Source organism: Paenibacillus anseongensis (assembly GCF_009757995.1).
Classification (GTDB): Bacteria; Bacillota; Bacilli; order Paenibacillales; family NBRC-103111; genus Paenibacillus_E; species Paenibacillus_E chondroitinus.
On record NZ_WSEM01000023.1, the window covers coordinates 226,984 to 284,654 of the forward strand.

Annotated in this window: 52 protein-coding genes, 1 tRNA gene, 1 other RNA gene and 1 riboswitch (2 of these 55 only partly in view); of the genes, 11 read left to right on the plus strand and 43 right to left on the minus strand. The window is 48.3% G+C overall.

Going from position 1 to position 57,671, the window contains the following annotated elements; translation table 11 throughout:
• The 4 genes from GON05_RS27405 to GON05_RS27420 form a co-directional block, all read left to right on the plus strand.
• Window positions 1–529 carry the 3' portion of an AraC family transcriptional regulator gene (locus tag GON05_RS27405; protein WP_157323681.1) on the plus strand. Its footprint begins 269 nt before the window's first position, so the window shows 529 of its 798 coding nt (coding positions 270–798); its start codon lies off the left edge, out of view; its stop codon occupies window positions 527–529.
• Window positions 530–638: 109 nt separating this feature from the next.
• Entirely contained in the window at window positions 639–1,616 is a 978-nt protein-coding gene (locus GON05_RS27410; RefSeq protein WP_157323683.1) for an ABC transporter substrate-binding protein, read from the plus strand.
• 4 nt (window positions 1,617–1,620) lie between these two features.
• Window positions 1,621–2,634, plus strand: a complete 1,014-nt coding sequence (locus GON05_RS27415) for a FecCD family ABC transporter permease (RefSeq protein WP_157323685.1) — start codon at window positions 1,621–1,623, stop codon at window positions 2,632–2,634.
• A 50-nt stretch (window positions 2,635–2,684) separates the two neighbouring features.
• A complete protein-coding gene (locus tag GON05_RS27420) occupies window positions 2,685–3,626 on the plus strand; it encodes a FecCD family ABC transporter permease (protein ID WP_157323794.1) in 942 nt (313 codons plus the stop codon).
• Window positions 3,627–3,678: 52 nt separating this feature from the next.
• On the opposite strand, the gene GON05_RS27425 is transcribed toward GON05_RS27420, so the two are convergent.
• The 3 genes from GON05_RS27425 to GON05_RS27435 form a co-directional block, all read right to left on the minus strand.
• Window positions 3,679–4,119, minus strand: a complete 441-nt coding sequence (locus tag GON05_RS27425) for a DUF6526 family protein (protein ID WP_157323687.1) — start codon at window positions 4,117–4,119, stop codon at window positions 3,679–3,681.
• Window positions 4,116–4,343, minus strand: a complete 228-nt coding sequence (locus GON05_RS27430) for a DNA-binding protein (protein WP_127457084.1) — start codon at window positions 4,341–4,343, stop codon at window positions 4,116–4,118. Before GON05_RS27430 ends, GON05_RS27425 begins: the two co-directional genes overlap by 4 nt.
• Before the next feature lie 84 nt (window positions 4,344–4,427).
• A complete protein-coding gene (locus GON05_RS27435; RefSeq protein WP_127457085.1) occupies window positions 4,428–5,192 on the minus strand; it encodes a GTP pyrophosphokinase in 765 nt (254 codons plus the stop codon).
• 229 nt (window positions 5,193–5,421) lie between these two features.
• On the opposite strand from GON05_RS27435, the gene GON05_RS27440 reads away from it, so the two are divergent.
• The gene (locus tag GON05_RS27440) at window positions 5,422–6,225 is read left to right on the plus strand and encodes a hypothetical protein (protein ID WP_157323688.1); all 804 of its coding nucleotides are present in this window, start codon (window positions 5,422–5,424) and stop codon (window positions 6,223–6,225) included.
• A gap of 44 nt (window positions 6,226–6,269) precedes the next feature.
• On the opposite strand, the gene GON05_RS27445 is transcribed toward GON05_RS27440, so the two are convergent.
• Window positions 6,270–7,559 carry an NCS2 family permease gene (locus tag GON05_RS27445; protein ID WP_157323690.1) on the minus strand — a complete coding sequence of 430 codons (1,290 nt, stop codon included), beginning with the start codon at window positions 7,557–7,559 and terminating at the stop codon, window positions 6,270–6,272.
• Between the two features lie 204 nt (window positions 7,560–7,763).
• Here GON05_RS27445 and GON05_RS27450 point away from each other — a divergent pair, with 204 nt between their 5' ends.
• Complete coding sequence (locus tag GON05_RS27450) at window positions 7,764–8,573, plus strand: MBL fold metallo-hydrolase (RefSeq protein WP_157323692.1); 810 nt, start codon at window positions 7,764–7,766, stop codon at window positions 8,571–8,573.
• Between the two features lie 92 nt (window positions 8,574–8,665).
• On the opposite strand, the gene GON05_RS27455 is transcribed toward GON05_RS27450, so the two are convergent.
• From GON05_RS27455 to GON05_RS27475, 5 genes are all read right to left on the minus strand, one after another.
• Window positions 8,666–10,837, minus strand: coding sequence for a CocE/NonD family hydrolase (locus GON05_RS27455; protein WP_157323694.1), 2,172 nt, complete (start codon window positions 10,835–10,837; stop codon window positions 8,666–8,668).
• Window positions 10,838–10,849: 12 nt separating this feature from the next.
• Entirely contained in the window at window positions 10,850–12,016 is a 1,167-nt protein-coding gene (locus tag GON05_RS27460) for a dipeptidase (protein WP_157323696.1), read from the minus strand.
• A gap of 12 nt (window positions 12,017–12,028) precedes the next feature.
• Window positions 12,029–13,003, minus strand: a complete 975-nt coding sequence (locus GON05_RS27465) for an ornithine cyclodeaminase family protein (protein ID WP_157323698.1) — start codon at window positions 13,001–13,003, stop codon at window positions 12,029–12,031.
• Between the two features lie 82 nt (window positions 13,004–13,085).
• Window positions 13,086–15,740, minus strand: a complete 2,655-nt coding sequence (locus GON05_RS27470) for a hybrid sensor histidine kinase/response regulator (RefSeq protein ID WP_181646607.1) — start codon at window positions 15,738–15,740, stop codon at window positions 13,086–13,088.
• 177 nt (window positions 15,741–15,917) lie between these two features.
• A complete protein-coding gene (locus GON05_RS27475) occupies window positions 15,918–16,409 on the minus strand; it encodes a CcdC protein domain-containing protein (RefSeq protein WP_157323701.1) in 492 nt (163 codons plus the stop codon).
• A gap of 234 nt (window positions 16,410–16,643) precedes the next feature.
• Here GON05_RS27475 and GON05_RS27480 point away from each other — a divergent pair, with 234 nt between their 5' ends.
• The 3 genes from GON05_RS27480 (at window position 16,644) to GON05_RS27490 (ending at window position 19,740) form a co-directional block, all read left to right on the plus strand.
• Window positions 16,644–17,912 carry an MDR family MFS transporter gene (locus GON05_RS27480; RefSeq protein WP_157323703.1) on the plus strand — a complete coding sequence of 423 codons (1,269 nt, stop codon included), beginning with the start codon at window positions 16,644–16,646 and terminating at the stop codon, window positions 17,910–17,912.
• Window positions 17,913–18,306: 394 nt separating this feature from the next.
• Window positions 18,307–18,705 (plus strand): CHRD domain-containing protein, encoded by a 399-nt coding sequence (locus GON05_RS27485; RefSeq protein ID WP_309492509.1) that lies wholly within the window; start codon window positions 18,307–18,309, stop codon window positions 18,703–18,705.
• 171 nt (window positions 18,706–18,876) lie between these two features.
• Window positions 18,877–19,740, plus strand: a complete 864-nt coding sequence (locus GON05_RS27490) for a DNA-primase RepB domain-containing protein (RefSeq protein ID WP_157323704.1) — start codon at window positions 18,877–18,879, stop codon at window positions 19,738–19,740.
• An 82-nt stretch (window positions 19,741–19,822) separates the two neighbouring features.
• Here the strand turns inward: GON05_RS27490 and GON05_RS27495 are convergent, their stop codons facing one another.
• The 19 genes from GON05_RS27495 to GON05_RS27590 all read right to left on the minus strand — a co-directional run bounded on the left by GON05_RS27495 (window position 19,823) and on the right by GON05_RS27590 (window position 40,995).
• Window positions 19,823–20,356 (minus strand): DUF3231 family protein, encoded by a 534-nt coding sequence (locus GON05_RS27495; RefSeq protein WP_157323706.1) that lies wholly within the window; start codon window positions 20,354–20,356, stop codon window positions 19,823–19,825.
• A 191-nt stretch (window positions 20,357–20,547) separates the two neighbouring features.
• Window positions 20,548–21,546 (minus strand): ABC transporter substrate-binding protein, encoded by a 999-nt coding sequence (locus GON05_RS27500; RefSeq protein WP_157323708.1) that lies wholly within the window; start codon window positions 21,544–21,546, stop codon window positions 20,548–20,550.
• Between the two features lie 119 nt (window positions 21,547–21,665).
• Entirely contained in the window at window positions 21,666–22,478 is an 813-nt protein-coding gene (locus GON05_RS39950; RefSeq protein WP_157323710.1) for a helix-turn-helix transcriptional regulator, read from the minus strand.
• A gap of 31 nt (window positions 22,479–22,509) precedes the next feature.
• Entirely contained in the window at window positions 22,510–24,255 is a 1,746-nt protein-coding gene (locus GON05_RS27510; protein WP_157323713.1) for an SWIM zinc finger family protein, read from the minus strand.
• Window positions 24,256–24,417: 162 nt separating this feature from the next.
• Entirely contained in the window at window positions 24,418–25,167 is a 750-nt protein-coding gene (locus GON05_RS27515; protein WP_157323715.1) for a hypothetical protein, read from the minus strand.
• 156 nt (window positions 25,168–25,323) lie between these two features.
• On the minus strand, window positions 25,324–25,635 hold the full coding sequence (locus GON05_RS27520) for a retropepsin-like aspartic protease (protein WP_157323717.1): 312 nt from the start codon (window positions 25,633–25,635) through the stop codon (window positions 25,324–25,326).
• A gap of 596 nt (window positions 25,636–26,231) precedes the next feature.
• Complete coding sequence (locus tag GON05_RS27530) at window positions 26,232–27,044, minus strand: 5'-methylthioadenosine/S-adenosylhomocysteine nucleosidase (protein WP_246239516.1); 813 nt, start codon at window positions 27,042–27,044, stop codon at window positions 26,232–26,234.
• Between the two features lie 218 nt (window positions 27,045–27,262).
• A riboswitch (purine riboswitch) is annotated at window positions 27,263–27,365 on the minus strand.
• Between the two features lie 384 nt (window positions 27,366–27,749).
• Window positions 27,750–28,114, minus strand: a transfer-messenger RNA (tmRNA) gene (ssrA, locus tag GON05_RS27535).
• 174 nt (window positions 28,115–28,288) lie between these two features.
• Window positions 28,289–28,771, minus strand: a complete 483-nt coding sequence (gene smpB, locus GON05_RS27540; RefSeq protein WP_167053092.1) for an SsrA-binding protein SmpB — start codon at window positions 28,769–28,771, stop codon at window positions 28,289–28,291.
• 94 nt (window positions 28,772–28,865) lie between these two features.
• The gene (gene rnr, locus GON05_RS27545) at window positions 28,866–31,850 is read right to left on the minus strand and encodes a ribonuclease R (protein ID WP_157323721.1); all 2,985 of its coding nucleotides are present in this window, start codon (window positions 31,848–31,850) and stop codon (window positions 28,866–28,868) included.
• A gap of 44 nt (window positions 31,851–31,894) precedes the next feature.
• Window positions 31,895–32,692: an alpha/beta hydrolase gene (locus tag GON05_RS27550; protein WP_157323723.1), complete on the minus strand. Its 798-nt coding sequence runs from the start codon at window positions 32,690–32,692 to the stop codon at window positions 31,895–31,897.
• A 75-nt stretch (window positions 32,693–32,767) separates the two neighbouring features.
• Entirely contained in the window at window positions 32,768–33,004 is a 237-nt protein-coding gene (secG, locus tag GON05_RS27555) for a preprotein translocase subunit SecG (protein ID WP_029196004.1), read from the minus strand.
• Window positions 33,005–33,116: 112 nt separating this feature from the next.
• Entirely contained in the window at window positions 33,117–33,833 is a 717-nt protein-coding gene (locus tag GON05_RS27560) for a M50 family metallopeptidase (protein ID WP_157323725.1), read from the minus strand.
• Between the two features lie 88 nt (window positions 33,834–33,921).
• Window positions 33,922–35,214 carry a phosphopyruvate hydratase gene (gene eno, locus GON05_RS27565; protein ID WP_127457101.1) on the minus strand — a complete coding sequence of 431 codons (1,293 nt, stop codon included), beginning with the start codon at window positions 35,212–35,214 and terminating at the stop codon, window positions 33,922–33,924.
• Between the two features lie 37 nt (window positions 35,215–35,251).
• Entirely contained in the window at window positions 35,252–36,790 is a 1,539-nt protein-coding gene (gene gpmI, locus GON05_RS27570; RefSeq protein ID WP_157323727.1) for a 2,3-bisphosphoglycerate-independent phosphoglycerate mutase, read from the minus strand.
• A 1-nt stretch (window position 36,791) separates the two neighbouring features.
• Window positions 36,792–37,544 (minus strand): triose-phosphate isomerase, encoded by a 753-nt coding sequence (gene tpiA / locus GON05_RS27575; RefSeq protein WP_157323729.1) that lies wholly within the window; start codon window positions 37,542–37,544, stop codon window positions 36,792–36,794.
• Window positions 37,545–37,571: 27 nt separating this feature from the next.
• Entirely contained in the window at window positions 37,572–38,753 is a 1,182-nt protein-coding gene (locus GON05_RS27580) for a phosphoglycerate kinase (RefSeq protein ID WP_157323731.1), read from the minus strand.
• A gap of 136 nt (window positions 38,754–38,889) precedes the next feature.
• A complete protein-coding gene (gene gap / locus GON05_RS27585; RefSeq protein WP_127457105.1) occupies window positions 38,890–39,894 on the minus strand; it encodes a type I glyceraldehyde-3-phosphate dehydrogenase in 1,005 nt (334 codons plus the stop codon).
• Between the two features lie 78 nt (window positions 39,895–39,972).
• Window positions 39,973–40,995, minus strand: coding sequence for a sugar-binding transcriptional regulator (locus GON05_RS27590; RefSeq protein WP_157323733.1), 1,023 nt, complete (start codon window positions 40,993–40,995; stop codon window positions 39,973–39,975).
• Window positions 40,996–41,228: 233 nt separating this feature from the next.
• On the opposite strand from GON05_RS27590, the gene GON05_RS27595 reads away from it, so the two are divergent.
• A tRNA-Arg gene (locus GON05_RS27595) sits at window positions 41,229–41,300 on the plus strand.
• A 224-nt stretch (window positions 41,301–41,524) separates the two neighbouring features.
• Window positions 41,525–42,106, plus strand: a complete 582-nt coding sequence (gene clpP / locus GON05_RS27600) for an ATP-dependent Clp endopeptidase proteolytic subunit ClpP (RefSeq protein WP_157323735.1) — start codon at window positions 41,525–41,527, stop codon at window positions 42,104–42,106.
• Between the two features lie 438 nt (window positions 42,107–42,544).
• Here clpP and GON05_RS27605 read toward each other — a convergent pair whose 3' ends face one another.
• From GON05_RS27605 to hisD, 15 genes are all read right to left on the minus strand, one after another.
• Window positions 42,545–44,314, minus strand: a complete 1,770-nt coding sequence (locus GON05_RS27605; RefSeq protein WP_157323737.1) for a stalk domain-containing protein — start codon at window positions 44,312–44,314, stop codon at window positions 42,545–42,547.
• 218 nt (window positions 44,315–44,532) lie between these two features.
• The gene (locus GON05_RS27610; RefSeq protein WP_028555561.1) at window positions 44,533–44,802 is read right to left on the minus strand and encodes an HPr family phosphocarrier protein; all 270 of its coding nucleotides are present in this window, start codon (window positions 44,800–44,802) and stop codon (window positions 44,533–44,535) included.
• A 148-nt stretch (window positions 44,803–44,950) separates the two neighbouring features.
• Window positions 44,951–45,883, minus strand: a complete 933-nt coding sequence (gene whiA, locus GON05_RS27615) for a DNA-binding protein WhiA (protein ID WP_127458361.1) — start codon at window positions 45,881–45,883, stop codon at window positions 44,951–44,953.
• Window positions 45,884–45,888: 5 nt separating this feature from the next.
• A complete protein-coding gene (locus tag GON05_RS27620; RefSeq protein ID WP_127458362.1) occupies window positions 45,889–46,872 on the minus strand; it encodes a gluconeogenesis factor YvcK family protein in 984 nt (327 codons plus the stop codon).
• Between the two features lie 31 nt (window positions 46,873–46,903).
• Window positions 46,904–47,791, minus strand: a complete 888-nt coding sequence (gene rapZ / locus GON05_RS27625; RefSeq protein ID WP_127458363.1) for an RNase adapter RapZ — start codon at window positions 47,789–47,791, stop codon at window positions 46,904–46,906.
• Between the two features lie 83 nt (window positions 47,792–47,874).
• Window positions 47,875–48,822 (minus strand): ROK family glucokinase, encoded by a 948-nt coding sequence (locus GON05_RS27630; RefSeq protein WP_157323796.1) that lies wholly within the window; start codon window positions 48,820–48,822, stop codon window positions 47,875–47,877.
• A 154-nt stretch (window positions 48,823–48,976) separates the two neighbouring features.
• Window positions 48,977–49,924: a thioredoxin-disulfide reductase gene (trxB, locus tag GON05_RS27635; RefSeq protein ID WP_157323739.1), complete on the minus strand. Its 948-nt coding sequence runs from the start codon at window positions 49,922–49,924 to the stop codon at window positions 48,977–48,979.
• A 101-nt stretch (window positions 49,925–50,025) separates the two neighbouring features.
• A complete protein-coding gene (locus tag GON05_RS27640) occupies window positions 50,026–51,762 on the minus strand; it encodes a tetratricopeptide repeat protein (RefSeq protein WP_157323741.1) in 1,737 nt (578 codons plus the stop codon).
• Window positions 51,763–51,865: 103 nt separating this feature from the next.
• On the minus strand, window positions 51,866–52,816 hold the full coding sequence (locus GON05_RS27645) for a ribose-phosphate diphosphokinase (RefSeq protein WP_127458367.1): 951 nt from the start codon (window positions 52,814–52,816) through the stop codon (window positions 51,866–51,868).
• 75 nt (window positions 52,817–52,891) lie between these two features.
• Entirely contained in the window at window positions 52,892–53,698 is an 807-nt protein-coding gene (hisJ, locus tag GON05_RS27650; RefSeq protein WP_127458368.1) for a histidinol-phosphatase HisJ, read from the minus strand.
• Window positions 53,699–53,724: 26 nt separating this feature from the next.
• Complete coding sequence (gene hisIE / locus GON05_RS27655; RefSeq protein ID WP_157323743.1) at window positions 53,725–54,381, minus strand: bifunctional phosphoribosyl-AMP cyclohydrolase/phosphoribosyl-ATP diphosphatase HisIE; 657 nt, start codon at window positions 54,379–54,381, stop codon at window positions 53,725–53,727.
• Entirely contained in the window at window positions 54,378–55,136 is a 759-nt protein-coding gene (hisF, locus tag GON05_RS27660) for an imidazole glycerol phosphate synthase subunit HisF (RefSeq protein WP_127458370.1), read from the minus strand. The genes hisIE and hisF overlap by 4 nt, the downstream gene beginning before the upstream one ends.
• Before the next feature lie 48 nt (window positions 55,137–55,184).
• Entirely contained in the window at window positions 55,185–55,790 is a 606-nt protein-coding gene (hisH, locus tag GON05_RS27665; RefSeq protein WP_157323745.1) for an imidazole glycerol phosphate synthase subunit HisH, read from the minus strand.
• Between the two features lie 2 nt (window positions 55,791–55,792).
• On the minus strand, window positions 55,793–56,401 hold the full coding sequence (hisB, locus tag GON05_RS27670) for an imidazoleglycerol-phosphate dehydratase HisB (protein WP_127458372.1): 609 nt from the start codon (window positions 56,399–56,401) through the stop codon (window positions 55,793–55,795).
• A protein-coding gene (gene hisD, locus GON05_RS27675) for a histidinol dehydrogenase (RefSeq protein ID WP_157323747.1) crosses the window boundary here: on the minus strand, window positions 56,402–57,671 show its 3' portion. The gene runs 17 nt beyond the window's last position; only the last 1,270 of its 1,287 coding nucleotides appear in the window; its start codon lies off the right edge, out of view; its stop codon occupies window positions 56,402–56,404.

A 57,671-nucleotide genomic window follows, 5' to 3' on the forward strand; every position in this document is an offset into this window, starting at 1 on the left:
TTACCCTTGGTCTTTGCATGGCCCTCTCACAACCTTGAGTGAAATCAAAATCCACTATATGTTGGACGAGCTGCTCCGGACAACGGAGGACATCCATCCACTGTCGGCAGAGGAAATAGCCGCTCAAACGATTCGCAAGCGCATGATGCTGGAGCGTATTCTTTTCATTTATCTATATGAATCTCATTTAACTCAGGACAAGAAGTCATCCAACGAATCCATCGAGGAAATCCTTTCCTATATGAACGAGCATTATATGTTGAAGCTTTCGCTTCCGATGCTGGCTCGACGGGCAGGTATGAGTGTCGGCTATTTTACCGTTCTTTTTAAAAAACAAACAGGGATGACGATGATGAATTACTTATACACCCTGCGCATTGAGAAAGCGAAGCAAATGTTTCTTCACACCGATTTACTGGCCAAAGAAGTGGCAGGACGCGTCGGATTCATCGACTATTTCCATTTCAGCAAAGTATTCAAAAAGAAGACCGGCACCTCCCCGTCGGAATTCATCGCCAACCATAATTAATCTAATAATTAGACATGCTGATTATGCAAATCAGACATGTCCATACGCGGCAATTGAGCGTATTATTTCAAATGAGAATAATAATCATTGTCATGGGGGAGTCAACAAAATGAAACACTTTTTTACTCGTTTTAGCCTGCTCGCATTGATCACCGTGTTTGCACTGAGCCTAGCGGCTTGCGGCAAATCGACGAATACCGAAACCGCAGCAGCAACAACTACGCCTGCCGCAGCCAGCCAGAAACCTGCCGCTCAAGCGGACGGAAAAATCACCGTACAGGATGCAACAGGAACACTTGAACTGCCTAAAAAACCCGAACGCATCGTAGCAATGGAATTCGGATTCACGGACATCCTCGTCACACTGGGCGTACAGCCAGTTGGTGTTGCGGATGATGACAGCCCGGATCTATTGATGGATTCTGTCAAAGCCCAACTCAAAACCTACAAGTCCGTAGGCTCCCGTTACGAGCCGAACATTGAATTAATCTCCTCATTGAAACCGGACCTAATCATTGCTGACATCAACAAACATAAGAATGCCATCGCCCAGCTTAAAGGTATTGCACCGGTCCTTGTATTGGATGATTTCCAAGCTGACTACAATCAAATGCTGAAAAACGTTGGCATCATCGCCAAAGCTGTCGGTAAGGAAGAGGAAGGGAAGAAACGTCTAGCTGAACACCAAGCTAAAGTTGATGCGGTGAAAAAGAAACTAACCGCTACAAACCTTCGCGTACTTCCAGCGGTTGTGAATCCCAAAGGATTCTTCGCACATTCGGACCACGCTTACAGCGGTTCTTTCCTAGCAATGCTTGGTTACACAGATCCAGTTAAAAATGCCGCTGCCTACCCGCAAATTACACTTGAGCAGCTCGTAGAAGCAAATCCGCAAGTGCTGTTCCTGATGCCAACGGAGAAAGAAACGATTGTTAAACAATGGGAAACAAATCCGCTATGGCAGAAAATTGACGCTGTAGCTAACAAGAAAGTATTTACTGTAGAGCGTCGTGACTGGTCTCTTTCGCGCGGATTCCTCGGATCCGAGAAAATTCTTGATGATGTCGTGAAGAATTTGGGGCAATAGTCCAATGAAGCCTAGAACTGAGAAGCAGAGCCAGAAATGGCCTCTGCTCTTCCTATTTTCTGCCGCTGTTCTTGTGATGCTGATCGGCGTGATTTGCAATTTGAAATGGGGCCAGGCCTATGTCTCCTGGCGCACTTTGTACGAAGCGGTGACTTATCAGGGCAGCGACAAAGCCCACCTGTACATCCAAACGCTTCGCTTACCACGCGCCATCATGGCGTGTATCGTCGGGATGCAGCTAGCTTTGGCGGGTATGTTGACTCAAATCACAACCAAAAATCCCTTGGCATCCCCCCATATATTCGGGATTAATGCCGGGGCGGCGTTAGCCGTTGTGATCGGACTTGTTATCTTGCACCATTTTGGTAACTTTGGGCTCATCGGCTTTGCCTTTGTCGGGGCCGCCCTGAGCGCGCTGCTGATCTGGTCGTTAGCGGGCGCAGGACGCCAGCAATATGTGCGCCTGGCGCTAGCCGGCATCACGATCCACTTCCTCATGTCCTCCTTGACGGAAGGCTTCATCATTATGAATCAGCATGCCACGGATAGCATGATTTTCTGGCTTGTCGGCTCCCTGAATCAAGCAGGGTGGTCGGACGTGCGAATCATTTTCCCCTTCTTCATAGGGGGGATGGCGTTGTTCAGCCTGATGCTGCCGGCGTTCAAGCTGCTGCTGCTTGATGATGACATTGCGGCAGGCTTAGGCCAGCGCGTCAACATCGTGCGCGGCATCAGTATCGTGCTTGTGCTCCTGCTCGCCGGATCTGCCGTAGCCCTATGCGGCCCGATCGGCTTCATTTGTTTGCTTGTTCCACACATCGCCCGGGCGATGATTGGGCCGAACCTGCATATTCTAGGGCCAATGACGGCTCTGCTCGGAGGAATTTTGCTCGTCTATGCCGACTTTCTCAGCAGATTCATTGCTTTTCCCTTCGAATCCCCGGTCGGTATTGTGACTGCAGTGATCGGTGCGCCATATTTCATATACTTGGCACGTAAGCAAGGAGGTGCAAAGTGAGAAAATACACACACACCTCCTCCATCTCACTAATTGTGGCTTTGATTATCATGTTTGTATTAACGGCCTTGTATGTCCACGTAGGCGCTGTGCGTATTCCGTTTGGTGAGGTATGGTCCAGTTTGACGGATGCACAAAGCCAGTCCTACTTCATTGTGCATCAAGTCCGCTTGCCCCGCGTCCTGGTTGCGATATTAGCGGGCTTCGGGCTAGCTGCCGGCGGCGTCATTCTGCAAGGCTTAGTGCGAAATCCGCTGGCCAGCCCTGACGTCGTGGGAATTACGAAAGGGGCCGGCTTCATGGCGGCAGCGGTGCTCTTTCTATTCCCCAAATCGCCAAGCTACGTCTTGCCGATTGCGGCTTTCGCCGGCGCCTTCATGGCCTTCCTGCTTCTGCTGCTGCTCAGCCGCCGGTTAACGCTCAGCCCCTCCACATTAGCTTTGGTGGGCGTAGCGATCGGTACTGTGTTCCAAGCTGGCACACAGTACTTGATTATCAGGCATCCCAGCGATATCAACATGGCACTGCTCTGGCTCTCCGGCAGCTTGTGGAGCCGCAGCTGGCACGATGTCTACACCCTGCTGCCGTGGATCGCAGTGCTCCTGCCCATCGTGTGGGCGAATTTTGCGAAGCTGAATGTGTTTCTGCTTGGCGACGACATCACCGCCTCGCTGGGCCTCAACATCGTGAAGCAGCGTTTCCTGCTGCTGCTTCTTGCCGTTGCTTTGGCCGGCATCTCCGTGTCGGCAGTGGGCGCGATCGGCTTCATCGGCCTGATCGCCCCGCACATCGCGCGCAGCCTCGTCGGCAGCCGGCATCAGTGGCTGATCCCGCTCGCGGCTGTCGTCGGCGCGGACTTGATGCTGCTCGGCGACCTCCTCGGCCGCATCATCATCCTCCCGCGGGAAGTGCCTGTAGGGATCATGACGGCCGTGATCGGCGCGCCGTATTTTATTTACCTGCTGCGCAAGGAACGTCTGCGCAACAAATAAAGGGGCTCTCCCAGAAGGTCAGATATGACCCTTCTGGGAAGCCCCTTTCAACCTATATGCGATAATCGTCGTTTCTCCAGCTCTTGATGGATTTCTTAATCGTATCCGATGACCATTGCCCGTCAGCCGCCTTCTGACATAGAGCAGGAAACTCTTCGTCGGAGGCAAAGCGCAGCGCAGCGATCTGACCAACTGTTAATCTCGTATCCAGCAGCTTTTGAGTTAACACATAGTGCCTGAGATTCTCCTCTGCACGAATCGCACGATCCTGTGCTTTCAACGGATAGGTACGAATCAGCAGAAATACAATGATCACAATGATAGAAATGAGTAGAAAAAGAAATGAAGGCAGCAATTGTTCCCCTGATTGCAAGGATCTAATTAACTCTACGATTGACGTAACCAATAGAATTAACGCTAACAAAGAGAACACATAGTGAAACAATGGATGCATTCTGCGGTGATTTGCATACGTTTGTTCGCCGTTTTTCATGATTTCCCCACAATCTCATCAATCTCGCTTTTCAACAGCAAGTAGCGATGTACACTTCTCATAATTGGCACCTTGGTTAAATTGTTTTTGTCTACATACTGCTTCATCTGATCCTTGGTCAGACCTAACGATTTCCCAGCTTCCATTACCGTTAATACTACTTCATTACTTGTTGCGTTGAACGTTGTTTTCACTTTTTGATTCCAATCCTCAAATACCTGCATGTCCGAAGCAACACCCTTCTGTTCCAATCCTTTCATTATAGCACAGAAGTACGCAGGCAAAGCATCCATTTGCAGGATAAAATCTTACTTTCCGTCATCATCACTCAAAAGCTCCAACAATGCCTGCGGCAGCGCAAACTGCTGATTGTTAATGACAATCTTATTGAGCGCGTCACTCGCCAAAATGTCGGACGTCTGCTCTTCTTTAATCTCTTCGATTTCCGCATGCAGACGCTCCATTTGCAGATCAAGCGCAGATGCTGCCATAGCCGCTTGTCTAAGCTCTTCCAACAATCGCGCTGGCACAGCTTGATTGCCTTCATTGAACTTATAAAATATTTTATGCTCCAGGCTGGCCCAAAAGTCCATCGCGATGGTGCGTATTTGAATTTCAATACACACGCTTTCTTGCCGATCCGTCAAATGCACCGGCACTTCAACCAGCAAATGAAGACTTTGATAGCCATTCGGTTTCGGATGCTTGATGTAATCTTTCTCCCCCAGCACCTTCAGGTCGCTTTGGTTTTTGAGCATATTGGAGATGGCATAGATGTCCGAGACGAATGAGCATGTAATCCGCATGCCGGCAATATCCTTCACACATGCTTTGATCCCGTCAAAAGACATGTCCCCTCCCTTCCTACTGAGCTTATGAAAAATACTCTCGGGCGATTTCAAGCGGGATTTGGTATGCTCGATAGGGTTATATTCATGCAGCATCTCGAATTCCTGCACTAAGATTTCTACGCGGGTTTCCATGGCGTCCAATGCGAATTTGTACGTCATCATAAACCTTGTAATTTCGTGCTTAAATCGTTTCAAATCATTCATAGAAAGTTGAGTCATCATGGCAGTTCCATCCTTTAGTCGTGGTTATTTTACCAGTCTTATCTAGTGTAAAGTACGAAAGCTCCGTGAGCAAATTTTGGTGTTCGTATTGACACTTTGCGCGGTCGCTTGATATAGTACATTTATCATATTTCGAGCGAAAACTTACGTTGGGAAGCACCCGTAGGATAAGGCTAATGCCTATTCTTGCAGGTGCTTTTTTTGTCTTTCCTCGAAAGTTTAAGGAGGCTTGTATCTGAACCTATTCACTGTACTTCTCGCCGCTTTTGTTCTAGTCTCAGCCCTTCCGGGGGAGGCGTCTGCAGCAGCTCCGTTCAACTTCACAGCCGGACTCTTGGATAAAACGCTAGCCGCTTCCACCCAAGCTCAAACCAATCGTATCCACTCTTTACAGGATGAACTGCTCACCCTTCAGAAGCAGGAAGAAGAATGGGATCATTCAATTACGCTGCAGCACAACCAGAATAAAGAGGCACTGACAGCGCTAAGTAAACAGGCTAAAACAATCGACGCTGCTCAACTAGCCAAGCTGGAAGAGGAGGTTTTGCGAACTAGGGAGCGCTACAAACCATTATTATCCCGTTACACCGCAATTAATAAACAAATCGAAGACGTGCGGCCGCTCAAAAATAAAAGCTTGAACACCATGCTCCGCATTCAGGCCACAGCTTTAAAAATTCCCGCCCAGCTAGCGCGCGCAGACATTCAATCGAAGGAGAAAGCCCACCGGGCTGCCAAGGATAAAGCCTCCAAAGCAACGAAAGGTTTACGTGAACGTCTCGATGACATCAACCCGACTAACGTGCAAATAAAAGCCAAAATGAGCGCTGTCCAATCCTCTCGCAAAAGCCTGTCTCCGCTATGGAGCGCTTTTAAAAAAAGCGCCAAGAAAGGGGATGCGACCGGGGTCCAAAGCACCCTAAGCTCCATGGTTTCCCTCTTGCGTCAAGTCAATGACGAGAAGCAGCGAATCTATAAGCTGGAGACCTCCGTCCGCGATAAGCTAGCCACTATAAAAAAAGACACCGGTTAAGGTGCCCCCGTTACATTCATTTATTTATTAGGCAATTTTTTTGCTCAATGACTGAAAAACACAATCTGAATAAAGAATAGCACCGCAAATAGATAAAATATCGGGTGCACATCGCTTCTTTTTCCGCGTAGCAGCTTTAATACCGGATATACGATAAATCCGATGCCAATTCCGGTTGCAATACTATACGTCAAGGGCATCAACACCACGATTAGAAAAGCCGGAAAGGCTTCCTCCAAGTCCTGCCACTCTATTTTTCGCAGCACATTCATCATAAGGAAACCGACGATAATTAATGCAGGCGCAGTAATCGCCGGAATGCTGGCAAGCACAGCAATGATTGGCGAGAAGAACAAGGTTAAGGCCAGCAATACGCACACCGTGATCGCCGTCAGTCCGGTTCTCCCGCCTACAGCAACGCCGGAACTGGACTCAATATACGCGGAGGTGGGACTCGTTCCAAGCAAAGCCCCCGTCGAGGTCCCTATCGCATCGGCCAGCAGCGCGCCTCTTGAGCGCGGAAATTTATTGTCCTTGAGAAGCCCCGCTTGCTCAGCAACCCCAAGCATCGTTCCCGTTGTATCAAATAGCGTAATCAATAAAAATGTAAAAATGACAGCGTACATCCCGCCCGAAAAAACACCGCTGATGTCTAGCTGAAAAGCCGTCGCAGAAAGCCCCGTCGGTGCTGCAATGAATGCTTCCGGCATTGTCAACAGTCCCATAATCCAAGCCAATACAGCGGTAATTAACATGCCGAAGAACAAAAAGCCACGCACCTGATAAGCCATCAGGATCAGCGAGACGATAAGGCCAATGATCGTCAATGCGGTCATGGGTTCTCTAAGATCACCTAATGTTAGCAGCGTTGAGGGAGAAGCTACGATGACCTTGGCATTTTGCAGGCCGATAAATGTGATAAACAAGCCGATCCCCGCAGTGATGGCATGCTTCAAGCTTGTAGGAATCGCGTCCAGCAGCATATATCGGAAAGAAGTCAACGATAACACAATGAACAAGACTCCTGCGACAAAAACAGCACCAAGCGCAGTCTGCCAGCTGACACCGCTTCCTCCTACGACGCTAAAAGCAAAATACGCATTCAACCCCATTCCCGGAGCAAGCACAATCGGGTAATTCGCAAAAAGCCCCATAATCAGCGTCGCCACAATGCTTGCCAACACCGTCGCAATGAACACCCCGTGGAAATCCATCCCCGCCTTGCTTAGAATCCCCGGGTTCACAATCACAATATAAACCATCGTCAAAAACGTCGTGACCCCTGCCATGAGTTCCGTCGGCACCGTTGTGCCCCGTTCTTTCAATTTAAACATTGCTGATGACCTCCAACCAACGGGATTTGTTTTTTTATTCTTCCCTTTGTTTGGAACCTTAGTAATCATTTTTCTCCATTGACAGCGCTGCCAAGCGGGGATACAATTGGCAATAAACAACAAGAATCCAACAACATTCACACAATAAACAACACTAAACTATCATGAAACAACAATGTTCTAAGCGCTAAGGAGGATTTATTCATGAAGGTTCATTTTCTGGGAACAGCGGCATATGAGGGCATCCCCTCGCTCTTCTGCCAATGTCTTACCTGCAAACAAGCCCGCGAACGCGGAGGGAAAAATATTCGTTCCCGTACTTCCGTCATGTTTGACCATGACTTGAAGGTCGATTTTCCGCCCGATACCTTGATGCACTCGCTGCAGTACGGAATTGATATGAACAGCGTAAAGGATCTGCTCATCACCCATTCACACTCAGACCATCTATATGCTGAAGATATGGCCATTCGCGCGAAAGGCTACGCCCAATCAGGCGAAGAAACCATGCATGTTTACGGACATGACCTTCCATTCCGCCTCATCTTTCAAGCACTGAATGGACTGAAGCACAACTATCAATTCCACCGTGTGATTCCGTTCCAGACTGTAGAGACGCAAACGGCGACGGTCGTTCCACTGCTGGCGGATCATGATCCTCTCGAAACCTGCTTGCTCTATTCCATCGAAAAGAATGGGAAAACTATCTTGTATGGCAACGACAGCGGGTGGTTCCCGGATGAAACGTGGGCTTGGCTGAAGAATAAGCAGTTCGACTTGGTTATCCTGGAATGCACAACAGGCCGAGTGGGACACAGAAACAATCATATGAACGTGGATGCCGTACTCGAAACGAAAACATGGATGGATGAAGTCGGCGTATTGAAGCCGGGTGCACAAATCTACGTGACTCACTTCTCTCATAATGCGGGGCTGCTGCATGAGGATTTGGTTGACATTTTTCAGCCTCATGGGATTGAGGTTGCTTATGACGGTTTGATTGTTGAGCTCTAGCTGTAATTCAGCTTTACGCGGATTATCGTTCTCTTACATAAATGAAAAGACACCTCTTCAGGTGTCTTCTCTTCCCCGCTATTCTCTCCCGATTACAAAATAATCGGAAGCTTCACATGACTCGGATATTCCTCCGAGTGGTAAATCGTTTGCTGCACGATCACTGGCTTCGGATCCTCATAAGGGTTGATGCCGGTATTCGTGTTAGGAAACGCGATAAACTTGCTCGACGATGTCACCGTGAACCGCAATTTGTGGCCTTCGCGGAACGTGTGGGCGATATTTTGCATGAATATCGCGTATTTCTCTATTTTACCAGGCGTAAGCAGCTCTGGATTATCCAATCCACCACGGTACTTCGCCCGCACGATGTAATTGGAAAGCTTAATCGAGTTACCCTGCGCATCGACGTCGCTCAAAGTAACGACCCAGTCCGTATCAACACCGGTGCTTGCCGCATATAGTTCACAAGACAACTCGCCCGCTACGGTTAAATCCCGCTCCAGCACAGCGCTCGAATATACGAGAATATCGCTGCGCAGCTCATGCTTCCGCATGTTCTCCGGCTCTCTTTCACCGCTGTCAGCAACAGGATCCTCGGGATTATACACAAATGTATCCGCAGGACTTTGCTGAGAAGGAGCCTCCATCAGCACGCCGTCTCCATGACTGGAGTTGGCCCGACCTTTACTCCCCAGATAAAAGTTCTTGATTTGCGCCTCCGCAGGCGTCCAATCCTCGGACGTTCGCCACTCGTTGCTTCCAACAACGTAATATTTCGCCCTTGCCTCTTGATCGATGCCATTGGGCAGCTCCTTCAGGAACCTGTCGAACCAGCGCAGCACGTTTACGTCATAATCGTAAACAACCGCATCGTTGCTGAAGCTGGTACCGAGCAGATCTCTTGCTCGGTTAGGGCCGTGCTCCCACGGTCCAAGCCATATTTTCCGGTTGGGGACATCATGCTTGGTCAGCATCCTCCATGTCTCCGATACGCCTGCGCTGTCTCCGTCGTACCAACCGGAGATGACGAACATCGGCACCTTCACCTGATCGCCACGCTCCGTAAAGGTGCAATTTCTCCAGAAATCATCATATTCCGGATGCTCACTCCACAGATCCCAAGGGCCAGAAGCTCTGCCAATCATCTGCTGGGGAACCTCCCTGATCGGTCTGGCGTCTACGGCTTTCTCCGGATCAACGGTTTTACCCGCAAAAATATCAAAATCCGTCCTTGTTCCAACAGACTGCGCAAGCGTCCAGCAGAGCAAAGGCCAGGAGCATACGGTTCCGCCTTTACGTACCGTATCCACAAATGGCGATCCTACGTTCACTTCATTGACGACTGCCTTCAGATTCGGATGGCCGCTCGTAGATGCTGCGGTCACAACATATCCGAGATAGGACGCGCCCCACATGCCGACGCTGCCGTTTGACCATTCTTGCGACACGATCCAGTCGATCGTATCCGCACTGTCGTCCCGCTCATAAAAGAACGGAACCAGCTCTCCCTCGGAATCTGCACGCCCTCTGACATCCTGATTGACGACGGCGTACCCCTTGTTCGCCCAACGCTTGAAAAACTCTTTACGCAAGTTGCGATCATAACATGTGCGAATGAGTATCGTCGGCAGCCCCTGCGGGGATCGAGTACCCTCAGGCAGGTACACGTCCGTTGCCAGACGTACGCCGTCCCGCATCGGAACGAGGAAGGTGCCCAGATCGTTCACGCCAAACTCCGGCTTCGAGAGGAGTGGATCTTCGTACACAACAAGCGGGGTCAACGCTTCGTGCCCTTCCGCCACGAGCACTTCCATGCCGTACCGGTTCGGCGCCACGAACGCGATGATGCGTCCATCTACGGTCACGATGTCGAGCGCCGTATCCTTCCGCATCGCCCAAACTTGAGATGTCTTCTCTTGTCCTGATTGCTCTGTTCCTGCCAATTGTCCCGCTCGTCCCGCTCGTCCCGCCACGCCTGCCACAGCCGTATAGCTCACATGTCGTACATAAAGGTCGCCATTGCCAAGCGTAACCTCGTCTCCCTGCCAAACGGCTTGCTCATAATGCGCCAAGGACGACCTGATTTTGGAAAAAGGCAATATGTATGGCGTCCTCTCCGGAAGGACATTTTCCTGCATTTGTGTTCTCCTGCGAGCATCCACTTTGGCGTGCATAATCGCTTTTTCGGCAAAACGGATCTTCCCCTCGTACACACCGGCACAATACAAATTAAACGTTGTTGACTGAAAATATGTGCTCATCCCCGTTAACTCCTATCCCCAGACTTGTTCAAAAACACGCAGCCAGTTGCCGCCCATAATCTTCTGAACGACTTCATCGCTATACCCTCTTGCAACCAAGCCACGGGTAAAATTGATAAAGTAACTGTACTTTTCCAGTCCCTTCACCGTTTCGGTAGACGGTCCGTCCCCTTTGGCAAAGCCAATTCTCGGTGCGATATGCTCTTTAAAATACACCAAAGACCACTCCACATCGCTCATCGGCCAATCCGTACCAATGCCGACATGGTCAACGCCGACCAGCCGAACCACATAATCGATATGATCCAGCACATGCTCGATTGTCGTTTCATTCGGGTCCTGATAAACGAACCACGGCATCGCAAAAACGCCGATAACGCCGCCGGTTCCAGCAATCGCCTGGAGCTCTTCATCGCTTTTGCAGCGCATATGGCCAAAGAGAGCCTCTACGCCAGTATGGGAAGCGATCACCGGCGCCGTCGAAAGCCGGCATGCATCCATCGTCGTTTGCTTGCCGCAATGGCTGGTGTCGACGATGATACCCAGCTCATTCATTCTGCGAATGAAGCGCGCACCGAAATTGCTGACACCGCCATTGGCCTGCTCCGCGCAGCCGGAAGCAATGTAGTTCTGATTGTTGTACGTGAGCTGCAAAACACGCAAACCGAAATGATAGAGCGCATCAAGCAAGGCGAGATTTTTGCCCAAACCATCCGTTTCCTGCGCGGTTACGATGCCCGCTTTTTTATTGCTGCTTTTGGCGGCGCGAATATCTTCAGCCTTAAGCACTTTGACCAACCAATCATTCGCATCGAATTGGCGCTGTATTTCGCCCATGCTGGTCACAAGACCCTCTATATCGGATATGTTCAGTTGGCGATTACCCGCGGTAATGCCTGAACGGTACCACTCTTCCTTGAATGCCGGAAGCTCCCCGCGTGCCGCCATATCGTGAATGATTTTGCTCGGCATGCCGCTGTACACCATCGGTTCATCCCGGTAAGGCTCGCAGGCTTCACGGATGTTTTCGGAGATCTGCGCAGGGATCGCTTGAGGCGACAATGGACCTTGAAACAGCAGATCAATAAGGATGCTGTTTTCATGAAGCCGGCTCGCACGGTCCTCCTGCTCTGGCGTTAAGTGAAAAGGATACAAGCCTTCCGTGAGATTCGTCTTCATCTACAATCGCTCCTAAAATGCAATTTGTGTGCCTTTATTTCTACGAACCGCTTCTTGCACAATATAATGAGCAGCTGCCAGATCTTCACAAGCCAGCCCCAATGATTTAAAAAGTGTAATCGCTGCGCTCGAACTCCTACCCGGCTTAAGCCCGATCAATAGCTCTCCGATTTCTCCTAAAATATGCTCTTCCCCGATCGCCCCTTCGCTCAGGGGAATCAAGTAATCCCCCGCTTCGTTCACGGCGGACTCGCGGCGATCGACGAACAACTCCGCTTGACGCACGAGTTCGGTATCCAGCTCTCGGTCCTTCGCCCGGCAGGCACCGACAGCATTGATGTGAGCGCCTTCCTTGATCCACGCTTCCTGCAAAATAGGTGTCGTCGACGCCGTCACCGTGCAAATAATATCCGCGTCCCGTACGGCATCCGCCGCGGAGGAAACGGCCTCGACCGGAAGGTTGTACCGCTCTTCCGTCTCTTCCTTCAACTTCCGGGCATGGGCCGGGTTCGGCCCCCATACCGTAATCCTCTCGATCGGGCGAACCAGCATCATCGCCTCGATGTGCGTTCTGGCTTGCTCGCCTGTCCCGATCATCGCCAGTGTGCTGGCATCCGGTCTCGCCAGCAGCCGAGTCGCCACCGCGCTGACGGCCGCTGTGCGGATCGCGGTGATTTTGGTACCATCGACAATGGCTTCCAATTGACCGTTGGTTGAATTAAACAAAGAAACAAACCCTTGATGCGAAGGCATCCCTTTCGCATGATTATCCGGCAGCACGGTAATCACTTTGGCACCCACTCGCTCTTCCCGCTTCAAGTAAGCCGGCATGAGTCCCATAACATGACTCCCCTGCAGTGGAACAACGCTTCTTAGCGATTGAACGGCATCTCCATTCGTCAAATCTGCCAAAACAGCCTGCATGATTTCCATGCAAGCTGACATGGACAGCAATTCCAGAACCTCGCGTTGATTGATGACTAGCATATCTGAATGATCACCCGCTTCGTTAGTACTTGCCTTTACATTATATCAAAACGCACTCCCCATGGCTTGCAGCGCAGTACGTTTATTTCACATCCGGCCTACCTGTCGTCTCAGACGATGCCGCGATCTGTTTATATCCCTTCACTCTCGAAGTTTGTATCAACCGCTGCAGCAAACCGAACAACTGAATGGGATCGAACGGTTTTGTAATATAGCCGCTCATACCCGCTTCGAGCACTTCCTCCTTCACGCCTTTCATCGCGTCTGCCGTCATCGCAATAATCGGAACATCCTTGGCATGCTCCAACTGGCGAATCTGTTTGGTCGCCTCGTAGCCGCCCATCACAGGCATTTGCAAATCCATCAAAATGGCATCATACCGCCTCAGCTTCGCGCGGGAGACAGCTTCCAGACCATTTTCAGCCACATCGACTACCACGCCGACTTCCTTCAGCATTTCCGTTGCAACCAATTGATTGATTTCATTATCCTCCACGAGCAAAATGTTCGCATGCTGCAGTGCTTTGAAACGCTCCGACTTCTCCGGATCAGGCCCTGTGACCTGCTTGGCCACAAAATGCTGCTGAAACAAACTGATAAGCTCGTTGTACAATTGCGACTGGCTGATCGGGTAATACAACACCTTATCTATGGCTTGCGAACGGATGCGCGTCTGCAGCTCCGGCTCATGATACGCGGTAACCATTACAATGACCTGCATAGGCGAAGAAAATTCGAGCTGAATGCGTTCAGCAAGCGGAACGGCAACCGATTCCCTCAGCTTCCAATCTACGATGACCAAATCATAGCGGCCATTGCGGTAAATTTGTTCAATTGCGCCACTCTCGGATTCTGCTGTGTTGACAATAAACTGGAATTGTTCCAGCTGGTTTTTGAGAACAAGCTGCATATCCCCATCATCACAAACGAGCAGCACGCGAAGCAATTTCAACTGTGAGTCTTGATTCATCGACGTGAGCCGCGATCCCGTACTATAACCAAAATCCGCAGTAAAGGAGAATGAACTGCCCTGCCCGGCTTGACTCTCTACCCCTATCGCTCCGCCCATCAGCTCGACAAGATTTTTACTGATCACAAGACCAAGCCCTGTCCCGCCATACTTTCGGGTTGTTGACATATCTGCCTGTGTAAAATGGTGGAACAACTGCTCCTGTTGTTCTTCCGTAATCCCGATTCCGGTGTCGCGAACCGTAAATCCGAGAGTGACACCCCTTTCACTTTTGGCCAAAAGGCAGATTTCAAAAGAAATTTCGCCCTGATCCGTGAACTTCACAGCATTATTCGACAGGTTAATCAAAATTTGATTCAAACGGAAAGGATCGCCGACAAGCATTTGCGGAACTTCATGATGAATGGAGAAATGCAGCTTTAACCCTTTGTCATACGCTTTCATTCCTATGAGATTCGAAATCTGGTTGAGTACATCATACAGGTCAAAATCGACTTGCTCAATGACCAGCTTCTTGGCCTCGATTTTCGAGAAATCCAGAACGTCATTGATGAGTGCAATCAAATTTTTGGCGGAAATAATCGTTTTATCCACATAGACTTGCTGCTGCTCTGAAAGCTCTGTTTGCTGGAGCAAATAACTTAGACCAATCACCGCATTGAGCGGCGTGCGGATTTCATGGCTCATATTAGCCAGAAACTCGCCTTTCGCGCGATTCGCCGACTCGGCCATTTCCTTGGCTTCCGCGAGCTCAGACGTGCGAGCCTCCACCAGTTCCTCGAGGTGGCCTTTGTATTGATGAAGCGCCTTCTCTTGCTGCCTTAGTTCGGTAATATCATGGCCGGTTCCCGTCACTTCCACGATCTCCTTGTTCCGATTGAAAATCGGCGAAAGCGTGTAATGCATACAGTTATTGCCACCGCATGGCAGCAGGCTTTCCGCTTCAAACGACTTGGATTCCTTGGTGCTTAACACCTCGTTAAGCGCTTGCTTCCATTTATCGCGAGTCTTCTCAGATAAGATCATGTCCAGCACATTTTTCCCGAGCAAATCACGTTCGTTCATTTTTAAGAAATGCGACATCTTATTATTAGCCTGAGTAATCGTTCCGTCCAGGTCACAGCAGTAGACGAGGTCAGGCGAGTTTTGCACCAGCGTCCGATACCGGCTCTCGCTCTCGCGCAGTTTGATCTCCGTTTCATAGCTTCTAATTTCATAAGCAATCAATGAGTAGTAAAGTGGGATGGCAACCGTATGAAAAATCACATAACTTATTGCAAATTCTGTCATAAAATAGTTCATCGTTTCCTGAGGGGCAAGCAGCGCCCAGCCTACTGTCTGCAAACTGATAACCAGACCTAGCAACCAACCGTATCTCTCCATAAGCTTTCTACGTTTCACAGACCATCGATGGACAACTATACTGATCAACGTCGTAGTCACAAGAGAACCTAGTGGAAATAGCAAATCTCCGCCAAGCATGATGCGATAAGCGCCGACCATCAGAGTTGTAACGATTGCAGAGAGTGGTCCGCCAAAAACAGCCGAAAATATAACGCTTACAAAGCGGACATCCATATGCAGCCCATGCGCGACATGTAACGGCATTTGCATAATAAGCAGACCGAAGATTCCGAAAGCGATTCCGAAAATGAGCGACTGCGCTCTTTTGGAGCATTTTACATAATAGGGGTACAGCCATCTTAATAGAAAAACAAAAGTCACGATCAATGCACTGCATTGTGCAAAATAGAACAGAAATTTCATGTGACACCTCACCCCCATTTTACCTACTCACTGTGTGAAAATATTGTCATTTCTTGTCTATTATATATTACAACAATCAGTTCGGATCTTCTACTGATATATCGTGAGAGCCTGACCTTTTCGCCAAAATAAAAAAGCCCCAAGCTGCTAGCAGCCCGGGTACTCTTCTGTCGTGATTTAGTTCACACTCGCTTTGCGGTATTTCATGAAACTGCCAATTCGCCAAACTGAAATGTATAAGTACGCCATTAACATCGTAAGAACGGTAAATTCGGTATAATCCAGCCCTTTGAAATACTGCGAAAGCGCGATACGAATGACCAGCACAGCAATGATGACATACTTAAAATTCTTGTTTGGTTTCGCGTACACATACCCGTCTTCCCGCTTCTCGTAGCCCGTATGGTACAGCATAATACTGCCCAGCCCGACGCCCAGTAGCATCGCGCACAACATCTCCCAGATCACAGGTAAATGAAAAGGATGATCAGGGATTTTCGTTAACGAGTAGATGGAAAAACCAAATAGAATAGGTAGTATGATGACGGGAATTAATATTCCCAGACCTTTATTTTTAATCGGACGTGTTTTGCCACGGGTTCTGAGCCATATTACCAGTATGATAACCAGTGCGCCAATGCCATACCCGATCCATGTTCCAGCATTCATGATAAAAGTTCCTCCTGTTGCTGCTTTTTTATATCAGTATACACGATCAGTCACGGAATTCATTCAGACGCAGGTCATATTCCTTCTCGGTCTTCAGGCGGATACGTTTTCCCGGATCAAACCCTTCATTGTCGCTTCGCTAATCCGATTATCCGCATGTCCTTCCTTCGTTTTGTTTATTTAGCAAGAATGGTAGTATGTAAGTAAACACTATCAACTAGAGGTAACAGCCAGATGAGAATGAGAGATTGGGATATTAATTTAAAAATCCGCCTTGGCGGAGAGACCGCTTTTAACGTTATTTTTTGGACTTTTTTTCCGTTTTTATCGATCTATTTTGCGAATTCCTTCGGCAAAGGCTGGACGGGCGTCCTCCTGATTTTGTCACAAACGTTGTCCGTTTTCGCCAACTTAATGGGCGGTTACTGCGCTGACCGTTTCGGACGCAAACGGATGATGGTCCTCGCGGCATGCGGACAAGGCGTCGGTTATGGCGTCTTCGCTCTTGCCGCTTCGCCTCTGCTCGCGATGCCCGTTCTTGGCTTCATCGGGTTCAGCTTCGCCAGCATGTCCGGTTCCATCTATTGGCCTGCCAGCCAAGCGATGGTCGCGGACGTTGTGAAAGAGGAGCACCGCTCCAGCGTCTTTGCCATCTTCTATACAGCCGCGAACGTGTCTGTCGTTGTCGGCCCGCTGCTCGGGTCTATCACCTACGATGATAATCCGTATATTGTGCTTTTCGCGGCTTCGGTGTTCTGTCTTCTCCTCTCTTTGACGATGAGCCGCACCCTGCACGAAACGCTGCCGGAGAAGCTAGCCGAGCGCAACCGTTCCACAACCGGTGAGCCTTGGTACCGGTTCCTCGCCGCGCAGCTGCGCGACTACAAGATCATTGCAGCTGACCGCGTCTTCTTGCTATTCATCCTGGCCGGTGTGCTGTTGTCTCAAACCTTCATGCAGCTGGATTTGCTGTTCCCTGTTTTTATGGAGGAAACCGTGAAGTTATCGACGATCTTCTCCTACGGGGACTGGAGTTTGCAATTATCCGGCAAGCAGTTGTTCGGCCTGATTGTATCCGAGAACGGCTTGTTCGTAGCCCTCTTTACCGTCCTTGTGACCAAGTGGATGCTCGCTTACCGTGACCGCTACGTATTCATCGGCGGTGCGCTTTTCTATGCACTTGGCATTGTGTTGTTCGGCCACATGTCCACCTTCTGGGGCTTCACCCTCGCGATTGCCGTGTTCACACTGGCTGAGCTAATGTCGGCGGGCCCTCAGCAAGCTTTCGTCTCCCGCCTGGCTCCCGAGCATATGCGCGGCCAATATTTTGCCGCAGGCAGCTTGCGGTATACGCTTGGACGCACCTTAGCGCCGCTGTCCATCCCGATCTCATCGTGGATTGGGTTCACATGGACGTTCATTTTGCTTGCTGGCATAGCTGTGATTTCCGCAGTCCTGTACAACATCATGTTCAACTTGTATGACCGTCAGAAGGCTGCTTAAAGATATCTGATTATCGTACTCACCATTAGCCAACTTCCCATACATTCATAGAACCTGGCGGTGAGTCTTCTAATTTAAAGGAACTGAAGGCCGCTATTTGAAGGAAATCGAGCACTTTCCTCCTCTAGCGGAACTGCAGGGCCTGCAGGGCCTTATTTGTCTTTGGTGCCGCCCTTTTCAGGCAAAAAACAGCGAAATAGAGGAACACAGTTCCCTCGATTTAGCCAAGACTCCATTTCCCGCCAGAATAACGGACTATAGTTCCCCAAGCACCCCCTATCGCCCTCTCGCACGATGAAATTCTTGCCATTTAGGCCTATCAACAAGCAAATCTCCCAATCTATGAATACATAGAAGTATTACTAGATAAGGAGAGTGAAGACCTATTCCAACCATATACAAAGCCTTTCTAAACGGTAAAAACGAAGTGCCCCCCGTACAAACTTTATCAACCGGAGATGCCATATTCGAGCTGAACAGCAGCGGCAGCCAGTTAAGATTCGCCTTGATCTTGCGAAATATGTCCCGCGCCACCCAAGCCCATATTCATCTTGCGCGACCAGGGCGGGGCGGTCCCATTGCTGCTTGCCTGTTTGGCCCCAACCAATTCGGCATTTCTGTCAGACGAGGCGCCATTCGCGGCATTTTAACGAATCAGGACTTAGTCGGTCCACTGCAAGGAAAGACGCTTAAAGACTTAATCACTGAATTCGAAAGCGGTAACGCCTACGTCAACGTGCACACCAATCGTAATTCGGAAGGTGAAATTCGCGGCCAAGTCAAACAGCCTTAAAGTTATGAAAAGAAGACATCCTTTCCGGGTGTCTTTTTTTCACTTGCGAACATCCCTACTCCCCATGAAAATAGGTTCAAAAGTTAACACTTGGCTTATCTTTTCAGAATATGAATGTTTAGAATACCAATCACTTTGGTGTCGGAAACCTAGACAAAGGGATGTGGCCAGATGAAAAATAAACCCACGCAATACTCCACCCTGGTTCAGCGCAGTTCCAGCCATATGCATCAATTTCTTCATAAAATTTGCCGTAAAGGAGACGAAAAACTTCATTTTATCTTAGTTCACGATGCTGAACGCTCAAAGCCAACTAACGCTAATTCTGCACACTCTTTGAATTCATCCAACGACAAACAAGCCATCCTGCTGCATAAACCCCTCTTGCTGTTGGAAAAACAAGTCCCTCACATCGAGCTGCTCTCTAAAAACAACAAATCCATTCATTTGCTCAGTCAAAATGCCAAAGGCTACGCCGTATTCATGGAAATTAACCGCAGAGATGAAAAGAGTCGCGAAATCAAAGAAATCAGAGCACAGTTTATCGATGTCGATCTCAATAAAATATCCGAACAATTCCAAACCAAAGAACAATTAAAAGCACGAATCAAACAACTTAAATCTGACCCCTTAGAGCGGATCCAATCCATCACAATTAAAAAAGGGAAACAAGGGCAATACCTGCTTAGAGCTCATCGCGCTGAAGAGCAGGTTGCTCAATTGAAAAAAACCTTCCTCAAGAAGCACTGGTCGCAGATTAAAAATGCCATGATCGTCGAAACAAAAAACGGCTATCACATCTATTGGGCCATTCAAAACGGATCCATATCCAAATTCGTTCCTATTCAAAAGGCGCTAGCCAGCAAATTCGGATCAGATCCTATGATTACAAACCTGTCGAGGGTCATGCGTATTCCTGGATTTTACCATATGAAAAATCCGGATAAGCCTTACCTTGTCAGGGTTATTCATTCAGGAAGGAAGCAGCCTTTCACACAAGAGGAGCTTATCCAGACACTAATGTTAAGACCATAAGGATTGCAAAAAAGCACCCTACACAGGTGCTTCTTTCTTTATATAGCAGTGGCCGCGGCTTCTCTGACGGTTTCCGTTCGTCTCATGCTTCCGGTCTAAAATACGGCGGGGTCTTCAACCACCCTTTTCGCATCAATAAATCCTTAAATGTTAACGAAAAGATCATCTTTTTCATCTGAAACTTGGCAAACAACGCAGCCACATCCGGCCGAACCGCCTCTGTCAATCCCCGGCTGCCATAATTGATTCCCAATACTAAATTAAAGCTGAGCAAACTTGCTATCTCCTCATCTGACAACTTCGACCCCACAGGAATATGTCGAAAATCGCCAACCGGCTTATCCGGCGACGCCTCTGGCATCGGGATACCTTCCTTTTTCAAAAATACCGTTATCTCGTCGAGTATCGGCCGATGCACATCATTAATGACCTCTTGCAGCTTTTCTTTCAGTTCAGGATCCTCCGTAATATTAAAAGAGACCTGTTCGCCCCGCATCGTTTGATCAGTTGCCGTGAAATAAAACCACAGATTCATGACTTCCCCGACATTTAAAGGAGGCTTTTCGCCATCCAGAAACGGCTTTATCGCATCGCCGAATACCTCCATAATATTCATATTCCCAGCTCCTTTTGCTTATAGCGTACCCATTGGCATCTATTTTATAAGGGCGCTAACAGAACTCTCCCTAGCTTCCACTGGAGTATTTGGAGAGATCGCAACGAATACAACGTGTAACGCAAAAAGGAGCCCTGCACTGAATTTCAGTGACAAGCTCCTTTCAATTTTGCAACTCTACGACTTAACGGTTACTTCAATGCCTTCACAATGGCATCAGTCCCAAACATCCTGCTGATCGGACCAAATCCATAAGCAACTTCCCCGTCAATTTTATACACATGATTTTCCTTCACAGCTTTCAGCGTTTTCCAAACGTCACTTTTCTCCCACTCGTCTGCAAGAGCAGGCAGAGACTTATCCCTGTAATTAAAGTAACCCAGGAAAATATAATCCGGATTGATCTGAACCAAGCCTTCAAGCGTAATCGCTGCACCTTCGCCTTTCGCTTGCTCCGGCGCTTTTAGGCCCAGCGGCTCATAGTAATGACCGGCATATTGGGTACCCTGCAGCCACATCGTTTTATCCCTCACCTGGAGATAGGCTACGTTACCTTGCACAGCTTTCAGTTGGTCCTTCGCTTCCGTAACCTTACTGTTGAACTTGTCGATATTCTGCTTCGCAATATCTTCTTGTCCAAGGATTTCACCGAACTTCGTCATCACGCCCGGCCAGTCATTCCAAACATCTGTCTTCGTTTCGTCAATGAAAATCGTCGGCGCAATCTTCGACAACTGGTCCACAACCTTTTGATTCGTCTCCGTACCTGCGATGATGAGATCAGGACCATATTGCAGCAGTCTTTCCATATTCACTTCCGTATTCTCACCGACAATCGTTACTTCCTTATGCATATCTATGTAAGGCTTGTACAAATCGATGCCCAGCAGGGACTGCTTTTCCGCAAATGGAAGCGCAATGCCGATGGATGGGATATCAAAACTCAATAGATCCTCCGTCAATCCCCAATGAACAAGCGCAACTTTTTCCGGTTTTTTCGTAATCGTCACTTGTTCGCCTTTGGCGCTCGTTATCGTTCTTGGAAAACTGGCACTCGCCGCAGGTGTCGCGGACGGGTTAGGAGTGCTGCTCGCTGTGTTAGATTTGGAACTGCCGGAGCATGCGCTGGCTAGTAAAAGGAATACGATCATCACGCACGCTGTCAGAAGCGGCATATATTGTTTTTTCATCAGGAATCTTCCTCTCGTGAATCAGTAAGTGATAACGATTATCATTATCGATTTTATATTACCACTCGAACCGACTCCCGCAAATAGAGATTTTCCCGATGTGCTGATGGATTTATTCCTCATTCACCCCTTTTCAACGCGGTTGGTGACATGCCGTAATGCTTTTTGAACAGCCTGCTAAAATAATACGCATCCGGGTACCCCACATTTCGAGCAATGTCCCTCACAGCAAAAGGGGTCGTCACCAGAAGTTCATAAGCAACCTTCATGCGATATTCAATCAAATAATGAATAGGACCGATTCCTGTATATTTTTGAAACAGATGCGAAAAATATTTCCCCTTCATCCCATGCTGCTCCGCCAAACCTTCCAGCGTGATCGGCTCCATATAATGCTGCCGAATGTGCTCAATCGTCTGCTCCATCATCGAATGGCTCTCTCTATTTTGCAGGTAGCGCTCGTACGTCAATGTCTTATTCACTAGCTGGTAAAATAATGTTTTCTTCTCAAGCAGCTCAATTTGCCCCAGCTCAGTGGAGTACCGCTTCAATTGCTTCATCACCTGCAGCAGCCCCGCATCCATGTCGATATGGAGCAAATGAACCTCTCTCACAAGACGAGCTTTCTCCTCATTAGGAGCCACCGGTAAAAAATGAACAAGAAAATATTCAAACTCCGAAGAATTTACAGCAATTTCAAAGTGCCGGTTATAGCCGCCAATGATGGCCTTTCCCGGACTCATCAGATAGCTTACCCCATCGTAGGCAAAATTGGCTTCCCCCTTCAACGCAATGAGAACTCCGCCCTTCGTTGTTGGCTGCGCCTTATGGCCTTGATACCTGCCATGCTGGAGATTTGTTTGAAATACACCGAATATGTCGATGGGCACCTGCAGAAAAAATCCGGCTAACACATCGTATTGATTTCCCACACAGATCCCCCTTTCTTGGACATATCCTAACCTACACGATTTTTGAGGTTATCTTCCGTAACTCCTCACAAAACGCCGTCCTCCGTACATATCCGCTTAAAAACTGCCGATGCAGCGCTTCTGCATGGTCAGGTCCACAGGCTTGCCTATATGTGACAAGCAACTTGGCCACATGCTTATATTGACTACGATTATTCGCATTACTCGCTCGTAGTTCGATGTACCCGCGGAATAGTTGACACATTTCATCCGGATAATGTTTCGCCAAATCGGCGTAATAATCCACAATTTCATAAGGTCGCCCCTGTACATACTTAAGGAGACGGGCATGATCATTGGTATCCTGCATGATCCGAATGTACACGTTATTAAAATTATAATCTTTCTGTCCCATTTGCTGCATAAGCCGATCGTACACCTCTTGCCAGGACGCCTCCGAATAAAGCTGTTTTAGCTCAAGATAGTAAGTATAATCCCCGTCAATCGTCAAATCGAAAGCCAGTTCTCTCATCTGTGCCGTGTAACTCGCAGCTGCACATGCCTCATAGCGCAGCATCTTCCATTTCGTCACAAGCCCTGGCAGACCTCGCTCCTGATCTGAAAGCTCGCCTTGCTCTGCCAAGCGGATGGCATCGTCATAGCGTTGTGCATCTATCGCTTGCCGTATGGCCTCCTCGCGAAAGGAAGGCTTGTCCAATTGCGCGAGAAGGAAAGCCTCTTTCTCCGCCTCATCTAGCAACTTATAACGCAGTCTAGCGAGCGCCTCACGCTCATGATTGGCTGACCATTCGTAATGCGAGTGGACTGTGCGCAATTCGAGTTGCGTGATGGCCTGCTTCAGCGCCTCGCGCAATTCCCGTGTTTGCGACAACTCCGCACAAGCATCGAGCAACGAATGACGCCAATCGGACCACTCGTCATAGCGTGATGCCATCGCTTCCGCCAGCAAAACACGGAAGATTTCCGCCTGTTTGTCCGGCGTCATGGCATCGAGATCTAAACGAGTAGCCGTCTCCAAGCTGTCCTCAATCAACCCTCCGATAGCTCCATCCGAATCATCCGCACCCTGCAGCAGCTCAATCATTTCATGCATGACACAAAAACAGAAATGAATAGCAGACAGTGGGTCGTCATCTCGCCAATCATTAATTGCGCGCTCCAGCACAAGTTCCCCACCACGAATGGCTTGGGGGACTTTCCCATAAGCAACAAATCCGTGACGATCTACATGCTTCTTGATGTGGCTGCGAATCAACTCATAACAAGTCGATAGTTCTGTCTTAACATCACCACGCTCATAGCGCAACCGGACTTGCTTTGCAATATCCTGATCCTCCTGAATCATCAAGAGTATAAATTCAACCAGGTAATCTTTGCTTTGCTCTGCCAAAATCGAGCGGATATCCCGTTTCACCTTTGTATCTTTACCGTCGTTGACAGCACTATCCTTGCTCTTATTGGAGAAAGTCGTCTCGACTTGACTCTCCTTTCCGTCAAACATATTTTCTTCCCTCTCAGCACGCAGTTCATAAAACACAGCAACCTGATGCTTACAAACTGGCCCCTCGAACGGGCATGTGCAATGATGAGAGTGTATCTCGCCATCTTCCTTCAAAGCGATGATAACATTATAGTCATCACTTCTTCCCTCAACAGTTGCTGCAAAGAGATTCTCATTAATTTCCTCTATAGTAGACACAAGATCATCCATGTAATAATTGTAACCGCGGTTTATAATAACACTGCTTATCTGCTCTTCAAATGATAGAATATGCATCCGTGAATCATCCTCCCGGTAAACACAATTGCCGTTACAATCACTATATCAAACCACAAAAGTGTTTCCAATGCATATGTCCATGATCTGCTCCAGAGAGAGAAGCTCAATTTGTTCATCTTACCCCACTAGCGCAAAATCAAAAATCTTTACGGGCTACTTTCATTGTTCCCTCCGGCCCAATTCCGTTAACATATACATCTGATCCCTAGGCTCAGCCATCTCAACTGCTTTAGATATATACAGCCGGAATTGGTCGAGATTCCTATCAAGAAACTCCCGAATGACAGTAATCACCTGCCATCCCTCATAGTTTAGGTTACGTACTTGTTTCTCGTATTCGGAATATTGCGAGTAGCTGCATCTTCTCTCTACGATTTCGTCTCCAACAAATTGGATGGCAGTTTTCGTCAGGAATTCAGAGGGGTAAAGGTAAAGACAGTAGCGTGTTTTAGCTCGTTTTATGGGATAGCCTACTTTCAGATCACTAAAATCAAAATTCACAATCGGTCCCCACAGCTCCTGAAGAAAAATGCTTACTTCCTCGCCGTATTTCTCCTCAGCCTTTTTATTAAGGCTTTTTTCCATCCACTTCGTAACATTCGGATGAACAAAGCGTTCTTCTTTTGACGGACGATCCACCCAAGTGCTTTCCGGGTACTCGAATTTATAGCGAAGAGCTTCCCTGCCGCAGAAAACCAGCTCCCCTAATTGATTGAGAACGATAGAATCATTTGATATGCAATTTTTGTAATAAAACCGCTGATCTTCATTGCACATGAATGTCATATAAGCCATTATTTTGCGGGCCTCTTCCGGGTGCTCCCGGTTCAAATAATCACTCAGCGGGGCAAATGCCTGATTAAGCCATCTCTCCGTTACTTTTTTGGGTGAGTTAACTTGTGGATACACGATATCTTCCTCCTCTTATTGCAGATAAAAAAAAAAGCACACATGCGAGCAGATAAAAGACTTCTGCAGGCACGGTGCTTCCGTTTTATTGGATATAGGTTCATGAGTAATAAATTATTGGGAAGTACTAATCCGAGTCATGATGTTCAGCTCAGCTCACACTTTCCCTGCTACCATCAATTCCTTGGAATCTATGACTAACCCAGCAGACCGAATAAAATCAAAGCCAAGAATTCCGTTAATCTCCATACCGTAATTCATTTCTCCAATCTCTACTTCAAAACCATCTAGTGAAGATTCTCCTGTTCTCACAAAATCAAAATATTTAGAGTACACGACCTCTACTCCTCCTACTCCCCTGATCTTGTTCAAAACATCCCCTGGTTCAACCTTAACACCAATGACATCCACTGCATCAGCACTGAATACCGTTCCCGCTGAACCGGTATCCAGCAGAATTTTCTTCAAATGGAGTTTTTCACCCCGATAACAAATCGTAACCTCTATGAATGGTAAGCCATACTCCACGTCAGTCCCCGTACCCCTGCCCACTTCTCGCGAAGCTTCAGGATTTCACGAGATGTATGAAAAAAACCATACTCTCGATAAGGTTGCTTACGATGTAATTCGTAATAACGCTTCATAGCCACTGTTGAATCTTCAAAACGGTGTAACAGTAGCCATCTTCTGAATGAGACTTCAAAGCTTCACAGACCACCCACTCGTCCGGAAATTGCTCCCTAACCTCTTCCCAGCGCATCACTTCACCCCCGAAGGTATTAGCTCTTAATACAAATTATAGCATACAACATACTTATCAGCGCTTCCCTTAATAGAACCTGATGACTATCCATCTAAATGACAGGTCTACACGATCCCCTCCTCCTCTAACTACAGATAAAAAAAGCACACATGCGTGCAGAAAACTGACTTCTGCAGGCACGGTGCTTCCGTTTTATGGGATATTATATAATGAAATCATATCACATTTAACCAATTATTTACAACTGTTGTTTGTGATTCATATCTATCATTTATCCCTCTGGTATCTTTGTTTTGTACTATTATTTCTTCGGCAATGTGGAAATGTATTTTTTGACCACTTCATACACATATTCCTGACATCCCTCTGCTGTACTTGGATCATATTTTCCACCGTTTGTCTTATTGTTAGAGAGAACCCTGATCCCCAGGAATGGCACACTATACGAATTAGCAATTTGCGCTGCCGAGGCACCTTCCATTTCCTCCACGGACGTGCCAAATTTGTCATGCAGCCATTTAATTCGATCAACCTCGTTATTCCAGAAGTCCCCTGAACCAATTGTACCCTCAACGACCTTACCTTTCGTATACTTATCTTTGACGGCATTGGCTGCTGCCAATAGATTTTTGTCTCCCTCATAAAAACGAGGTTTTTCGGCGTTCGGATCTTCCCCTGCACTTCCTTCAGAGGCCATCAAATCCATAGGTTTCCATAATGTTGGATCAATGCCCTGATTTGCACCCTTGTCTGCCGCTTTAAATGAACCGATGTTGGTTGTTCTTTGTCCTAGAACGATGTCAAAAACATTTAAATTTGGATCATGTCCCCCTGATGTTCCTTGGTTAACAATAGCTATAGGGTTATATTTTTCAATAGCCAATGCCGTAGCAGCAGCCGTATTTTCCATTCCTTTGCCTGTTTTTGCAACGATAACAGGATAATTATCTACAGTCCCTTTATAAAATACAAAACTTCCCGATTTTTCTTCCGTAACATTTTCCAATCTTTTAGCAAACTTCTCAGCTTCAATTGGCATTGGACCCTCAATAATAATAGGTTTTTGTGCGCTAGTCTTTTGAGCAGAGCTGCAGCCTACAGCTCCTGTTACCAGTAATGTGCCAACTACTCCTAACAACCCAAACTTCTTAAACAAATTAATTTCCCCCTTGATGTTCGATACACTCGATGAATTAAGCCCAACAAAAATCTACAAATAAAAAATGCTCTCTACACTAGACCCGGAACCGGAGCTAGACTTAGAGAGCAAAAGTATAAAATAAAGCAAAATAAAGCTTTGCCAAATTCAATGATGCGTTGGTCACAAACCAAATACCCTATACTTTAACTCGAAGTCCAGCTCATTCTAGGGAGCCGGGTAGAGACGCTCAGACCATATTACCGAGCATATACGAGTTATCCATTTTTTATTATGTTGAAAGTATAGCAAACTCACAAAGGAATCTCAAGGAAAAGGCGAATAATATTCACCGAATATTTGTTAAATGTTCGTAAATGTTATTGAATTCAAAGGGGAAAATAGAGAATATGTTTTAAAACTCACCATTTTTTCAATGGTAAGTATTTCAGTCCCCGTACCCCGTCCTCCTTATACAAAAGAAAAAACTGAGGGAGTATTGAAATGTCCATCTAACTTACTGACGAAGCACACTCTACAACGACTACCCTAGCGGTACATTTCAATGCCGTGCTCCCTCCGCTTACGCTCCGGTCCGCGCGGGCGAACCCGCAAGGGGTTCTACCCCCGTACCTCCTAATGCAAAAGAAAAAAGCACCCTCACGGGTGCTTCTTTCTTTTGTATGGAGGTGAGGGGAGTCGAACCCCTGTCCGAAAATATCGCCACACAGGCATCTACGGGTGTAGTCACAGTTTTGATGTCACCCGAGCAGCGCGCCGTAACCCGCTCTGCGTTGGGTCAGCCTGATTGTCTTCCTACGTCCGACCCCAGGCGGAGACCAAACGTCGTATCCCACTAAGGTTGGGCCCCTATCCTAGCACATGGGCGATGCGAGGGAGGAGCTAGCTCACAGGTTATTAAGCTGCGAAAGCTAAGTTGTTGTTTTGTTTGCCATTTAATAGGCTTTAGCGTTGTTAAAGCGGACGCGTCCCCACTACCCGCAACCCGCGCTCGAACTATCCCCGTCGAATCCAAGAACACCCCCGGATTGCCTTCATTTCCGCCCATAGAGCGGAGAAGGTAAAAGACGAGCTGTCAGAGCGAAATTGCTCTTTGAAACTGAATCATTTGCTGTAGACCTAGTATAACACAAGCTGTGCAAAAATGAACGCTCAGGTTTGTGGAAGTCTAGGTGCTGCTTACCAATACCTTTGCCACGTTATCTGGCAATCTTCTGCTTCTCGCGCAGCGCGCGTTGAATGTCGCGTTGTGCATCTTTTTTCGCTGCCGATTCACGCTTGTCGTACTGCTTCTTCCCTTTACCAATGCCGACTAAAAGCTTAGCATATCCATTGCGGATATACACCTTCAACGGCACAAGGGTGTAACCTTCTTGCTTTGCCTGGCCCAACATCTTGGCGATCTGCACCTTTTTCAAAAGCAGCTTCCGCGTCCGTGTCGGATCCTCAGGGTTACTTCGGTTACCTTGCTCAAAAGGACTAATGTGCATGTTATGGACAAAAGCTTCCCCATTACGAATCGTCGAAAAGCTATCGCCAATGTTCGCTTTACCTGCCCGTAAGGATTTGATCTCCGTGCCGGTCAAGACAAGACCCGCTTCGTACGTTTCTTCAATAAAGTAATCGTGTGAAGCCTTTTTATTCTGGGCAAGCACCTTGCCATCTGCCTTCTTCGTTGCCACGTGAGATCCTCCTCCCGCAATTTCCTGCAGGTAAATACTGCTACAATGTGCATCCTATTGTAGCAAGATCAAGCCCGAAATGCAAGAAGCGGCGTTATCTCCGCCGCTTCTTGCTACCGCCACCGTCGCCGTCACTCCGGCGACGACCACCCTTGGCGAGCGCGTTCACGCCGCTCGCCCAATCACTGCCGCCGCTGCTGCGCTCAGCAGCGGAGCCACCACCCGCTTGGGCTTCGCCCCCAAGCGCAATACCTCCGCGGCCGCGCTTGCTCTCGCCGCGGCCAGCACCGCTATCTGTCCGGCCTGCGCCGACAGATTCAAGCCTTGAGCTCAAGCTGCCGCCTTCGCTCAGCTTAGGGCCACGCGCCTTCCCGCGACCACCGCCGGCTTTGCCGCGGTTTTCACTCCACGGCGTGTTACCGCCTTTCCCGCGGCGCGATTTGCCCTGCCCAGCGCCATCACGCTCTTGAGCTGCCCTCGCACGTCCTGAGCCTTCGCCATGCTCTTGACCTGCCCTCGCACGTCCTGTGCCCTCACCACGCTCTTGACCTGCTCTCGCACGACCTGCTTCACTTCGCTCTTGACCTTCTTTCACACGTCTAGCCGCGCCTTCTATACGCTCTTGACCCGATCTCACACGCCCAGCAGCCCCACCATCACGGCCCGCACGCGCCCCATCAGTTGCACCAACAGCACTACCTTCTCCTCGACCACGACCCGCTCCTGCACGTGCTCCATCAGCCGTACCCACAAGACCTCCATCGTTGCGTCTCCGCCCCGCACTCTCACCCTGAGACTTCGAAAAGCCACCTTTACCTTTGGTATAGCCGCCCTTGCCCTTCTCCGGCTTGCCTTTGCCGCCACGGAAGCCCTTGAAGCCTGCCGCTCCTTTGAACGGCTTGCCGCCTCCACCGCCACGGCTAAAACTACCCTCTTTGCGAGGCTTCATATCCAGCAATTCAAAATCAATCGTATGCTCTTCCATATTTACGCGAGCCACACGGACTTTAATTTCATCGCCAATCCGGTAGATCTTGGACGTGCGCTCCCCAACGAGAGCAAACTGTCTCTCATGGAAGTTATAGTAATCATCGGTCAGATCGCTCAAACGGATCAAGCCCTCAACGGTATTGTCCAATTCAACGAACATCCCGAAGCCGGTTACACTCGAAATAATGCCCTCGAACTCTTCGCCCACTTTATCCAGCATATATTGAGCTTTCTTCAGTGCCTCTGTTTCACGCTCTGCATCTACAGCTACACGCTCGCGTTCCGATGATTGCTGCGCAATATCGCTCATACGGGATGCCAAGTATTCATGACGGGCATCGGACAAAGTACCGTTTTCCAGCACTTCGCGAATGACCCTGTGAATAATTAGATCGGGATAACGACGAATCGGAGAGGTAAAGTGGGAATAAAATTCCGCCGCCAAGCCAAAATGCCCCAAACTTTGAGCATCATAACGAGCCTGTTTCATCGAGCGAAGCATAATTTTGCTAAGAACAGTCTCCTCTGGCGTCCCCTTAATGTCTTCGAGTAAGCTTTGCAGCGCACGTGGGTGTACGGAATTGCCCTTCCCTTTGACCGAATACCCGAAGTTCGTCACGAACTCCATGAAATTCATCAACTTCTCAGCATCAGGATCTTCATGGACACGGTATAAGAAAGGTACTTTCATCCACGAAAAATGCTCAGCAACCGTTTCATTCGCAGCCAGCATGAACTCTTCAATCATCATTTCTGCGACAGAACGCTCTCTTTTCACGATATCGGTTGGTTTACCGTCTGCATCTACGAGAATTTTAGACTCTTCAAAATCAAAATCAATCGCACCGCGCTTCATCCGTCTGCCGCGAAGTCTAGCTGCGAGCTCTTCCATCCGCTTAAAATCTTCCATCAAATACGCATAACGCTCCACAAGCTCAGGCTCAGCCTCACCCGTCAAAAGCTTACGCACATTCGTATAGGTCATTCGCTCGCTGGTCTTAATGACACTCGTAAAAATCTCATGATTAACGACCTTAAGATTCTCATCGAACTCCATTTCACAAGACATCGTCAAGCGATCTACTTTGGGGTTAAGCGAACAAATGCCGTTCGACAACCGATGCGGCAGCATAGGAATCACACGATCCGTCAAATAGACGGAGCACCCGCGGTTATAAGCCTCGATATCCAGTGCCGTGCCTTCCCGAACATAGTAACTTACATCGGCGATATGAACGCCTAATTTATAATGACCATTCTCCAAAAGCTCTACATTAACTGCATCGTCCAAATCCTTGGCATCTTCACCATCAATAGTGACAATCCGCTTCGAGCGAAGATCGCGGCGCCCCTGGCTAACAATCTCATCTTCCGTAATCGAATCCGGTGCAGCATCTGCTTCTTCCAGCACTTCCTCTTTGAAAGCCTCCGGCAGCTGGAACTTGCGCACAATTGCCAGAATATCAACGCCTGGATCGTCCTTATGACCAAGGATCTCAATAACTTCCCCTTCAGCCGCAGAGCGACCTTCTGGATAGTTCACAATCTTTACTACGACCTTCTGCCCCGTGACTGCGCCATTAAAAGCATGCTGAGGAATGAAAATATCTCTCGTCATCCGCTTATCGTCAGCAATAACGAAGGCATACGTATCCTGTCCCTGAAAAACGCCCACAATCTGCGTATTCGCGCGTGTAATCACCCGCACAACTTCGCCTTCCAAGCGGCCCCCGCCTTGGCTTCTGGACGTTACTTTCACGAAAACAATGTCACCGTTCATAGCCGTATTCAAATCATGCGCATTAATATACACATCCGGGTGCTCCCGGTCTTCCGGAATCAAAAACGCGAAGCCTTTCGCATGGGCTTGCAATCTTCCTCTTACCAAGTTCATGCGCTCCGGCACGCCATATCGGTCATTCCCGCCTCGAACCACGTGACCGCTTTCCTCTAAACGATTCAATAATTTAATAAAATCCTTGAAATCTTCCGCTCCTGCAATCTTGAAATGCTTTTCGAGCTCTTTATAAGACATAGGCTTATAAGCCTCATCTCGCATCAAACTAATAATATCTTGATCTGTTATCATATACACTCTTCACCTTCTTGTTGTTGTTGAGCTTCGTCCTACACTTACCGTACCCGTTCCTTTACTCCATAGTATGCCACTTGTAGAGAAAGGATAAACGCCGCAATATCGGCATAAACAAGCTCTCTTTCTTGATCCAGCAGCAAACCGTGCGATGATTTCGCATAATAACGAAGCTCTTTGCTTTCAGAGCGAGTGCGTTCATATAAAAACGCTGCGCTTCCCTGATGGACGACACCATCCCTGCCCCCCTGCCCGATCCAGATCGGCGCTTTTACCTGAGGCAGCAAACCTTTTACATGTTTCAAAAGCTTTCGCAAACTTACGACGCAGCGAATCGGCGTTTTGGTATATGCACATGACTCATCTAATAGCGTGGAGAGTGTTCTGGGCTTCTTATTTATGTATTTGATAAAATACTGCATAATGACCGCCAGCGCCGATTTTCTTGACGTCAGAAAAATCGGTGTAGCCAGCGAGATCACACCCGCCACTTGACGTTCAACCGCCAGCTTCAGGGCCAACAGTCCACCCATCGAATGCCCCATCACGACGACATTTTTGCATTTCGCCGCAAGCTCATCATAATTCTCCAGCACATGCCCATACCAATCCGTCCATCCGGTTCGTATCATATCTTCCGGTGACGTTCCATGTCCGGGAAGCCTCACTGCCTGGATCGTGTAGCCCTCATCCCGCAGTTCATACCCAATCCTTCGAAATTCGGAGGGCGATCCCGTGAACCCGTGAATCATTAATATGCCTGTTGTCTGCTTCGTCCCCTTGCCTGTCCAGAAAAAAGGCTCCGTGGATTTGTAAACTCTGCTTTCGATGGTAAACATCTCCTACCTATAGGCCCGTTTAAAATGAAAAAACAGCAGGAGTAGATTTCCCCTGCTGTTATCGTTTTATGTGTGTTAGGCCTTCACTACGTATGCTACGACAATGGAAAGAATGAAAAATGCAGCAGCAAGCCCCATCGTGAAACGGGACAAGAAAAGTTCTAAACCTCGTGCTTTTTGTTTACCAAATAAGTGCTCCGCACCACCGGAGATGGCACCGGACAACCCTGCGCTTTTACCTTTTTGTAGAAGAACAATCGCAATTAATCCGACTGAAGCTATGATCAACAAAATTTTCATAAAGATTACCATGTTTATTAGCACCCCAATTGCCTGTACTTTTGCTTATATGACTAGCATGAGTATTTTAACACAGTTCGTCCTAGAAAACAACAAAAGAGGTGTTTGGACGTTTGGCTACGTTTTAATCACGGTAGGAATAGGCCGAAGATTGTCGATTGGCACTTCTTGACCGTTTATTTCGCCCAAGAAAAGCCTGAACCGCTTGCTTCGCACACCACAAAGCGAAAAGTGTAAAGATAATCGCCCACACCATGGTCGGAACGCCTGTATGAAGCGCCAAGTTCGTGGCGTCCCCAGCTTGCCGTGCATCTCGCGACGCAGCTTGAATCAAATAAATCGGTCCAAATACGGACTCTTCCAAGCATAGAAAAGCGAGCAGCAAGTAATAAAAGTTGCGCAGCCATTTCAGTGGAATAGCCATCATAATGATCGTCAAGGCAATAAAACCGATTAAGAACATGATGCCGAAACCATTCCGAACGAATAGGAGCAATGAAATGGCCGATATCGTAATCATGACCAGAAAACCGACCTGCTGCTTCCCTCTGGCAAAGGCTGAGAACAGGAACCAAGCAAATACGGAAGCTGTCGTATATCCGGCCAAAGCTACAGGAATGATCGACCACGATCTGGCCCCAGAAATCGCCGAAAGCGTGACACCGCTATGGTTAGCGTACAGCTCAATTCGCTGCACTTGACCAGACAGCGCCAACGTTACCACCGCGTGCCCAAACTCGTGAACCATTGTATCCAGGTTACGAAAAAAAGATGAGGGGATCCAATGTGTAAGCAAGGCGGAACCTATCAGAAATAAAATAGTCTTCACCCAATTGCTCAATACAATGACCCCCTCGGTCGCTCAGCCAGATAATGACACAAGTCACTATCCGACCCTGCTGTTATTTAGTTATTTACTACGAAGCAACTTATTTAAAGTTTCTCAAGTTGTAGAAAGCTTTTTTACCTGCATATTGAGCTACGCTGAACAACTCGTCTTCGATACGAAGAAGTTGGTTGTACTTCGCAACGCGATCTGTACGGGAAGGAGCACCTGTTTTGATTTGGCCAGCATTTGTAGCAACCGCGATGTCAGCGATTGTGCTGTCTTCGCTCTCACCGGAACGGTGGGAGATAACCGCTGTGTAACCAGCGCGTTTCGCCATTTCGATCGCATCAAAAGTCTCTGTAAGCGTACCGATTTGGTTTACTTTTACCAAGATGGAGTTACCGATGTTTTGCTCGATACCTGTGGAAAGACGCTCAGTGTTCGTAACGAACAGATCGTCACCAACGAGTTGAACTTTGTTACCCAATTTCTCAGTAAGCAATTTCCAACCTTCCCAGTCATCTTCGGAGCAGCCGTCTTCAACTGTGATGATTGGGTATTTATCAACCCATGCAGCAAGGAAGTCAACCCACTCAGCGGATGTGAATGTTTTGCCTTCGCCTTCAAGTACGTATTTACCGTCTTTGAAGAACTCAGTGGAAGCAACGTCCATACCCAAGAATACGTCAACACCTGGTTTGTAACCAGCTTTTTCAATCGCTGTAAGGATAGTTGTGATCGCTTCTTCGTTGGATGTGAAGTTAGGAGCAAATCCGCCTTCGTCGCCAACAGCTGTGTTAAGGCCTTTGTCTTTCAATACGGATTTCAAGCTATGGAAAATCTCTGCGCCAATGCGAAGAGCTTCTTTGAAAGTAGGCGCGCCAACTGGCAGAACCATGAACTCTTGAACGTCAACGTTGTTGTCGGCATGCGCCCCACCGTTGATAATGTTCATCATTGGAACTGGAAGTGTTTTGGCATTGAATCCGCCAAGGTATGTGTACAAAGGGACATCCAAAGCGTCAGCAGCAGCGCGAGCTACAGCCATGGAAACAGCTAGGATTGCGTTAGCGCCTAATTTTGCTTTGTTTGGAGTACCGTCTAGCTCGATCATTTTCGTGTCGATGCCAACTTGATCAAGTGCATCCAAGCCAATGATTTCTGGAGCGATGATTTCGTTAACGTTGTCAACGGCTTTCAGAACGCCTTTACCAAGGTAACGACCTTTATCACCGTCACGAAGCTCAACAGCCTCGTACGCGCCTGTGGATGCGCCAGATGGAACGATAGCGCGGCCAAATGCGCCGGACTCTAGATAGACTTCAACTTCAACCGTTGGGTTACCGCGGGAATCCAATACTTCGCGTGCATAAACATCAGAAATAATAGTCATTGTAGAAAACACTCCTTTTATATAATTAATTTGGTTGCTATTTCTTAAGGATCGTAGTCCCGGTCATTTGTTCCGGTTGTTTAACCTCTAAGAAGTCCAGCAATGTTGGGGCAATATCTGCCAAAATTCCGCCGTCTCTTAGTGTAACAGATTTGTCCGTAACAATAAAAGGGACCGGATTCGTTGTATGCGCCGTATTGCGTGTACCGTCCGCATTCGTGACGACATCGGCGTTCCCGTGATCGGCTGTGATGCAGACAACTCCGCCTTTGGCAAGAACCGCTTCCACCACTTTGCCAAGACACTCATCTGTCGCTTCGATCGCTTTAACCGTTGGCTCCAGCAAGCCGGAGTGGCCAACCATGTCAGGGTTTGCGAAGTTCAGGATGATCGCATCATGACGTTCCGCTTCAATCTCTTTCACAACAGCATCAGCTAATTCATAAGCGCTCATCTCTGGCTTCAGGTCATAGGTCGCAACCTTCGGCGAAGGAATAAGCAGGCGAGTTTCGCCTGGTAGTTCCGCGTCGCGTCCGCCACTGAAGAAGAACGTTACGTGCGGATATTTCTCCGTTTCCGCTGCACGAAGCTGCTTCAGGCCGTTCTGAGCCAGCACCTCGCCAAGAGTGTTGTCGAGATTTTTCGGTTTGTAAGCTACGAAACCGTCTACAGACTCGCTGAACAACGTCAGACACACGTAGTACAAGTTTTTAGCCACTTTAGGACCACGGTCAAAACCACGGAAGTCTTCATTCGTGAAGACTTGGGAAAGTTGAATCGCACGGTCCGGACGGAAGTTGAAGAAGATGACAGCATCGCCGGACTCAACAAGACCTACCGGTTTGCCATCCTCACCAACGATAACCGTTGGCATGACGAACTCGTCGAAGATGGACTTTTCGTAAGATTCAACAATAGCTTTCATTGGATCTGTGTAGGCTGGACCTTCACCGTAAACCATGGCGCGATAAGATTTCTCCGTACGCTCCCAACGTTTATCGCGATCCATTGCATAATAGCGTCCTTGAACAGTCGCAATTTTACCTACGCCAACTTCGGCGATCTTCTTCAAAAGGCTCTCCATGTAGCTCTTCGCAGAATCCGGAGCCACGTCGCGGCCGTCTAGGAACGCATGGATGTACACTTCATGGAAGTCTTCTTTTTTAGCTAGATCCAGCAAAGCGAACAAATGCTCAATGTGGCTGTGCACGCCGCCATCGGAAAGCAGCCCGTAAAGGTGCAGCTTTTTGCCGTTCTCTTTGGCATGACGTACAGCGCCTACGATCGTTTCATTGTCGTAAAATTCACCGTCACGAATCGATTTGGAAATCCGCGTCAAATCCTGATATACGATACGGCCTGCGCCGATATTCAGGTGTCCTACCTCAGAATTCCCCATCTGGCCTTCAGGCAAACCTACAGCTTCACCGCAAGCCGTTAAAGTTGTATGTGGATAACTTGACCAGTAACGGTCATAGTTCGGCTTTTTGGCATGAGCAACGGCATTCCCCTGCTCTTCCAAACGAAGTCCGAAGCCATCGAGAATGATGAGTGCTACCGGTTTCGGTCTGGACATATTACTTCGCCCCCTGAAGGAGTTGGATGTAGGAAGCAGACTCTAAGCTTGCTCCGCCCACAAGTGCGCCATCGATATCAGGTTGCGCCATATATTCAGCAATGTTGTTAGGCTTCACGCTGCCGCCGTATTGGATGCGAACTGCATCTGCTACGGATGCGCCGTACAAGCCGCTTACAACCTCACGGATGTAGCCGATAACGTCTTGTGCATCAGCAGCCGTGGAGGACTTGCCAGTACCGATAGCCCAAATTGGCTCGTAAGCGATAACGACTTGTGCCGCTTGCTCTGCGCTAAGACCAGCAAAAGCGCCTTCTGTTTGCACTTTGCAAACATCTTTGGTTTGACCCGCTTCGCGCTCTTCCAGCTTTTCACCTACGCAAACGATCGGTTTCAGGCCGTGTTTGAAAGCCGAAACGACTTTCTTGTTCACGATTTCGTCTGTTTCAGCAAAATAAGCTCTACGCTCGGAATGACCGATAATGACATATTCCACGCCAAGATCTTTCAACATTGCGCAGGAGATTTCGCCTGTGAACGCGCCATTATCTTCGAAATGCAAGTTTTGTGCGCCTACGTGCAAGTCAGTGCCTTTTACAGCTTCAACCAGTGCCGGCAAGGTCGTGAAAGGAGAACAAATTACGCTTTCTACCCCTTCTACTGTGCTGCCTTTTACTTCGTTTATAAAGCTAACAGCTTCGGAAACAGTTTTGAACATTTTCCAGTTACCCGCGATAATCGGTTTTCTGCTCATTCGGATATGCTCTCCTTTGATAATAAATTATTTATCGTTCAAAGCTACAACGCCTGGCAATGCTTTACCTTCCATGAACTCCAAGGAAGCTCCGCCGCCTGTGGACATGTGGTTCATTTGCTCAGCCAAGTGGAATTTCTCCGTTGCTGCTGCAGAGTCGCCGCCGCCAATTACTGTGTAGCCTTCTGTTTTTGCGCAAGCCTCAGCAACCGCACGTGTACCATGGGAGAACGGCTCGATTTCAAATACGCCCATCGGTCCGTTCCAAACAACCAGTTTGGATTTCGCGATTACGTCAGCATAAAGTGCACGTGTTTTAGGTCCGATGTCAATGCCTTCCCAATCCGCAGGAATGCTGTCAATATCAACGATTTGCGTGTTCGCGTCTGCGCTGAATTTATCCGTAACAACGATATCTACAGGAAGCAGGAAGTTAACGCCTTTTTCTTTGGCTTTCGCAATAAAGCTAAGCGCCAAATCAAGCTTCGAATTGTCCAGAAGCGATTTACCGATTTCGTAGCCTTGTGCTTTCAAGAATGTATAGGACAGACCGCCGCCGATCAAGACGTTGTCTGCAATGTTCAGGAGGTTTTCGATGACAGCGATTTTATCTTTCACTTTGGAACCGCCGACAATCGCTGTGAAAGGACGCTCAGGGTTGTTCAGCGCTTTGCCAAGAACATCAAGCTCTTTCTCCATCAAAAGACCGGAAACAGCCGGTATGTAAGCAGCGATGCCTGAAGTTGAAGCATGTGCACGGTGAGCTGCACCGAATGCATCATTGACGAACAGATCAGCCAGATCAGCGAAAGCTTTGGCCAATTCAGGATCATTTTTCTCTTCGCCTTCGTTGAAACGAACGTTTTCAAGCAAAAGAACGTCGCCATTTTCAAGCGCATCCACTTGTGCTTTCACGATTTCACCAACGGATTGATCCGCTTTGATCACGTTTTGACCAAGAAGCTCAGCCAATTTCACAGCAACCGGTGTTAAACGAAGCTCTTCAACCACTTGTCCGTTTGGACGGCCAAAATGCGCAGCAAGAATAACTTTAGCGCCTTGCTCTACCAAGTATTTAATCGTAGGGAGCGTTTCTCTGATACGTGTATCGTCCGTGATTTGACCATTCTCTACAGGTACGTTGAAATCAACGCGAACGAATACTCTTTTACCAGCTACTTCAACATCGCGAACACTTTTCTTACTCATAAGTTAAAGCCTCCTGAACGTATATGGTTTACTTCCGTACTTCCTGTTTCCGATCAACTTATATAGGCAACAATCGCACATAAAGAGGAGAATCGCTTCTCCTCTTCATGTGGTTGTTAGTGTGTGTTGTATGAAATTACAGACCTTTTTTAGCGATGAAAGCAGCCAAGTCAACTACACGGTTGGAGTAACCCCACTCGTTGTCGTACCAGGAAACTACTTTCAGCATGTTGTCGCCAACTACCATTGTGGACAATGCATCAACTGTGGAAGATGCTGGGTCACCATTGAAGTCGCTGGATACAAGCGGCTCTTCTGTGTAGTTCAGAATGCCTTTAAGAGGGCCTTCGGAAGCTTGTTTCAGAGCTGCGTTTACTTCGTCAACAGTTACGTTAACTTTAAGTTCAACAACCAGATCAGTTACGGATACGTTAGGTGTAGGAACACGCATAGCCATACCGTTCAATTTGCCTTTAAGTTCTGGAAGAACAAGACCGATTGCTTTTGCTGCGCCAGTGCTGGAAGGAATGATGTTCTCAGCTGCTGCACGAGCACGACGAAGGTCTTTGTGAGGAACGTCAAGCACGGATTGGTCATTTGTGTAAGAGTGAACAGTTGTCATCATACCTTTTACGATTCCGAAGCTATCGTTGATAACTTTCGCGAAAGGAGCCAAGCAGTTTGTTGTACAAGATGCGTTGGAGATGATTGTGTGAGCTGCTGGATCGTATTTGTCTTCGTTTACGCCAAGTACGATTGTGATATCTTCGTCGGAAGCAGGAGCGGAAATGATAACTTTCTTAGCTCCACCTTTCAAGTGAAGGGATGCTTTTTCTTTCGCTGTGAAGATACCAGTGGATTCAACAACGATTTCAGCGCCTACAGATGCCCATGGCAGGTTCCCAGGGTCACGCTCAGCAAAAACTTTGATGGAACGACCGTTAACGATCAATTCGCCTTCGCCAGCTTCAACTGTTGCGTCTAGTTTACCGTGAGTTGTGTCATATTTAAGCAAGTGAGCCAGTGTTTTAACGTCAGTCAAATCATTTACTGCAACGATTTGTACTTCTGAGCTGTTCAAAGCTGCGCGAAACACGTTACGACCAATACGTCCGAAACCGTTAATACCTACTTTTACCATAGCGAATTCCTCCTAAGATTAAAAAAGATTTATTTATTTCAAAACGCAGCTGGTACAAGCCCACGTTATGATGTCCAATTACACATGTTTCATAATTTCAAGTGCCGCCGCTTCGTCCGTGACCAGCACATCTTCTTGCCCGTGCCTTAGAACGGAAGCAATCGCTTCACCTTTGCTTTTGCCGCCTGCTACGCCAATCACAACCTCTGTCCGCTGCAGATCCTCCAGACGAAGCCCGACTGTAGGCATTTTGTGCACGACATTTCCTTTGCGGTCAAAATAGTACCCGAATGCCTCTGCCAGAGCCCCATCGTCCTGCAAGCTGCGAGTCGTTTCGGCATCTACCTTGCGCCTTCGAGCCATGACCATAGCATCTCCGATACCGTGAACTACGATGCGACAACTGCGAACAGCGTCAACAACTTCCTGAATCTGCGGATCTTGGATAAGCGTCTGATACGCTTCCTCGCCTAAATGATCCGGCACATGAAGCAGTCTGTATTTCCCGCCTGTCTTCTTGGCCATAATAGACGCGATTGTATTTGCCTGCATATCCACGCTTTCGCCGAGTCCACCGCGAGCCGGTACGAACCAATTGCCTTTCATGGAAGAGGAAATCGTCAAGTTATTCGCAATTTGCGCCATTGTTGAACCGCCGGTTACTGCAATAATGTCGCCCTTGGCCACATATTTGCGCAGTGCCGCTGCGCCGGCGCGTCCAAGCTCCTTCTTCGTGAAGACCGAAGTGTCCGTATCGCCAGGAACCACAATGACTTGCGAGAGACCGTACGCTTTCGCGATGCTTTCTTCCAAATCCGTCAATCCAAAAGCGATCTTAATGATCGGCAGCATATCCTCGAGCAGTTGACGGCCGGACTCCGTGATCTTCATCCCTGAGGCGTCCGATTCCAAAAGCCCATGCTCCTTAAGGAAATCTACTTCTCCGCGGAGCACCCGCTCCGTCATATCGAGCGAAGAAGCTAGCGTTCTACGTCCGACAACACCAGAGATTAAGATATGATGCAGAATCGAGTATCGCTTCTTCATGATGTCCATGAGATCCGGCAAGAGCTTTTTCTGAATGTCTAGAATTTCTCTCATATATCGACGTTCGACGCTCCTGATCCAGTGATGGACGTTTTATGTCCCGGGTATACATTTTGCGTCCCACCCGGGTGAAAAAAAATGGCCTTACACGTTTATTATAACCAATAAGTCTTTAACATTCAACAATTGTTCAAACAATTTCAATAAAATGTGCTGTAAGGGCTTACGGTATTGCTTTTTGCACGGAGGTGACATATAATAACCCTTGCTTCGCTTTTTTGAAACATGCGCCCGTGGTCCAATGGATATGACGTAGGCCTCCGAAGCCTGAGATAAAGGTTCGATTCCTTTCGGGCGCGTAAATGACATGGAAATAAGAGAAACATTAGAGAAATCAGTCGGTTGACTGATTTTTTTTATTGTTAGTTTGACCTTTCTTGACCTTCGAAGGTTTTTTCGTTATCATACTTGTAGATACTGTAAATAGTATGTACGCGGGAGATCAATTTCATAACTCATAGCATGACTTTGGCCCCAGGCACCAATTTTAAAACCATCTACCCACCCCAAGGAGGTCATTCTCATGAGTTTTATCCCTATGGTCGTCGAACAGGACGCACGCGGTGAAAGAGGATATGACATCTACTCTCGCTTGCTGAAAGACCGCATCATTTTCTTAGGCACGGGTGTCAACGATGTTGTGGCAAACTCCATCATTGCTCAGTTACTATTCTTGGCCGCACAAGATCCTGATAAAGATATCTCGCTATACATTAACAGCCCTGGCGGTTCCATCACAGCCGGTATGGCGATCTACGACACGATGCAGTTCATCAAGCCGGATGTCTCCACGATCTGCGTTGGTATGGCTGCTTCGATGGGCGCATTCCTGCTAACAGCCGGCGCCAAAGGCAAGCGTTACGCGCTTCCGAACAGCGAAGTCATGATTCACCAACCGCTTGGCGGCGCTGAAGGTCAAGCCTCCGACATCGAAATCCGCGCGAAGCGTATTTTGAAAATGAGAGACAACCTGAACAAAATCCTTGCAGAGCGCACAGGACAAACGTTCGAACGCATCGAAAAAGATACAGACCGCGACAACTTCATGAGTGCTGCTGAAGCAGCCGACTACGGACTCATCGATAAAGTAATCGAGCGCGTCTAATACAAATAACCAGCTTGCATGGCTGCTCCTCCGAGCGGCCTTGCGGCTGGTTTTTTTATTGATTGGCTGGTTGCTCTCTAACAGACCTCACAGCCTCTATTTTTCGATTTTAGGCTCCAAATGCAATTTAACGGACTCCAGAGCCGTTAATCACCATAAATAGCCCTAGCAACGGAAAAAACCTGTTAAATAACGTCACCACAGTCCGTTAACTGTCTAGCTGCAGGTAAATAGCAAAGAATAACGGCCCGTGTGTCCGTTACACAACGAAACTTCCTGCCGCGCCCCGCGTTCGACTACCCGCTACCAGCTGCAAGCAAGCCGCCGCCCGTTACCCTGCTGCAAAGCAAAAAAAAGAGCCCCAGAGGCTCCTATCCACCCGAATATCTTCCGATTTTCAAGCGAGGTGATAGAATCTCCAAGGCTCTTTACAATCACTTACTTTTTCTCATCCAATGGGTAGAAAATAAGGTCAATCGGGAACGCTGAGCCCGCCGGAGGCGTGAACTCAATATCCAACGCGTCTTCCTTGCCCGTCGTGCGAGCCAGCACTTCCATGCCGTCAAACGCGGTAATGACACCGGAACTCGGAACTGGTACGATCTCGCCGTTAATTTTGAACGGCCCTTTGAACACGCCGCCTCTAGCCATAATCATAACGGCCATTTTGCGCGGCTTATCCGAATGGATTTTATAAACCACACCATAGTTTCCGCCGTTCTCTACGTTCTCCTTGCGTATCACGTCATAACCTTTGACGAACGGGTCGGTCTTATTATCGCCTATCGTCAACACCGATGTTTTGGCGAAACTCGCCGCATCAATGTCCCACTTGATTTCGGATACCGGGAAAGTCCCCCTCACATGGCCATTGAAAGCCAACAAAGGAAGTTCCTTCACCGTATTCGACGTTAACCTTTGATCCGTTACCGCGAAAGACATTTGCAACTCGCCATCTGTTTCGACATCATAGAACAAGTTCACGCCTTGCCCTGGATAAAAGTCTGGAAGCTTCGCATAGACATAAGTCTCATGAGGAGCAACCGTCATTGTATCTGTGTACACATTGTTCAACAGGAAGTCTACAGAAGCTTCGCTGCCGATCAAGTTAGCGTATACGGAAGGGTATACCTCACCTTTATTCGTCGTCTTGATGGTTACCGGTTTATCCGTATTATTCGTGGCGAAGATCGCCATTGTCATGATTTGTTTCGTGCCGTTGATATGGTCAGCATACAAACGCGCTTTCCCATTGATTTTGTCCTGATACAGAATGCCTTTTTCCGTAAACTCTTCGGGACTGTCGCTTACCAGCAATGTACGGTCAGTAAGCTCCGTTACTTTCTTAGGAAGCATCGGCAGCTCGTTGAAATGGGACCAAATAGTTCCCCAGTCCGATTTGATGAAACTGCCCACAGGAGCTGTATAAATCGGGTACTCCACTTGGCTCAAATAAGGCACGTCTTCAACCGTTACATAACTTTTGAATAATTTACTTTCGTGTCCATGGCGATCCTTCACGGTCAAAGTGACCGGATACTTGCCTGGTTTGAAGAACGCTTCTTCTTTGCCAACCCAATCGTAGGATGCAATACCTTCCGCATCTGGATCGTAGCTCAAGTCTACATACTTCACAGGCTCTCCAAGGCGGTAAGTAGGCTTCGCAGTTGCGAACTTGGCTACAGGTCGGGAATTGCTGTCTTGATCAATGTAGATGCCCTCAGGCGTCTTAAAGTGGACAATCTCTACACGACGCAATTCGCTGTTGTACGTGTATTTCGCGCCCATATAATCCGCAAGCCATGTCAGCTTGACCAGAAGCTTCCCGTTCACAATCGCCGCAACCGAGTTAAAAGGCGTATCCACGCCATTGGTCGTAACTGTCTTATGGTCAGCATCCAACACGATGTTGTAGCCTGGAGGTGTCATTTGAATCGTCCGGGAATCGTTATTCCACTCTACTTTGAAGCCCATAGTATCGCCCAGGAACTTGGCAGGAACAAACGTACTGCCGTTGATAATCGTAGCTGGCGACTCCAAATGAATCTGATCCTCATTCACGAAAGCTTCTGACTTATCGATATAAAGTAAAATAAAGGACGAACTCGCCGATACGGCATGCGCTGCTGGTGCTGAAATCGCACTAGCCAGAAACACTAGTAAAGCGAGCATAACAGTAATCTCTTTCCTTAAAGCATTCCATTTCATTCTCTCTCTAACTCCTTTTGCCTTAGTATGCGAGGTTTGCGAGATAGAGGGCAAAGCAAATAGCCCTTTCCTTCATTGACCACGTTCATTAGACGCCGCCAAGAGAAAAAGGTTGCTAGTCTATTCAAATGTTAACAAGATTGACACTTATTTACCGTAACTGCCAAAAGCAGCGGTCAATTGCAAAAAAGCCTCCTCGAAAGGAAGCTTTTGAAGGATTATTGGTTTTCCAATTCTTCCTTGCTAACTAACGTGACTAAAGCGTTTACAGCCTGCTCTGCATCCGAACCTTCTGCACTTATGAAGACTTCGGTCCCTGTGCTGATCGCGAGACTCATAATTCCCATGATGCTCTTGGCATTCACTTTCTTCTCATCTTTCTCAACGAAGATCTCAGATGAAAACTTATTCGCCTCTTGAACAAACAATGCCGCAGGTCTGGCATGAAGTCCTGTTCTCAACTTCACAACGACTGGACGTCTGGACATGGAACTAATTCCCCCTAGTGTGGCGCTTATATGAATTACTACTGATAACAGTGCTATTCCTTATGTTATAACATTATACCATTTTTCCCTCAAGTACACTAGAAAAAATGAGAAAAACTTATTTACATCGTGTTCAGTCCCGTAAAAACTAAGAATTCCGCTGTTTTTCAGCCAATTCGTCAATTTTTCGCAGGCGATGATTGACGCCGGATTTACTGACATTGCCCTTAAGCATATCGCCAACTTCCTTGAGATTCAAATCGGGATGCTGAAGTCTGATTTCGGCAACCTCTCTCAATTTCTCTGGCAAACTGTCAAGTCCAACCTCTCTTTGTAAAAGCCGAATGTTCTCGATCTGCCTCACCGCCGCTCCGATCGTCTTGTTCAGATTCGCTGTTTCACAATTGACAATCCGATTTACCGAGTTCCGCATATCCTTCATGATCCGGACATCTTCGAAGCGCAGCAGCGCTTGATGAGCCCCAATGATACTAAGAAACTCAATAATCTTCTCGCCTTCCTTGATGTACAGAACGAACCCTTTCTTACGCTCGATAAAGCGGGCATTCAAGTCGAATTTGTTAGCTAGATGCGCTAGCGCCTTGCAATGCTCCTCATAGATCGAGGCAATTTCAAGATGATAGGAAGATCCTTCGGGATTATTCACCGAGCCGCCGGCCATGAAAGCTCCGCGGAGATAAGCGCGTTTGCAGCAGTTGCCCTTAATAATCTCTTTGTTGATTCCTGTCGTAAAGATAAATCCTTCAGAAACGATTTTCAGATCACTGAGCAGCTCTTGCACTTGACCAGGTACTCGAACAATATATACATTATTCTTCTTCAAACGCATTTTTTTGCGCACGAGCAGTTCGGTGTGCAGTTTGTACGTCTTTTTGATGAGCGAGTATATACGTCTGGCGATAGCAGCGTTTTCGGTAGAGATATCGAGAACAACGCGTTGGTTCGTTAACTGAACCGATCCATTCATGCGAATTAAAGCAGATAACTCCGCTTTTTCACAACACGCTTCCGCTTCGGTTATTAAGGTCAATTCTTTTTTGGTTGTTGCCGCAAAGGACATGAGACTCACTTCTTCCTTGACATCCAGCTTTCGACAAGCTGATAAATATGGTCACTCAATTTCTCAGCGTCATGTCGAAGGTACGTGCGGAATAGCACAAGCCGGTCAGCAATGACCCGATACCCTCTTTTCGTGACTTCATCCAAATCCAAGTGAACCGCTTTTGAACCTTTTTCGGCATATCTCGCCTGAACTTGCGGTGGAATTTCGCCATTGTTTACGATCACATAATCGAACAAATGCCGCTTGAGATGATCATATACCGCATCAAGGTGATCGCTGACGGAGTAGTCATCGGTTTCCCCGGGCTGTGTCATGACATTGCAAATGAACATTTTCACTGCTTTCGATTTGGCGATCTCCTCCGCAATACCCGGAACAAGCAGATTCGGCAGCAAACTCGTGTATAGACTGCCTGGGCCGCAAAGAATCGCATCCGCATCGCGGATAGCCAGAATTGCGTCCGCCAGCGGCGTCACGTTCGCGGGTTCTATGAACACTTGCTTAATGCGCCCTTCTGCTTTGGGAATTTTGGATTCCCCTATGACTAAAGTACCATCTTCCATTATCGCTTTCAACACGATCGCTTGGTTGGAAGCCGGAATAACCCGCCCCCGAACCGCGAATACCCGGTTCATCTCTTGCACGGCCGTTACGAAATCACCGGTAATGTCAGTGAGCGCCGCTAATATTAGATTTCCCAGACTGTGCCCAGCTAAACCTGTTCCCACCTGAAATCGATACTGCAGCATTAAAGACAGCAGCGGCTCGACATCAGCAAGCGAGGTCAATACGTTGCGAATATCGCCCGGTGGGGGCATCTGCATCTCATTGCGGAGAATGCCGGAGCTTCCTCCGTCGTCCGCTACCGTAACGATAGCAGTAATATCAACTGGCTTTTCTTTCAAACCTCTAAGCATTACTGAAAGACCTGTGCCGCCGCCGATTACGACTATTCTGGGAGTGCGCTGTGATTTTTCATATTTCATCCTTCATTCACCCTCTTAATCGTTAGGACGCTTATACCCGGTCCCGCTCGGCATCTCGATGACTCAAACGCACAGCTTCCGTTTCACTGTTCCCCAGAACCTTACCCAGGTATTCGGTAATGGCTACGGAACGATGTTTCCCTCCTGTACAGCCTATTCCCACAACAACCTGGCTTTTGCCTTCTTTCTTGTATTGAGGCATTAAGAAGTTCAGCATATCAAGCAATTTTGTCAGGAACTCTTGCGTCTCGGTCCATTTCATCACGTAGTCGTACACATCGGGGTCTTGACCTGTCTGCGGGCGAAGCTGTTCCACATAATGGGGATTCGGCAAGAAGCGAACATCGAAGATTAAATCAGCATCAATGGGTACACCATACTTAAATCCGAAAGAGATTACATTTATAGATATGCGGTTGGTTTCCAAATTGGTAAACCGGGAAATAATTCTTTCTTTGAGCTGCACTGGTTTCAAAGTACTGGTGTCAATAACCTGTGTAGCCAGACCTTTGAGCTCCTCCAGCAGCTTGCGTTCAAGCCCAATGCCTTCGAGTGGAGCACCTTCGGGCGCAAGCGGATGCCGGCGTCGGCTCTCTTTGTAGCGTTGAACAAGTGTCGCATCGGTAGCATCTAAGAAAAGAATTTCATAACTTAGCGTGTAATTCTCATGGATATATCGAAGCGACTCCTGAAGTGCAGTGAAAAATTCACGCCCCCGCAAATCAATCACCAGTGCGACTTTGCCGATTTTCCCCATCGACTGTACGATCAATTCAGCGAATTTCGGAATAAGGACAGGCGGTAAATTATCGACGCAGAAAAATCCGAGATCTTCGAGGCTCTGCACCGCAATTGTCTTTCCAGCACCGGACATTCCTGTAATAATGACCAGTTTCGCTAAAGGGTGGTTCTCTTCCATGAATGGCACCTTCCTTTGGAGTGCTTTCGCAGGCCGAAGTCCCTGCCATCAGCCATGCGAACCGTACTTGTCAGTCTAGCCTTCTAACGCAAGTTCAACCCGGCAGCGCCTACAACACCAGCGTCATTACCAAGTGTAGCGGCAACAATCTCAACGCCTTCAGCGGCTGCTTCCGGTGTGTATTTCTTGAATGTATCGCGGATTGGTTGGAACAGAATTTCGCCTGCTTTGGATACGCCACCGCCGATGATGAAACGTTTCGGGTTAACAACGACAGCAAGTGCCGCCATAGAGCGTCCAAGATAGTAAGCAGCACGGTTCACGATGCGAAGAGACACTTCGTCTCCGCTTTTTGCAGCGTCGAATACATGCTTCGCTTCAATTTTCTCATGAAGGGCAAGAGAAGTACGCTCTCCGCGTTCAACCGCTTCTTTGGCCATACGAACGATACCTGTTGCAGAGGATACCGTCTCCAAACAACCCATTTGCCCGCATCCACATTGAATCGCTTCGATATCCGGCACAACCGACATGTGTCCAAGTTCGCCAGCCATACCCGCAGAACCTTGATAGATTTTACCGTTAATAATAATACCGCCGCCAACACCGGTTCCCAGCGTATAGCAAACTACATTCGGGATCCCCGCACCTGCTCCAGCCCATGCTTCGCCTAACGCTGCCACATTGGCATCGTTGTCGATTTTCACGGTTTTGCCCAGAAGCGTTTCCAACATTTTCTTGGCAGGGACATTATGCCAATTCAAATTTGGAGAGAATTTGACGAATCCTTCCGGAATATCCATGAATCCGGCTAACCCCGCACCGATACCCGCAACTTGCTCCCACTCATAAGGGGATTCTTCGACAATTTGTCGCACTTGCGCCGCAATTCGACCAATGACTGACTCAGCGCCATTCTCTGCGCCTGTAGGCCCTTCTAACGTTTGCAGCAGCTTCCCCTGCTCGTCGCAGATACCGACTTTAATGTTGGTACCGCCTAAATCTACACCGATATAAATCTGATTTGACATTTGCAAGGTCACCTCATGAATAATCATTAAAATTTTCGGGCATATGCTCCTGTTTAAACTATAAGACAACCCTGTATACAGGTCAAGATTCAACTATTCCCCAATGAAATGAGAAAACGTGGAAAGCATAGCCTTCCACGTTTTCTGTACCCTCTTACAGCGATTGACTCCAATCGTGTACGATATGGCCTTCAAGGAATTTCTCAGCTTCAAGGGCTGCTGCACAGCCACTTCCCGCTGCTGTGATCGCTTGGCGATATTTGGTATCTTGTACGTCGCCGCAAGCGAAAACGCCAGGAATATTCGTTTCCGTCGTGCCTGGCTTCACAATGATGTAGCCAAGCTCATCGGTATCAATTTGTCCGCCTAGGAACTTCGTATTCGGTGTATGACCGATCGCTACGAAAATACCATCTGTTTCGATAATTTCTTCTTCGCCAGTGGTATTATTTTTCACTTTCAGACCTGTAACACCCTTCTCGCCGGATACAACTTCAAGCGGTGTATTGTTCAGCGCCCATTTCACTTTCTCGTTACCGCGTGCGCGATCTTGCATGATTTTGGAAGCGCGCAGCTCATCGCGACGATGAACCAGACGTACCTCGGAAGCAAAGCGAGTCAAGAAGTTCGCCTCTTCCATAGCGGAGTCTCCGCCACCAACGACGATAATCTTTTTACCACGGAAAAAGAAGCCGTCACACGTTGCGCAAGTACTTACGCCGCGTCCGATATTTTCTTTTTCATTGCCGATCCCGAGCAACTTAGCGGAAGCCCCGGTGGAAATGATCAATGTTTCTGTTTCAATCTCGCCCAGACCTTCAACTTGCAATTTGAATGGACGATTGGTTAGCTCAACGGAATTGACCCAGCCTGTTTTGAATTCAGCGCCAAAGCGTTCCGCTTGTTTGCGCATGTTTTCCATTAATTCAGGACCCATGATGCCTTCAGGGAAACCTGGGAAGTTCTCTACCTCGGTGGTAGTGGTCAATTGCCCGCCTGGCTCCGGACCCTCAATAACAAGTGGGCTAAGGTTAGCACGAGCTAGATAAATGGCTGCTGTTAGACCGGATGGTCCTGTTCCTACGACGACTGATTTGTACATTTGGTTTCCCTCCTAGTTGCTTTCCACCAAGAAAGCTATCTTTAGTATGCATACATCTATGTATGAAAGCCGGGTCTCACGACACGGCAAAAACCCAGCTATCAAATGCTCGTAAATTTGTCGAAAATGGCTTCCATCTTCTCGCGTAGGCCGCAAGTATCATCAATCAGTTTCACGTTGCGGCTGACTGTTGAGACCGTCACGCCATAACGCGCAGAAACCTCTTGATACGAAATTGCGCGGCGATGCATCTTGGCAATCAAGTATTCTAATGCCGCTGCCCAGCCTTCCGATTTCTGAATTTTGGGCACAGACGGATACATCTTCGTCAGAAATTCCACCCAAAGGATTTCTAAATCATACTGTTGCACCATATCGTAGCGCTTATGCATGTGGGAAAGCGCTGTTTCCATTACGCTTTGCCATTTGACATCCCAAATAGGCAAGTGCGGCGAGTAGGGAGAAGCCTCCACCATAATCTCTTCATTTTCAAGGAAAGCAGGAATGGATTCCCGAATCCCCATGCTGCGAAGCACAAAAATGGCTACTTTCTTCAAATAGTCATCTTCGTGGCGATCCAGAATGAAGTCCTGCAGCGCATCTCTCACTTCACCGTCGGCAATCAGACCAAAGGCCTGTATAACCTGCAGCTTCGTTTCGATATCTCCATGACGTAATGCCCAGAAGAAGGAGGAGCGCACAAGCGGATCTTTCTTCAACTGATCAGGAATGCCTTGCGAGGATTTCTCCAACACACGAAATTGCTCTTCAAAGGGCAGGTGGTAATGATAGCTCCAAGTTAATGGACCTTCCGCCTTCTCTCTTGTACGCAGTTGATCCAAATAAAACTTGGAGATCTCAGCGCCGGGATCCAGCTTCTGTGTTTGCTTCCAGTACCGATAAGCTTCATCGAACCGCCCTAGATGACAAGCAGCTACCGCTGCATAGTGGTACAAGCAGGGATCTGCTGCACCGTCACCAGCTTTCAGCAGACGCTTGAACAGATGGTACGCTTTCTCATGTTGAGAAAGAATCCCCATCGTCGTAGCAAGCTTAAAGACATGATCCTGCTGAAACGGATACGTTTTGCATAAGAGCTCCGTTAACTCCGCCAGCTCTTTCTTATTACCGAAATGCTGATGGAAGATGGCCATGTTACACAGGGCATGCAAATTCCCAGCATCAATTTCGAGCACCGCGCGGATGGTTTCCATCGCCTTATCGAATTGGCCCATATAATAATAGGCGAGGGCCAAGTTGTTCCGTGCTGCCGTGAATTCAGGCTGATTCTTCACCAGCTTCTCCAACTGCCTCACGGCCTCGGCGAATTTCCCTTCTTCCAGAAGAGCGCGGGCTTTATCATGCTCGAAGAGCCCTTCTCGACTCTTGATGCTAGTGAGAGGGGCAGGCCGTTCAAGCTCGTAGCTCAGCATTTCCATCATTTCTTCGGATTCGTCCATAAACTGACCCGTAGGGTCCGTTTCCAAATACCGAACTAATGCTTGTTCTGCCTGCTCGAAATTTTCCATATTGGCGTAGTTGTTCGCCATATAAAAGTGACATTCCGTCATCTCGGGATCGATCGTTTCAAGGATATGCTGCAAAATTTGGTTCGACTCGTCGTAATTGCCCATTTCGGAGAGAACTCCCGCGAGGTTGCAGTGATTCACAGGATTATCCTGCTCATACTCCGCAGCCCGCCGGAAATATTTCAATGCCTTATCATAATGAAACCGATCCAAAGATTGAACCGCTCTCTCGAAAAAGAATGCGGCATCCATATTTATTGAGATTACTTTAGGTTTTGGCGCATCGGACACACGCTTAATCTTTTCCATAGCAAGACACCTCCGGCAATTTGATTACAACTCAAATTATACCATAGATCGCTTGGAAGCCAAAAACATTATCCGAAGGTAAGATCTGGTCTATACAATTTGCCTATACGCCGCCGTATTTAAACAAGGAAGACAAGGAACCGCCATCATTAATAATGCGGATCGCATCGGATAACAATGGAGCTACGGAAAGCACATTAAATTTATCGGAGTGTCCTTCCGGAATCGCGATGGAGTCCGTAATGATCACTTCTTTGATGTTCGGGTGATCCAAGCGCTGCAGAGCTGGCCCTGAGAAGACAGGATGCGTTGCACAGATGTAAACGTCGTGCGCGCCTCTCTCTTTCAAGCTTTCTACAACGTTAACGATCGTCGTTCCTGTATCAATCAGATCCTCGATAATAATCGGTGTACGGCCGACAACATCACCAATGACGTGAGTAATCACGGACTCATTGTGTTCCGGACGTTTCTTGATCATCATCGCGAAAGGCGCATCCAGGATGTTCGCCATTTTCTCAGCCGTTGTTGCACGGCCTGCATCTGGAGATACGATGATCGGGTTATGCAGATTTTTCTTTTTAATGCAATCACTAATAACGTCAAGTGCCGTCAGATGGTCAACTGGAATATTGAAGAAGCCTTGAATCGCCGGTGCATGCAGGTCAATCGTAACAACACGGTGTGCGCCTGCCGCACTGAACAAGTCAGCGACTAATTTAGCAGAAATCGGCTCACGCGGAGCAGCCTTGCGTTCTTGACGAGAGTAACCATAATATGGGATGACAAGGTTGATCGTTTTTGCAGAAGCTCTTTTTGCCGCATCCATCATGACCAAGAGTTCCATCATATGTTCATTAATCGGATGGGAGAAGGTTTGTACCAGGAATACGTCACAGTTACGAATCGTTTCTTCGTAGAGACAGTAGATTTCTCCGCTTTTAAAACGGGATAATTTGATTTGTCCAAGCGGCTGGCCGAGCTCTTTACAAATACGTTCCGCAAGCTTCGGATTCGAAGATCCGGAAAAAATTTTAACATTGTCGCTATGCATGGTTAATGGTTACCTCCGAAGGTTCATTAAATAGATTGTTCACGCCCTACTCATTATACATGAAAGGTGTCGAATTTAAAAAGTCACAAGTTGTCGATTTCGTGCATGAAATGTGGCTATTTCGTTAAATCCAATCATTTTGAGCAGCGATCTTGCTTCATCCAAATATTGGCCTAACCGCTCCGGCTGATGAGCATCCGATCCAAGCGTCACCGGGATTCCCACCTTATGGCAATATTCCAGCATGCGGCGGCTAGGAAACATCTCTTTGCAAGGATGACGCAGTCCGGATGCATTCAGCTCAATCGCAAGCCCACACTCCTTCACGGTGTCCAGCGCGGCTTTCTCCAACTCCCAAGTATCGCGATCCGGCACATAACCAAATCGCTTGATCATATCGAGATGACCCAGGTAATCATACAGTCCTGTACGGGCTGCTTTCTTCACTGCCTCGTAGTATTGGGTATAAACCTCATAAATATCCTTACCTTCCCAACCTGCGATCTGACGAAAATCAGAAATATCCCACTCGCCCAAAAAATGGACGGAGCCAATCACGTAATCCCATGGATACGCTTTAATAATGGCCTCTATTTCTGACTCATAACCTTCAATATAATCGCCTTCGAGACCAACACGAATATCAATTTGATCCTTGTACTTCTCTTTCAGATGCAGGCACTCCTCGACATAACGAGGCAGCTCCTCCATCGGCATAGCCATCTCTGGCCAATAGGTCTGCGGATCCACATGCAAAAGCGGCATATGATCAGACAGCCCTAATTGCGTGAGCCCGATCTCGATGCCGCGTTTGACGTATTCCTCTAGTTCCCCAGAGGCATGACCGCAGCGCACATGATGTGTATGATAATCAATCAACATCGTGATATCACTCCAGGTCGTCTTATTTATTTTTTAACATGCCGATTCGCAAGCTCTTTCATAATATCATCCAATGGCAATTTATTATTACGTAAAAGAACCATTAAGTGGAAAATGAGATCGCTAGCTTCATAGCGAAGCTCATCGTTGTCTTTATTTTTAGCAGCAATAATGACTTCTGCTGTTTCTTCGCCTACTTTTTTGAGGATCTTATCGACACCTTTTTCGAAAAGGTAGGTCGTATAAGCGCCTTCCGGACGCTCAGCATCACGTGAAGCAATAACGGCTTCCAGCTCACCGAGGATGGCAAATCGATCTCCGGATACCGCAGGTTCCGTTCCTTCTTGTGCCGCCCCTTCGACCGGAATGCTTTGCGTGAAGCAAGTGTAAGTGCCATTGTGGCAAGCCGGCCCTACTTGCTCTACAAGAACTAGCAGCGTATCCGCATCGCAGTCGTAGCGCAGAGCCTTAACTTTTTGCGTATGGCCCGAAGTAGCGCCTTTGTTCCACAGCTCTTCACGGGAGCGGCTCCAGAACCAAGTGTCTCCGGTCTGAATCGTACGTTGCAAAGATTCGCTGTTCATATAAGCCAGCATAAGAACTTCTTTGCTGACAGCATCCTGTACAATAGCAGGTACCAGTCCATGTGCATCATATTTAATCTGTTCCAGTGAAAATGTCATCGAATTTCAACCCCTTTACCTTTCAGGTCAGCTTTGACCCCTTGAATTGATAGCTCTTTATAGTGAAAAATCGTAGCAGCGAGCCCTGCATCGGCTTTGCCTTCGGTGAATACATCGTAGAAATGTTCCGTTCTGCCCGCTCCGCCGGAAGCAATGACAGGAATGGTGAGCAGCTCGGAAACAGCGCGTGTCAGCTTCAAGTCGAACCCATCCTTCGTACCGTCCGCATCCATGCTCGTCAGCAGGATTTCGCCGGCGCCAAGCTCTTCCATGCGCTTCGCCCACTCCAGCGTCTTAATGCCCGTAGCATTGCGCCCGCCGTGTGTGAACACTTCCCACTCGCCCCACTCCGCGTTGAACTTCGCGTCAATCGCCACGACGATACACTGGGAGCCGAATTTGCGCGCTCCATCGGACACTAGCTGAGGATTGCGCACCGCCGCCGTGTTGATGCCGATTTTATCCGCTCCTGCACGAAGCAGACGCTTCATATCATCTACGCTGGAGATGCCTCCTCCAACCGTAAAGGGAATTGTGATTTCCCCAGCCGTTTGCCGAACAACCTCCACCATCGTAGCTCTCCCTTCGACAGAAGCCGAAATATCGAGGAAAACGAGCTCATCCGCACCTTCTTTATCATAAATCGCTGCTAGCTCCACGGGATCGCCCGCATCGCGTAAATTCACAAAATTTACGCCTTTGACCACCCGGCCATCCTTGACGTCGAGGCAAGGAATAATTCTTTTGGCTAACATGATGGCACCTCCTTCTTAACTTAGCAGAAAGAAAGAAAACCTATCCGCCTACTTGCACATCGCCAGAAAATTTTTCAACAGCTGCATGCCGATATCTCCGCTCTTCTCGGGGTGGAACTGCATGCCGTACACGTTATCTCTACTTACAATCGCCGTCACCGGCTGATAATAGTCCGTCACCGCCAGCAGGTCGCTTTCGCGCTCCGGCTTGGCGTGGTAAGAGTGCACGAAGTACACGTGTCCTTCTTCAATCCCTTGGAAAATCGGACTCGCGCTTTGCTTGTAGCTCAGCTTGTTCCAACCCATATGCGGCACCTTATAATCGCCGCGAAAGCGCACAACCGAACCGGGCAGAAGACCCAGCCCTTCGTGATCCCCATGCTCCTCACTGGAGGAGAACAGCAGCTGCATGCCGAGGCAAATGCCGAGCAGCGGCTTGCCGGACTCTGCATACTGTTTCACTACGTTGCCCAGACCTGACTCGCGGAGCTGCTCCATCGCATCGCCGAACGCTCCTACTCCTGGCAGAATCGCTCCTTCAGCAGCAAGAATCTGTTCCGCATCGCCTGTAACCACAGCTTCATAACCCAGCCGCTCAACGGCTTTGCTGACGCTATGTAGATTCCCCATACCATAATCGATAATCGCGATCATTTTTACAGCACTCCCTTCGTCGAAGGAACCCCCTGAACGCGAGGATCAATCGTTGTCGCTTCATCGATTGCGCGACCTAGCGCTTTAAACACTGCTTCAATCATGTGGTGAGTGTTTTGTCCGTAATGTACGATCACATGAAGTGTGATGCGAGCTTCCAACGCCAGTTTCCATAAAAACTCATGAACAAGCTGCGTTTCAAAACTGCCCACATTGGCTGTAGGATACTGAGCGCGATACTCAAAATGCGGTCGGTTACTGATATCAATAACGACCTGCGCGAGCGCCTCATCCATAGGGACAAACACGCTTGCATAACGTTTGATTCCTCTTTTATCACCTAATGCTTCGCGCAGCGTTTGGCCTAAGCAAATCCCGATATCCTCAACCGTGTGATGATCGTCGATTTCAATATCGCCTTTAGCGTCAACGTTCAGGTCGAAGTGCCCATGCTTCGTGAACAAATCCAACATATGATTCAAGAAAGGAACGTCCGTTTGAATTTCCGAAATCCCCGTCCCATCCACTTGGAACGATAGTTTGATATCCGTTTCATTCGTTTTGCGGGCAACACTCGCCGAGCGAGCCCTCACATTATCCTGTTCAGCCATCTATTTCAACTTCCCTTCCTTCTTGAGTCGTACTTCCACCGCTCTCGCATGACCTTCCAGCCCTTCATTGCGGGCCAAAGTCATAATCATCTCGCCGTTCGCGATGAGAGCTTCCTTGCTATAGTGAATAACGCTTGATTTTTTCAGAAAATCGTCCACATTCAGCGGAGATGAGAACCGGGCTGTGCCGTTCGTCGGCAGCACATGGTTCGGCCCGGCGAAATAATCGCCGACAGGCTCTGTACTATACGCGCCCAAGAAAATAGCTCCAGCATTCTCAATGCGTGGCAGCAGGTTAAAAGGCTCCTGCACCAGCAGCTCGCAATGCTCAGGAGCCAAGCGGTTGACTACGTCAACGCCCTCGTCCAAGCTGTCCACGAGGAGAATCGCTCCTCTAGTCGCTGTGGAAACGGCAGCGATCGCTTTCTTCGGCAGCACATCCAGCTGCCGCCATAGCTCTAGCCGAACCGATTCGGCTAGCTCCTGCGACGGTGTCACCAGAATAGCCGGTGACATCTCATCATGCTCGGCTTGCGCCAGCAGATCAGCCGCCACGTATTCAGGATCGGCGTGCTCATCCGCCAGCACGACGATGTCCGTTGGCCCGGCGATCATGTCGATATCGACGACGCCGAACACGAAGCGCTTCGCCAGCGCGACGTAGATGTTGCCGGGGCCGACGATTTTATCGACCGGCTGGATCGATTCCGTGCCGTAGGCCAACGCGGCTACTGCCTGCGCCCCGCCTGCGCGGTAGATCTCTTTCACACCCGCTTCGGCTGCCGCCACGAGGATATGCGGGTTGATGCCCTCTTCCCCAGCGGTGGCCGGAGGCGTCACCATTGCAATCTCCGGCACCCCCGCCACGATCGCGGGGATGGCATTCATCAGTACGGAGGAAGGGTACGCCGCCTTCCCTCCGGGCACATACAAGCCGACCCGCTTCAGCGGTCGGATGATTTGGCCCAGCAGGCTGCCGTCCGGCTGCAGGTCCATCCATGACGTGCGTTTCTGCTTCTCATGAAACGCACGAATATTAGCGGCCGCTTGACGCAGCGCCGCCAAGAACTCGGCGTCGACCTGTGCGTACGCCGCCTGGATTTCCTCGTCGCTGACACGTAGCTCAGCGACTTCGACGCGGTCGAACTCCCGCGCCATGCGCCGCAGCGCGGCGTCACCGTCCTGCCGCACCTCATCGATGATGCGGCGGACGGTTTCATTTTGCTCCGGTGAGCCGTATTCGACCTCGCGTTTCAATTCAAATTCCGAG

Bases quoted from the DNA above. Each gene is read 5' to 3' on its own strand.
- GON05_RS27410 (WP_157323683.1), top strand. From the start codon at position 639: ATGAAACACTTTTTTACTCGTTTTAGCCTGCTCGCATTGATCACCGTG.
- GON05_RS27415 (WP_157323685.1), top strand. From the start codon at position 1,621: ATGAAGCCTAGAACTGAGAAGCAGAGCCAGAAATGGCCTCTGCTCTTC.
- GON05_RS27420 (WP_157323794.1), top strand. From the start codon at position 2,685: ATGTTTGTATTAACGGCCTTGTATGTCCACGTAGGCGCTGTGCGTATT.
- GON05_RS27425 (WP_157323687.1), bottom strand. From the start codon at position 4,119: ATGAAAAACGGCGAACAAACGTATGCAAATCACCGCAGAATGCATCCA.
- GON05_RS27430 (WP_127457084.1), bottom strand. From the start codon at position 4,343: ATGCAGGTATTTGAGGATTGGAATCAAAAAGTGAAAACAACGTTCAAC.
- GON05_RS27435 (WP_127457085.1), bottom strand. From the start codon at position 5,192: ATGATGACTCAACTTTCTATGAATGATTTGAAACGATTTAAGCACGAA.
- GON05_RS27445 (WP_157323690.1), bottom strand. From the start codon at position 7,559: ATGTTTAAATTGAAAGAACGGGGCACAACGGTGCCGACGGAACTCATG.
- GON05_RS27450 (WP_157323692.1), top strand. From the start codon at position 7,764: ATGAAGGTTCATTTTCTGGGAACAGCGGCATATGAGGGCATCCCCTCG.
- GON05_RS27455 (WP_157323694.1), bottom strand. From the start codon at position 10,837: ATGAGCACATATTTTCAGTCAACAACGTTTAATTTGTATTGTGCCGGT.
- GON05_RS27460 (WP_157323696.1), bottom strand. From the start codon at position 12,016: ATGAAGACGAATCTCACGGAAGGCTTGTATCCTTTTCACTTAACGCCA.
- GON05_RS27465 (WP_157323698.1), bottom strand. From the start codon at position 13,003: ATGCTAGTCATCAATCAACGCGAGGTTCTGGAATTGCTGTCCATGTCA.
- GON05_RS27470 (WP_181646607.1), bottom strand. From the start codon at position 15,740: ATGAAATTTCTGTTCTATTTTGCACAATGCAGTGCATTGATCGTGACT.
- GON05_RS27475 (WP_157323701.1), bottom strand. From the start codon at position 16,409: ATGAATGCTGGAACATGGATCGGGTATGGCATTGGCGCACTGGTTATC.
- GON05_RS27480 (WP_157323703.1), top strand. From the start codon at position 16,644: ATGAGAATGAGAGATTGGGATATTAATTTAAAAATCCGCCTTGGCGGA.
- GON05_RS27490 (WP_157323704.1), top strand. From the start codon at position 18,877: ATGAAAAATAAACCCACGCAATACTCCACCCTGGTTCAGCGCAGTTCC.
- GON05_RS27495 (WP_157323706.1), bottom strand. From the start codon at position 20,356: ATGAATATTATGGAGGTATTCGGCGATGCGATAAAGCCGTTTCTGGAT.
- GON05_RS27500 (WP_157323708.1), bottom strand. From the start codon at position 21,546: ATGAAAAAACAATATATGCCGCTTCTGACAGCGTGCGTGATGATCGTA.
- GON05_RS27510 (WP_157323713.1), bottom strand. From the start codon at position 24,255: ATGCATATTCTATCATTTGAAGAGCAGATAAGCAGTGTTATTATAAAC.
- rnr (WP_157323721.1), bottom strand. From the start codon at position 31,850: ATGATAACAGATCAAGATATTATTAGTTTGATGCGAGATGAGGCTTAT.
- GON05_RS27550 (WP_157323723.1), bottom strand. From the start codon at position 32,692: ATGTTTACCATCGAAAGCAGAGTTTACAAATCCACGGAGCCTTTTTTC.
- secG (WP_029196004.1), bottom strand. From the start codon at position 33,004: ATGGTAATCTTTATGAAAATTTTGTTGATCATAGCTTCAGTCGGATTA.
- eno (WP_127457101.1), bottom strand. From the start codon at position 35,214: ATGACTATTATTTCTGATGTTTATGCACGCGAAGTATTGGATTCCCGC.
- gpmI (WP_157323727.1), bottom strand. From the start codon at position 36,790: ATGTCCAGACCGAAACCGGTAGCACTCATCATTCTCGATGGCTTCGGA.
- tpiA (WP_157323729.1), bottom strand. From the start codon at position 37,544: ATGAGCAGAAAACCGATTATCGCGGGTAACTGGAAAATGTTCAAAACT.
- GON05_RS27580 (WP_157323731.1), bottom strand. From the start codon at position 38,753: ATGAGTAAGAAAAGTGTTCGCGATGTTGAAGTAGCTGGTAAAAGAGTA.
- gap (WP_127457105.1), bottom strand. From the start codon at position 39,894: ATGGTAAAAGTAGGTATTAACGGTTTCGGACGTATTGGTCGTAACGTG.
- GON05_RS27590 (WP_157323733.1), bottom strand. From the start codon at position 40,995: ATGAGAGAAATTCTAGACATTCAGAAAAAGCTCTTGCCGGATCTCATG.
- clpP (WP_157323735.1), top strand. From the start codon at position 41,525: ATGAGTTTTATCCCTATGGTCGTCGAACAGGACGCACGCGGTGAAAGA.
- GON05_RS27605 (WP_157323737.1), bottom strand. From the start codon at position 44,314: ATGAAATGGAATGCTTTAAGGAAAGAGATTACTGTTATGCTCGCTTTA.
- GON05_RS27610 (WP_028555561.1), bottom strand. From the start codon at position 44,802: ATGTCCAGACGTCCAGTCGTTGTGAAGTTGAGAACAGGACTTCATGCC.
- whiA (WP_127458361.1), bottom strand. From the start codon at position 45,883: ATGTCCTTTGCGGCAACAACCAAAAAAGAATTGACCTTAATAACCGAA.
- GON05_RS27620 (WP_127458362.1), bottom strand. From the start codon at position 46,872: ATGAAATATGAAAAATCACAGCGCACTCCCAGAATAGTCGTAATCGGC.
- rapZ (WP_127458363.1), bottom strand. From the start codon at position 47,791: ATGGAAGAGAACCACCCTTTAGCGAAACTGGTCATTATTACAGGAATG.
- GON05_RS27630 (WP_157323796.1), bottom strand. From the start codon at position 48,822: ATGTCAAATCAGATTTATATCGGTGTAGATTTAGGCGGTACCAACATT.
- trxB (WP_157323739.1), bottom strand. From the start codon at position 49,924: ATGTACAAATCAGTCGTCGTAGGAACAGGACCATCCGGTCTAACAGCA.
- GON05_RS27640 (WP_157323741.1), bottom strand. From the start codon at position 51,762: ATGGAAAAGATTAAGCGTGTGTCCGATGCGCCAAAACCTAAAGTAATC.
- GON05_RS27645 (WP_127458367.1), bottom strand. From the start codon at position 52,816: ATGCATAGCGACAATGTTAAAATTTTTTCCGGATCTTCGAATCCGAAG.
- hisJ (WP_127458368.1), bottom strand. From the start codon at position 53,698: ATGTTGATTGATTATCATACACATCATGTGCGCTGCGGTCATGCCTCT.
- hisIE (WP_157323743.1), bottom strand. From the start codon at position 54,381: ATGACATTTTCACTGGAACAGATTAAATATGATGCACATGGACTGGTA.
- hisF (WP_127458370.1), bottom strand. From the start codon at position 55,136: ATGTTAGCCAAAAGAATTATTCCTTGCCTCGACGTCAAGGATGGCCGG.
- hisH (WP_157323745.1), bottom strand. From the start codon at position 55,790: ATGATCGCGATTATCGATTATGGTATGGGGAATCTACATAGCGTCAGC.
- hisB (WP_127458372.1), bottom strand. From the start codon at position 56,401: ATGGCTGAACAGGATAATGTGAGGGCTCGCTCGGCGAGTGTTGCCCGC.